The sequence below is a fragment of the Gorillibacterium terrae genome, assembly GCF_051594785.1.
GTDB lineage: Bacteria > Bacillota > Bacilli > Paenibacillales > NBRC-103111 > Gorillibacterium.
Map to the genome: position 1 here is coordinate 862,014 of NZ_JBPPGI010000001.1, position 57,505 is coordinate 919,518.

47 protein-coding genes, 1 pseudogene and 1 riboswitch (2 of these 49 only partly in view) are annotated in these 57,505 nt (G+C 60.4%); of the genes and pseudogenes, 28 read left to right on the forward strand and 20 right to left on the reverse strand.

Annotation, left to right across the window (positions count from 1 at the left end; all coding sequences use genetic code 11):
• The 3 genes and pseudogenes from ACSEXS_RS03585 to ACSEXS_RS03595 all read left to right on the forward strand — a co-directional run.
• Positions 1-2,083, forward strand: partial view of a phospholipid carrier-dependent glycosyltransferase gene (locus ACSEXS_RS03585; protein WP_438431812.1) — the 3' portion only. Its footprint begins 1,715 nt before the window's first position; 2,083 of the gene's 3,798 nt are visible here — the last part of the coding sequence; its start codon lies off the left edge, out of view; its stop codon occupies positions 2,081-2,083.
• A 32-nt stretch (positions 2,084-2,115) separates the two neighbouring features.
• A pseudogene (locus tag ACSEXS_RS03590) lies at positions 2,116-3,045 on the forward strand (glycosyltransferase family 2 protein); the annotation flags it as partial.
• Positions 3,046-3,419: 374 nt separating this feature from the next.
• On the forward strand, positions 3,420-3,965 hold the full coding sequence (locus ACSEXS_RS03595) for a GtrA family protein (protein WP_438431813.1): 546 nt from the start codon (positions 3,420-3,422) through the stop codon (positions 3,963-3,965).
• Positions 3,966-4,115: 150 nt separating this feature from the next.
• Here the strand turns inward: ACSEXS_RS03595 and ACSEXS_RS03600 are convergent, their stop codons facing one another.
• Positions 4,116-4,637: a DinB family protein gene (locus ACSEXS_RS03600; protein ID WP_438431814.1), complete on the reverse strand. Its 522-nt coding sequence runs from the start codon at positions 4,635-4,637 to the stop codon at positions 4,116-4,118.
• Between the two features lie 120 nt (positions 4,638-4,757).
• Positions 4,758-4,910, forward strand: a riboswitch (cyclic di-AMP (ydaO/yuaA leader).
• A gap of 4 nt (positions 4,911-4,914) precedes the next feature.
• Here ACSEXS_RS03600 and ACSEXS_RS03605 point away from each other — a divergent pair.
• Positions 4,915-5,871, forward strand: coding sequence for a 3D domain-containing protein (locus ACSEXS_RS03605; protein ID WP_438431815.1), 957 nt, complete (start codon positions 4,915-4,917; stop codon positions 5,869-5,871).
• Between the two features lie 148 nt (positions 5,872-6,019).
• The gene (locus ACSEXS_RS03610; RefSeq protein WP_438431816.1) at positions 6,020-8,317 is read left to right on the forward strand and encodes an S-layer homology domain-containing protein; all 2,298 of its coding nucleotides are present in this window, start codon (positions 6,020-6,022) and stop codon (positions 8,315-8,317) included.
• Positions 8,318-8,484: 167 nt separating this feature from the next.
• On the opposite strand, the gene ACSEXS_RS03615 is transcribed toward ACSEXS_RS03610, so the two are convergent.
• Both ACSEXS_RS03615 and ACSEXS_RS03620 read right to left on the reverse strand, forming a co-directional pair.
• On the reverse strand, positions 8,485-10,380 hold the full coding sequence (locus ACSEXS_RS03615; protein WP_438431817.1) for an S-layer homology domain-containing protein: 1,896 nt from the start codon (positions 10,378-10,380) through the stop codon (positions 8,485-8,487).
• A gap of 204 nt (positions 10,381-10,584) precedes the next feature.
• On the reverse strand, positions 10,585-13,062 hold the full coding sequence (locus tag ACSEXS_RS03620; RefSeq protein ID WP_438431818.1) for a choice-of-anchor A family protein: 2,478 nt from the start codon (positions 13,060-13,062) through the stop codon (positions 10,585-10,587).
• A 106-nt stretch (positions 13,063-13,168) separates the two neighbouring features.
• On the opposite strand from ACSEXS_RS03620, the gene ACSEXS_RS03625 reads away from it, so the two are divergent.
• Positions 13,169-14,458, forward strand: a complete 1,290-nt coding sequence (locus ACSEXS_RS03625; protein ID WP_438431819.1) for a glycosyltransferase — start codon at positions 13,169-13,171, stop codon at positions 14,456-14,458.
• Positions 14,459-14,502: 44 nt separating this feature from the next.
• Here the strand turns inward: ACSEXS_RS03625 and rpiB are convergent, their stop codons facing one another.
• Genes rpiB through glpX form a run of 3 tightly spaced genes read right to left on the reverse strand, consistent with a single transcriptional unit; the run spans position 14,503 to position 16,790 of the window.
• Positions 14,503-14,946: a ribose 5-phosphate isomerase B gene (rpiB, locus tag ACSEXS_RS03630; RefSeq protein WP_438431820.1), complete on the reverse strand. Its 444-nt coding sequence runs from the start codon at positions 14,944-14,946 to the stop codon at positions 14,503-14,505.
• Positions 14,943-15,746, reverse strand: coding sequence for a DeoR/GlpR family DNA-binding transcription regulator (locus tag ACSEXS_RS03635; protein ID WP_438431821.1), 804 nt, complete (start codon positions 15,744-15,746; stop codon positions 14,943-14,945). The genes rpiB and ACSEXS_RS03635 overlap by 4 nt, the downstream gene beginning before the upstream one ends.
• Positions 15,747-15,806: 60 nt before the next feature.
• Complete coding sequence (gene glpX / locus ACSEXS_RS03640; RefSeq protein WP_438431822.1) at positions 15,807-16,790, reverse strand: class II fructose-bisphosphatase; 984 nt, start codon at positions 16,788-16,790, stop codon at positions 15,807-15,809.
• A gap of 271 nt (positions 16,791-17,061) precedes the next feature.
• Here glpX and ACSEXS_RS03645 point away from each other — a divergent pair, with 271 nt between their 5' ends.
• Complete coding sequence (locus ACSEXS_RS03645) at positions 17,062-17,811, forward strand: class I SAM-dependent methyltransferase (protein WP_438431823.1); 750 nt, start codon at positions 17,062-17,064, stop codon at positions 17,809-17,811.
• A gap of 107 nt (positions 17,812-17,918) precedes the next feature.
• On the opposite strand, the gene ACSEXS_RS03650 is transcribed toward ACSEXS_RS03645, so the two are convergent.
• The 5 genes from ACSEXS_RS03650 to ACSEXS_RS03670 form a co-directional block, all read right to left on the reverse strand.
• Entirely contained in the window at positions 17,919-18,386 is a 468-nt protein-coding gene (locus ACSEXS_RS03650; protein WP_438431824.1) for an Ig-like domain-containing protein, read from the reverse strand.
• 314 nt (positions 18,387-18,700) lie between these two features.
• Complete coding sequence (locus ACSEXS_RS03655) at positions 18,701-20,125, reverse strand: SpoVR family protein (RefSeq protein ID WP_438431825.1); 1,425 nt, start codon at positions 20,123-20,125, stop codon at positions 18,701-18,703.
• Between the two features lie 299 nt (positions 20,126-20,424).
• Positions 20,425-20,817: a retropepsin-like aspartic protease gene (locus ACSEXS_RS03660; protein WP_438431826.1), complete on the reverse strand. Its 393-nt coding sequence runs from the start codon at positions 20,815-20,817 to the stop codon at positions 20,425-20,427.
• On the reverse strand, positions 20,807-21,064 hold the full coding sequence (locus tag ACSEXS_RS03665) for a hypothetical protein (RefSeq protein ID WP_438431827.1): 258 nt from the start codon (positions 21,062-21,064) through the stop codon (positions 20,807-20,809). Before ACSEXS_RS03665 ends, ACSEXS_RS03660 begins: the two co-directional genes overlap by 11 nt.
• Before the next feature lie 155 nt (positions 21,065-21,219).
• Positions 21,220-21,891, reverse strand: coding sequence for a 3'-5' exonuclease (locus ACSEXS_RS03670; RefSeq protein ID WP_438431828.1), 672 nt, complete (start codon positions 21,889-21,891; stop codon positions 21,220-21,222).
• A gap of 276 nt (positions 21,892-22,167) precedes the next feature.
• Here ACSEXS_RS03670 and ACSEXS_RS03675 point away from each other — a divergent pair, with 276 nt between their 5' ends.
• The 3 genes from ACSEXS_RS03675 (at position 22,168) to ACSEXS_RS03685 (ending at position 25,042) form a co-directional block, all read left to right on the forward strand.
• Entirely contained in the window at positions 22,168-23,940 is a 1,773-nt protein-coding gene (locus tag ACSEXS_RS03675) for a methyl-accepting chemotaxis protein (protein WP_438431829.1), read from the forward strand.
• A gap of 184 nt (positions 23,941-24,124) precedes the next feature.
• On the forward strand, positions 24,125-24,676 hold the full coding sequence (locus tag ACSEXS_RS03680) for a hypothetical protein (protein ID WP_438431830.1): 552 nt from the start codon (positions 24,125-24,127) through the stop codon (positions 24,674-24,676).
• 129 nt (positions 24,677-24,805) lie between these two features.
• Positions 24,806-25,042 carry a hypothetical protein gene (locus ACSEXS_RS03685; RefSeq protein WP_438431831.1) on the forward strand — a complete coding sequence of 79 codons (237 nt, stop codon included), beginning with the start codon at positions 24,806-24,808 and terminating at the stop codon, positions 25,040-25,042.
• A gap of 86 nt (positions 25,043-25,128) precedes the next feature.
• Here the strand turns inward: ACSEXS_RS03685 and yhbH are convergent, their stop codons facing one another.
• On the reverse strand, positions 25,129-26,277 hold the full coding sequence (gene yhbH / locus ACSEXS_RS03690) for a sporulation protein YhbH (protein WP_438431832.1): 1,149 nt from the start codon (positions 26,275-26,277) through the stop codon (positions 25,129-25,131).
• Positions 26,278-26,474: 197 nt separating this feature from the next.
• Between yhbH and ACSEXS_RS03695 the strand changes: the two genes are divergently transcribed.
• From ACSEXS_RS03695 to ACSEXS_RS03705, 3 genes are all read left to right on the forward strand, one after another.
• On the forward strand, positions 26,475-28,697 hold the full coding sequence (locus ACSEXS_RS03695) for a sensor domain-containing diguanylate cyclase/phosphohydrolase (RefSeq protein ID WP_438431833.1): 2,223 nt from the start codon (positions 26,475-26,477) through the stop codon (positions 28,695-28,697).
• Positions 28,694-29,203 carry a mismatch-specific DNA-glycosylase gene (locus ACSEXS_RS03700; protein WP_438431834.1) on the forward strand — a complete coding sequence of 170 codons (510 nt, stop codon included), beginning with the start codon at positions 28,694-28,696 and terminating at the stop codon, positions 29,201-29,203. Before ACSEXS_RS03695 ends, ACSEXS_RS03700 begins: the two co-directional genes overlap by 4 nt.
• 67 nt (positions 29,204-29,270) lie before the next feature.
• A complete protein-coding gene (locus ACSEXS_RS03705; protein ID WP_438431835.1) occupies positions 29,271-29,858 on the forward strand; it encodes a P-loop nucleotide/nucleoside kinase family protein in 588 nt (195 codons plus the stop codon).
• A gap of 146 nt (positions 29,859-30,004) precedes the next feature.
• Here ACSEXS_RS03705 and ACSEXS_RS03710 read toward each other — a convergent pair whose 3' ends face one another.
• Complete coding sequence (locus ACSEXS_RS03710; RefSeq protein WP_438431836.1) at positions 30,005-30,520, reverse strand: hypothetical protein; 516 nt, start codon at positions 30,518-30,520, stop codon at positions 30,005-30,007.
• Positions 30,521-30,668: 148 nt separating this feature from the next.
• On the opposite strand from ACSEXS_RS03710, the gene ACSEXS_RS03715 reads away from it, so the two are divergent.
• Together ACSEXS_RS03715 and ACSEXS_RS03720 are read left to right on the forward strand one after the other, a co-directional pair.
• Entirely contained in the window at positions 30,669-31,058 is a 390-nt protein-coding gene (locus ACSEXS_RS03715; protein ID WP_438433075.1) for a DUF423 domain-containing protein, read from the forward strand.
• A gap of 74 nt (positions 31,059-31,132) precedes the next feature.
• Positions 31,133-35,758, forward strand: coding sequence for a DEAD/DEAH box helicase (locus ACSEXS_RS03720; RefSeq protein WP_438431837.1), 4,626 nt, complete (start codon positions 31,133-31,135; stop codon positions 35,756-35,758).
• 111 nt (positions 35,759-35,869) lie between these two features.
• Here ACSEXS_RS03720 and ACSEXS_RS03725 read toward each other — a convergent pair whose 3' ends face one another.
• Positions 35,870-36,436 carry a hypothetical protein gene (locus ACSEXS_RS03725; RefSeq protein WP_438431838.1) on the reverse strand — a complete coding sequence of 189 codons (567 nt, stop codon included), beginning with the start codon at positions 36,434-36,436 and terminating at the stop codon, positions 35,870-35,872.
• A 195-nt stretch (positions 36,437-36,631) separates the two neighbouring features.
• Here ACSEXS_RS03725 and ACSEXS_RS03730 point away from each other — a divergent pair, with 195 nt between their 5' ends.
• Entirely contained in the window at positions 36,632-36,934 is a 303-nt protein-coding gene (locus ACSEXS_RS03730; protein ID WP_438431839.1) for a YunC family protein, read from the forward strand.
• A 71-nt stretch (positions 36,935-37,005) separates the two neighbouring features.
• Positions 37,006-37,797: an SDR family NAD(P)-dependent oxidoreductase gene (locus tag ACSEXS_RS03735; RefSeq protein ID WP_438431840.1), complete on the forward strand. Its 792-nt coding sequence runs from the start codon at positions 37,006-37,008 to the stop codon at positions 37,795-37,797.
• 102 nt (positions 37,798-37,899) lie between these two features.
• On the opposite strand, the gene ACSEXS_RS03740 is transcribed toward ACSEXS_RS03735, so the two are convergent.
• The 4 genes from ACSEXS_RS03740 to ACSEXS_RS03755 are packed head-to-tail and all read right to left on the reverse strand — an operon-like array spanning position 37,900 to position 43,700.
• Positions 37,900-40,032 (reverse strand): hypothetical protein, encoded by a 2,133-nt coding sequence (locus tag ACSEXS_RS03740; protein ID WP_438431841.1) that lies wholly within the window; start codon positions 40,030-40,032, stop codon positions 37,900-37,902.
• A 21-nt stretch (positions 40,033-40,053) separates the two neighbouring features.
• Positions 40,054-41,232: an ABC transporter permease gene (locus tag ACSEXS_RS03745; protein ID WP_438431842.1), complete on the reverse strand. Its 1,179-nt coding sequence runs from the start codon at positions 41,230-41,232 to the stop codon at positions 40,054-40,056.
• Complete coding sequence (locus ACSEXS_RS03750; protein WP_438431843.1) at positions 41,229-41,945, reverse strand: ABC transporter ATP-binding protein; 717 nt, start codon at positions 41,943-41,945, stop codon at positions 41,229-41,231. Before ACSEXS_RS03750 ends, ACSEXS_RS03745 begins: the two co-directional genes overlap by 4 nt.
• A 33-nt stretch (positions 41,946-41,978) precedes the next feature.
• Entirely contained in the window at positions 41,979-43,700 is a 1,722-nt protein-coding gene (locus ACSEXS_RS03755; RefSeq protein ID WP_438431844.1) for an efflux RND transporter periplasmic adaptor subunit, read from the reverse strand.
• Between the two features lie 265 nt (positions 43,701-43,965).
• Here ACSEXS_RS03755 and ACSEXS_RS03760 point away from each other — a divergent pair, with 265 nt between their 5' ends.
• Entirely contained in the window at positions 43,966-44,757 is a 792-nt protein-coding gene (locus tag ACSEXS_RS03760) for an SDR family oxidoreductase (RefSeq protein WP_438431845.1), read from the forward strand.
• Between the two features lie 171 nt (positions 44,758-44,928).
• Complete coding sequence (locus tag ACSEXS_RS03765; RefSeq protein WP_438431846.1) at positions 44,929-46,164, forward strand: MFS transporter; 1,236 nt, start codon at positions 44,929-44,931, stop codon at positions 46,162-46,164.
• Between the two features lie 106 nt (positions 46,165-46,270).
• Here the strand turns inward: ACSEXS_RS03765 and ACSEXS_RS03770 are convergent, their stop codons facing one another.
• A complete protein-coding gene (locus ACSEXS_RS03770) occupies positions 46,271-47,350 on the reverse strand; it encodes a hypothetical protein (protein ID WP_438431847.1) in 1,080 nt (359 codons plus the stop codon).
• Between the two features lie 242 nt (positions 47,351-47,592).
• Positions 47,593-47,760 carry an asparagine synthase gene (locus tag ACSEXS_RS03775; protein ID WP_438431848.1) on the reverse strand — a complete coding sequence of 56 codons (168 nt, stop codon included), beginning with the start codon at positions 47,758-47,760 and terminating at the stop codon, positions 47,593-47,595.
• A gap of 160 nt (positions 47,761-47,920) precedes the next feature.
• On the opposite strand from ACSEXS_RS03775, the gene ACSEXS_RS03780 reads away from it, so the two are divergent.
• From ACSEXS_RS03780 to ACSEXS_RS03820, 9 genes are all read left to right on the forward strand, one after another.
• Positions 47,921-48,496, forward strand: a complete 576-nt coding sequence (locus ACSEXS_RS03780; RefSeq protein ID WP_438431849.1) for a DUF1802 family protein — start codon at positions 47,921-47,923, stop codon at positions 48,494-48,496.
• Between the two features lie 214 nt (positions 48,497-48,710).
• A complete protein-coding gene (gene sufC / locus ACSEXS_RS03785) occupies positions 48,711-49,499 on the forward strand; it encodes a Fe-S cluster assembly ATPase SufC (protein WP_438433076.1) in 789 nt (262 codons plus the stop codon).
• 22 nt (positions 49,500-49,521) lie between these two features.
• Complete coding sequence (gene sufD / locus ACSEXS_RS03790) at positions 49,522-50,817, forward strand: Fe-S cluster assembly protein SufD (RefSeq protein ID WP_438431850.1); 1,296 nt, start codon at positions 49,522-49,524, stop codon at positions 50,815-50,817.
• A complete protein-coding gene (locus tag ACSEXS_RS03795) occupies positions 50,814-52,040 on the forward strand; it encodes a cysteine desulfurase (protein WP_438431851.1) in 1,227 nt (408 codons plus the stop codon). Before sufD ends, ACSEXS_RS03795 begins: the two co-directional genes overlap by 4 nt.
• Entirely contained in the window at positions 52,027-52,458 is a 432-nt protein-coding gene (sufU, locus tag ACSEXS_RS03800; protein WP_438431852.1) for a Fe-S cluster assembly sulfur transfer protein SufU, read from the forward strand. Before ACSEXS_RS03795 ends, sufU begins: the two co-directional genes overlap by 14 nt.
• 36 nt (positions 52,459-52,494) lie before the next feature.
• Positions 52,495-53,892, forward strand: coding sequence for a Fe-S cluster assembly protein SufB (sufB, locus tag ACSEXS_RS03805; RefSeq protein WP_438431853.1), 1,398 nt, complete (start codon positions 52,495-52,497; stop codon positions 53,890-53,892).
• 439 nt (positions 53,893-54,331) lie between these two features.
• On the forward strand, positions 54,332-55,060 hold the full coding sequence (locus ACSEXS_RS03810) for a stalk domain-containing protein (protein WP_438431854.1): 729 nt from the start codon (positions 54,332-54,334) through the stop codon (positions 55,058-55,060).
• Positions 55,061-55,801: 741 nt separating this feature from the next.
• Positions 55,802-56,455 carry an amidase domain-containing protein gene (locus ACSEXS_RS03815; RefSeq protein ID WP_438431855.1) on the forward strand — a complete coding sequence of 218 codons (654 nt, stop codon included), beginning with the start codon at positions 55,802-55,804 and terminating at the stop codon, positions 56,453-56,455.
• Positions 56,456-56,517: 62 nt separating this feature from the next.
• On the forward strand, positions 56,518-57,505 hold the 5' portion of the coding sequence (locus ACSEXS_RS03820) for an oligosaccharide flippase family protein (RefSeq protein ID WP_438431856.1). The gene runs 515 nt beyond the window's last position; the window shows 988 of its 1,503 coding nt (coding positions 1-988); the start codon lies at positions 56,518-56,520; its stop codon lies off the right edge, out of view.

Genomic DNA, 57,505 nt, shown 5'->3' on the forward strand with positions numbered 1-57,505 from the left:
GGACCGGAGGCTCCTGCACCTGTTTGCGGGGCTCAGCATCGTCCAATATTTCAACGTGCATTATGTCCTCAAGAACGCCGCGATCAACCAGCCGCATATCGCCAAGCACGACGGAATCCTGCTTGCCGTCTCGTTCACCTCGGTGCTGCTGCTCATCTGGATGATCCGCATCGGATACGATCTCTACGTGACCGGGCGCAAGGAGCCGGTTGAGCCTTATCCGCAGTACAGCGCTCTGCCGCCGGGGCTTACCGACACAGCGCTCTTGCATACGCCGGACAGCGGCGCCCGCATGGAGCGGTTCAGCCGCCGCGACTGGCTCTGGATGAGCGTGCTTACGCTGGCTTACGCGGTCGTGGCCTTTATCAATCTGGGCTCGATGCACTCTCCGGTGACCACCTGGGAGCCCGCCTACGGGGGATCGGCGGTCGTCGATCTGGGAGAGGTTCGCCAGATCGATCGGGTGAATACCTTCGGCGAGATCGGGACGGGCAAGTTCAAGCTGGAATTCGCCCGTGAGCCGGGTCAATTCGGCGATGCCGTCATCGTCGAGAACACGTACACCAAGGTGTTCTGGTGGAACGTCCAGGACCTGGATGTCAAGGCCCGTTACGTGAAGGTATCGGTGGACGAAGCGGGCTTCTCGCTGAACGAAATGGCCTTCTACCAGAAGGACAACCATACGCCCCTGAAGGTCGCTTCCGTCGAGGAGGATGCCGGGCATCCGGCCAAGCGCGGGAACGCCGCTTTCCTGTTCGACGAGCAGAAGGATGCGGTGTACCAGCCGACCTTCATGAACGAAACGTATTTTGACGAAATCTATCACGCCCGTACCGCTTACGAGCATCTGGAAATGATGAAGCCTTATGAGAATACCCATCCGCCGCTCGGCAAGCTGATCATCGCCGCCGGCATCTGGCTGTTCGGCATGAATCCGTTCGGCTGGCGGGTGATGGGAACACTGATCGGCGTGCTGATGATTCCGCTGACCTACGTATTCGCCAAACGGCTCTTCGGCCGGTCGGAATATGCCCTGCTCGCGGCGCTGCTCATGGCGGCGGATTTCATGCACTTCGCCCAGACGCGCATTGCCACGATCGACTCGTATGGTGTGTTTTTCATCATGTTGATGTATTATTTCATGTACCGGTACTACTCGATGAGCTTCTACAAAGCGCCGCTGAAGAAGACGCTGGTCCCGCTGTTCCTGTCCGGCCTGTTCTTCGGCATCGGCGCAGCGAGCAAATGGATTGTCATCTACGGCGGAGCGGGACTGGCGCTCCTGTTCTTCCTGTCGCTGTTTGAGCGCTACCGGGAGTGGAGGACGGCCGGGAAGCTGCTTAAGCTGCCGGAGACGGCCCAGAAGCCGGAGGTGCGCGATCACCTGCTGCACATCCGCAAGGTGTTCGGAAAGTTTACGGCCAAGACGGTCGCCTGGTGTACCCTGTTCTTCGTCGTTATTCCCTCCGTCATCTATTCGCTCTCGTTCCTGCCGATCATGAGCGTGAAGGGCGAAGGGAAATCGTTCCACCAGCTGGTGCAGTACCAGATTAACATGTACGATTACCACAGCAAGCTGAAAGCCACCCACGGCTTCGGCTCTCCCTGGTACGAGTGGCCGCTGATGGTTCGCCCGATCTGGTATTACAGCGGCAAGCCGGCCGTAGGCGCCGATCAGGTGTCGAGCATCTGGTCGTTCGGCAACCCGGCGGTGTGGTGGATCGGCCTCGTCGCCTTCATCGTCACGCTGTTCTTCCTGAAGAACCGCGACAAGAACCGCGGGATGTTCGTGGTGGCGGTGGCGTTCTTCTCGCAATTCCTGCCTTGGGTGCTCGTTACCCGGCTGACGTTCATCTATCACTATTTTGCCATGGTGCCCTTCCTCATCTTCTCCATCGTCTATATCGCCAAATGGCTGCTGGACAAGCGGCCGGAATGGAAGTGGGGGGTCTGGGGATATGCAGGGGTAGCCGTGCTGCTGTTCGTCCTGTTTTATCCGGTCCTCTCGGGGATGACCGTGTCCAAGTGGTACGTGGACCATTTCCTGCGCTGGTTCGGCACCTGGTATTTCTACATCGGGTAAGGCAAGGCTGCTAGTAAAGAAAGGGGATTTCCATGTCCGAACGTGTCCGTATCTCCATCGTCATTCCCATGTACAACGAAGAAGAAGTCATCGCCGAGACCTACCGCAGGCTCCGCGAGGTCATGCTGCAGCAGCCGGAGGCGTTCGAGCTGGTGTTCGTCAACGACGGAAGCCGCGACCGGACGGCGGAGATCGTCCGGGAGATCGCAAGCCGCGACCGCACGGTGCGGCTGATCGATTTCAGCCGCAACTTCGGCCATCAGGTCGCGATCAGCGCCGGCATGGACTACGCCATGGGGGATGCGATCGTCGTCATCGACGCCGACCTGCAGGACCCGCCCGCCGTGATTCTGCAGATGATCGCCAAGTGGAAGGAAGGCTATGATGTCGTATATGGCCGTCGGCTGAAGCGCAAGGGCGAGACGGCTTTCAAGAAGCTCACGGCGAAGATGTTCTACCGGCTGCTGAGGAGCATGACGACGGTGGACATCCCCGTCGATACCGGCGATTTCCGGCTGATCGACCGGCGGGTATGCGACGTGCTGCGCAGCCTGAAGGAGAAGAACCGCTATGTCCGCGGCCTCGTGAGCTGGGCCGGATTCAAGCAGACGGCCGTCGAGTACGTGCGCGAGGAGCGGTTTGCCGGCGAGACGAAATACCCGCTGAAGAAAATGATCAAATTCGCGGCCGACGGCATCACGTCGTTCTCGTACAAGCCGCTGAAGCTGGCAACCTACCTCGGCATGGCCGTGTCGGTCGTGAGCTTCGTCTATCTGATTATCGTCATCGTCCAGAAGCTGTTCACCGACAGCACGCAGACCGGCTGGGCTTCGACCGTGGCGATTCTGCTGTTCTTCAACGGCATCATGCTGATGCTGATGGGCATCATCGGCGAATACATCGGCCGCATCTACGATGAAACCAAGGATCGCCCGCTCTATATCGTGCGGGAGGCAAGCGGCTATCCGGCGGATTATGCCGCCGCCGGCCGCGTCGACATCCGTGTCGGCGGCGGGGTACAGCCGCGGCCGGGCCATGATGAAGCGTCGCAAGACAAGGCGGAAGCGACCTATCGCTTCGGGGAAGAAGGCGGGCCCGCAGGGGCTTCGCCCGTCGTCCCGCCGGCTCCCGCCCCGCTGGACCCGGAAGAAGAGCGGCGGCTTAGGATGGAATCGCTGACGGCGAAGCTGCCGCAGGAACGGCTGTTGAACTACGGCGCAGGCTCGGGGCTGGAAGCGGCGGCTCGCGAGGAGGAATGGCCTGCGCCGGGAGAACGGGCATCGGGCCGTTCCTTCGGCGGCAGCACCGGGAATGCCGGCGAAGAGGGTGACGGCAAGTGAATTCGGTTCGCCGGCTTGTTCGGAAATACGAGGACTTCCTGAAATTCAGCGTGGTCGGCGCAGCCAATACCCTGGTCGATTTTGCCGTCTATACCGTGCTCTATCTGCTCGGCGTACCGTTCCGGGTGGCGCAGGTCTTCTCCTACGCGGCTGGGACGCTGAACAGCTACATCCTGAACAAGAGCTGGACGTTCAAAGCGGCGGCTCAGGGATCGGCGGTCGGCATCTCCGATAGCGGCGATGCCTCCGACAGGCCGGTTGGCGCGGAGCGGAAGCGATCTTCAAGCGGAAGGGCGCGCCGCGACTGGGCGCAGGCGGCTCGGTTTCTGACGGTTAACCTGATTACCCTCGGCGTGTCGATCGTGCTGCTCGGCCTGATTAAGGAGCGGCTCGGGGTGAACGCGCTGATCGCCAAGGCGCTGGTCACGGTCGTCACCACTCTGCTCAATTTCGTCGGCAGCAAGCTGTGGGTCTTCCGCAGCGGATCGCCGTCCGGCTTGAAGGAAGGCCTTGTCGGCCGCTCCGGACATTCGCCGGATTGACACGGGTTATCCCATAGGAAGTGTCCGGGGGAACGCCATTGTTCAACCGCAAAAAGACCGGCCGCGGCCGGTCTTTTGTGTCTCTTGCAATGCAGCTAAGGAGAGTGAGCCGGACCCTAAGCATTCGCCGCAACGGTCAGGCGTGCGATTCTATTCGATAGCGGCGCCCAGCGCTTCGCCGCTCTCCGAACGGCCGGCTGCAGCCAGCTCGGCCGCTTTGCGCAAACAGGAAATTTGCCCGACATGGATTCCCTCATGATGCAGGCTGAACGCGAAGAGCTCGCCGATCGTGTGCAGGGGATGCCCCAGCCGCCGAAACGGCTTAACGGCCGGTTCCCCCCAGCGCGGGACATAGATGCGGCGAATCGCTTCCCCTTGCTCCTCCAGCAGCCGGTACAGCTCGGACAAGGGGGGCGGAGGCTGCTTCCAATCGGCCGGCCGGGTTCCGTTGGCGAACAGCCGGAAGAGCGCGGGATCGAGCAAAGGCGGATCTCCCGCAAAGTGGGTGACAACCGTTTCCTGGACGGTAAGGATATGCCCGAATTGCCAGCGTATCGTGTTGGAGAAACCCAATGGCTGAAGGTCCGCCAGTTCTTCCGTCAATCCATCCATCGCTCTCAGGGTTATGCTGCGAACAAGCCTTAGCTGACCAAGCCATTGTTCTTGATTCATCGCGATCCCTCCGGGATGGTTTCTTTCAGTATAGATCAATCCGGGTGTTCGAACTAGCAGGGTTTTTCCATTTCCCAGAATTCTCCGCTAGGCCGGGCGGTTCGGGATGTGGTAGACTCTAGCAAAAGAAGGCCAAAGCTCTCTTCGTTGAGAGAGCGCGGGGGATTTCTTGCCGCATGCCGTTAGGCAGCTAGGGGTGAATCGCAAATGCGAGAGGAGGGCTCCCCCTTCTCAACCCGACAACTAACCTCGCAGGCCGAGCTTGTGGGAGGACGTTTTGAAAAAGTGGAAGACAGGTTTACTGTTCTTGTTGGTAGGTGTAGCTGCCGCCTTGGCGGTTGGGTTGGTTCAAGCGGCGAGGACGCCGCTCGCAGGCGGTTCCGCCGAGGTCGGTGAAGCGGCGGGAACCGGCATCTTGACGGCGCCGGCGTTTGCGGCAATGGAAGCGCCGCCTCTCTTGAAGCTCGGCGCAGCTCTGCCGCTCGGTGCGCCGGCCGCGGCCGAGCCGATGGCCGCGACGCGGGCAATGCCGCAAGCCGCCGCTCCGGCGCAAACCCCGGAAGCGGCGGCGCAGGCGGCCAAAGCGCAGGCGCAGGCGGCCAAAGCGCAGGCGCAGGCAGCAAAAGCGCAGGCGGCCCGCCGGGAAGCGGCCGCGAAGGAGGCGGCTGCGGCTGCGGCGAAGAGCAAGGCCGCTGCGGCAGCCAAGGCCGCCCAAGCGGCCAAAGCCAAGCAAGCCGCCGCCCAGGCCAAGCAAGCGGCCGCCCAGGCGGCAAAGAAGAAGGCGCAGGCGGCCGCCGCTTCGGCACAAGCCGCCAAGCCCTCCAAGGCGCAGTCGGCTTCGTCCGGCAGCAAAAAGGAAGCCGCGCTGTCGGCTTCCTCCCGCCGGGTCGTCTCCGCTTGGGGCGAAGTGCTGACCTTCAAGCGCTCGCTTAAGGTGACGGCGACCGGGTATTCCTCGGCTCCCGAAGAGAACGGGTGGGGGGCCGTGGACTATTACGGCAACGCCCTGAAGCTGGGAACCATCGCAGTTGACCCGGATGTGATTCCGATGGGGAGCAAGGTTTATGTAACGGGCTATAAAGGCAGCGGCCTGCCGGGGAGCGGAATGATCGCTTACGCCCGCGATCAGGGCAGCGCCATCCAAGGCAGCCGGATTGATATCTTCATCCCCGGAGGCAAGCAGGATGCGCTTGACTTCGGCATCCAGTCCGTCCAGGTGTACATACTGGAATGAGGAAGCTCGGTTAGAAGACGGCACGTGTCCCTTGCGGATTCGTTGCCGTCTTTTTGCAGACAGCTGCAACCTTTTTTTTCCTTTCCGCGTTCTATAAGTAGCCCAATTGGGGAAGCACGGAAAACGGGATAAGGGAGTCGATGAGGATATGCGGAGCAAGGGAATGGCGGCCGGACTGCTGTCGGCCGCGCTATTCACGACGGGGGCCCTTCCGGCAGCGGCAGCGGGAAACGTCTCCGAGAACATGGCGGCCAAGAACGCCGCTATGGCATTGGCCGGGGCCGGCGATACGGCCGTCAAGGCCAAGATCGGCAAGGAGGAAGCGCTGGCCAAGCTGAAGGCGGCAATTTCCATACCGGCCGGCTATAAGCTGACGGCCGCCAGCTTCAACGGCGACAGCTGGATTTCCGAGAATGGCAGTTGGCAGTTCCAGTTTGAAAGCGGTTCCGGCAGTCAGGTCTATTCTTACTTGTTCGGTACGATCGACGGAGCGACGGGCCGGCTCATCGGGTACAGCCTCTCCGATCACGATCCCGACAAGCAGGTGGTGTATCCGCCCAAGCTGGATTATGCGGCGGCGAAGGAGGTGGCCTTCGGCCTGCTGAAGAAGATGAACCCCGGGGAAGCGGCCTCGACGATCTACGACGGATCGAATGACGAATCCTATGTGCCGCCGCTGCAGGGGGAAGTGTCCTATTCCTTCCGGTTCGACCGGTCGGTGGACGGCGTGCGGTATCCGACCGACAATATCACCTTTACCATTGACGGATCGGGGGCGCTTACCGGTTATCAATTCGCCTGGCATCCCAGCGCCGCCTTTGAAGCGTCGAAGCCGGCGATCGCGGCGGCAGATGCGCTCGCGGCTTACAAGAAGGCAGCCAAGCCCTTCCTGCAGTACGTTTTGACGGAAGGGAAGAAGGCCAAGCTCGCCCTGACCTATGCACTCGATGCGCGTCCGCTCGATGCGGCGACCGGCAAGCTTGTTTCATGGGACCGGACCGATTTTGCCGGGTTTCAACCGCTGGCTGCCAAACCGCTCGCCGCCAAGCCGGCCCGGGGCCAAAAGCTGACGGACGAAAAAGCGGCCGAGATCGCCCGCAAGACCCTGTCCATTCCCGCCGCTGCCGTGCTGGAGGGCATCACCTACAACGAGCAGGCAGCCTATGACGCCGCCGGTGCCGCGCAAGCCGTATGGCGGGTTACCTTCCGTATCGGAAAAGCCGCCGATTCGAACGCAATTCGCTATAGCGCTGCCGTCAATGCCGATACCGGCGAGGTGCTTACGTACAATTACGATTCCAGCAAGGCTTGGCAGCCGCTGACGGAAGCGGAGCTGCCCAAGGTTCTCGATGACGCCAAGCTGAAAAAGTCCGTTCGGGACTTCGTGCTGAAGACGCTGCCTCACTACGCCGATCAGCTCGGTTTTATCGAAACGGACGTTCCCGATAAGCTGGCGGCCGCCGCGAATGACTCCAGCGTGAACACGGGCCGGATCGCAGACTTTTCCCTTCGCCGAGTCGTCGACGGCGCCGTTACCCTGGACAGTCTGTCGGTGAACGTCGACCGGATCAACGGAACGGTCATTCATTATTCGGCCAATCTCGCTTCTGTCGATTATCCCTCCAAGACACCGGCGGTTATCGCCTCCACGAAGGCAATGGATATTCTGCTGGCTCCTTACCGCTTGGAGCTGCAGTACCAGGATTCGCCCGCAGCCGATTATTCGACTCCGTGGAAAGACCGCAAGCCCGCCAAGCTGGTGTATATGCCGACCTCGCAGGTCTACGATTCGATTTACCTCGATGCCGTCACCGGCGAGTGGAAAAAGCAGGAGACCGGAGAAGTCACGCAGCCCGGCCGGACCGTGGCGACGGACATTGCGGGCCATCCGGCGCAGAAGGAGCTGCAACTGCTAATCGACTATAAGGCGCTGGACGTCAAAGACGGCAAGGTTCATCCGGAGCAGGCCGTCACCCGGGGCGAACTGATCAAGATGCTGATGACCGCCCTTCAGAACGGCAGCTTTCACACCTTTTACGCAGCCGGGCGCGCCAACAGCTACAAGGATGTCCTGGCTACCTCCTCCTACTTCTCGTACGTGGAAGCGGCGGTAGACGCCGGCATTCTCGACCGGTCTACGGATACGCTTAACCCGGACGCCAAGATGACGCGGGAAGAGATGGCAGGACTCTTGGTGCGGGCGCTCGGCTTCGATAAGCTGGCGGGGGTAAGCGGCCTGTTCAAGCTGGACTACCGGGATGCGGATCAGGTGAAGCTGAAGGGCCAGGTCGCCATTGCGCTGGCGCTGGGCTTGTTCAACAAAGCCGCCGACGGCAGCTTCCGGCCTACCGCCGAGGTGACGCGAGCCGACGCGGCCGTTGCCTTCTACAAATTCCTGCAGATTCGCCCGACCATGCAGTCCTCGCCGATTCGACCGCTGAACTGAGCCGGCGGGCCTCCTGCCCATGCCAATAGCCATCCTCTCCGCCATGTCCGGGAGAAGATGGCTCTTTTGCCGTTCCCGCAGAACCGGCCGCATGTGCATTGCACCCGGCTGATCGGGTAAGGCTTGGTGGCCCTCAGCCTATTCCGCCGGTACGGCTTTGGTTCAGCTTAACCGGGATAGGCGAGCTCATAGCCGGGTTGGGCCTCCAGCCAACCCTGCAAGCGCTCCAGCATGACGGCGGCCTCGGCGCGCGTCGTGAAGCTGCTTGCGCTAAAGAAATCGGCGGTGCGTCCTTTGACGATCCCCAGGTCGAGGGCCCTCGCCACCGCCTGCCGGGACCAAGCGAGCGTGCCGCCATCGGCGAAGGGCTGCAGCAAAGCGTCCTGACGGCCGGAGGAGAGCGGCGGAAGCACAGCCGTCCGGTCCATCAGACGGCTGATCATCGCCGCCATCTCCTCCCGGGTGATCGCCGCCTCTGGCCGGAAGGTTCCGCCGGGATAGCCGGAGAGCACGCCGAGCCCGGAGAGGAGCGCTGCGCTGCCGGCATACCAACTGCCGATGGGTACATCGCGGAAGCGGCCGGCGGCTCCGGAGGCAAGCGGGCTGCCGCCGAGATATAACCGGGACAAGAGCGCCGCGAATTCGGCGCGTGTCACGGAACGCTCCGGCTCGAAGCGGCCGGCGCCGGTCCCGGCGATCACCCGCCGCTGCGCCAGGGCCAGCACGCTGTCGCGGGCCCAATGGCCGGTCAGATCGGCATAGGCGGGAGCCGAGGCGAGCGGCTTGGCCGGAACCAGCTTGGCGAACGCCGGCCAGAGGTCCGGCGTCTCCTCGCCCATGTACCAAGCGGCCGAACCCCGCAGGGCGTACTGGGGGATCAACGCGGTCCGGCGCTTCATGGAGGCCGTGTCCTCCAGCCAGATCTGGTGAACGACGCCCGAGGCGGTGTAGCGAACCTTGTTCTGCTCGGCGCCGGCATCCCATGTCCGGCCGAGGCCCAGCCGGCTCACCAGCGCGGCGGCGTCCTTGGCGGACAGGTACTCGCTGACCACGGAGCCTGCCGCGGAAGTCGACCAATCGCGGGTATAGAACGGAACGCCAAGGATGACCTTTTGCGCCGGAACCTCCTTCAGCAGAAGGCGGACGCCCTCTCTAATCCAAGGGAGAGAACTGGTCGACCCGGCGGTCGGAGCGCCTTCGTAATGCTCATCGTATCCCATCAGGATGAGGAAATCGGCAACCTTGCCGAGCGCTTCCCGGTCAAGCGAGCCGGACCAGTAAGGATCGGGATTGGTGCGGGTGACGTCGACCGTCACTTTCATTCCGTAAGGATGCAGTGCAGACGCGAGCTCGCCGATGAAGGCGACGAACAGCGCCTTGTTGTCGGGTTGGATGTTCTCAAAATCGACGTTGATCCCGTCCGCTTTCGTCTGCAGGAGGGCCGAGCGGATTGTCGAGACCGCTTGCTTGCGTTGCTCCGCCGACCGGAGGAACGCATTGGTCAGATCGGAATCGAACCGGTTGCCGAACAGCGGCCAGACCTCCTGGCCTTGGCGATGGGAGGCGGCCACATACGCGGCGTCGGGAGCCGAGGTAAGCGGAGCCTTATCCGAATCGAGGAAGAACCAGCGCGGCGATACCGCATTGAGGTCCGCCGACACCCGGTTTTGGGCGAGGAAGGTTACCCGGTCGCCAAAGGCGTTCCAGCCGAGCACATACCGTTTAAGCGGTCGTACGGTTACGGCGGCCAGGTCGACGTAGCCGGTCTTGCCCCCCAGCAGCTGCAGCTTGCCTTGGCCGGACTCGAACGAGAGCACCGGGTATTCCTCTCCGGCGGACAGCGAGGCTATCCGCTCGGAATGCGCCGCGTCTAGGTAGACCGGCACTTGAGCCGAGCGGGCGGCGGCGGCTATGTAGGGTGAAAGCTCCGGGATCGGCGTCGCCATGGAAGCGGCACGATCTGCGGATGCGGCAGACAGCAGGGGAGCCGCGAGCAGCGGGAGCAGCAGGGGCTGGAGCAGGAGCATCCGCTTGAGGCTTTGGAAGAAGGGAAGCAGGGCCATGGTATCCACCTTTCCGCCGGGAACTCGACGGTTTTCCCTTCATTGTAAAGAAGCGGACTCTTCAACCCTAGTGAAGATCGCTGGTAGAAGAGGGAAATGCTAGAATCCAATACTAGAATCCACCGTGTGAAGTGCCCGCCTTCAAGCTTACCAGCCGCCTCCGGATTCCCGGGGCGGCTGGTAAGCGGCAACGAGGCTGGCGCACTATTCTTCGTGCTGCTCGATAAACCGGACGGTGATGGGGTCGGAGATGACGGCGGAGCGGCGGCAGGAGGTTTCGCTTTGGTACGCAAAGAGAGCGGCGGCCCGGTTAATAATGAGACTGCCGAATGGGGGATAAGCTGTACTAACCTCAAACGTTACGGTGCGCGACTCTCCCGGCCCGATCTCGCCGAGCTCGACTCCGACCACCGGGTCGGGCGCGGGGACGCCGTTGATCCGCAGGCTTCCCGTCACGTACTGCAGCGATTCGTCCAGCGGGTCGAAGAGAACGGTATTCTCCATGCGGAAGCGGGAGGAGCGGTTGGTGAGCACCAGGGTGTATTGGAAATGCTCGCCCAGCGATACGGCGCGGACACTGGCGCTCTTGGTCAGGAAGACAAGCGGCAGCGGCTGCAGGGCGGCGATTCGAATGATCACCGGATTGGATTCGAAGTTCTTGGTTGTTCGGCTGCCATCGGCCAACTCGAACATCGCTTTGGCCTCCGCCCGGTTGCTGAAGCGGCCCGGCTTGGTGGCGAGAACCAGGAAGCGGATGGCCAAGCCGGTGCCGGATGGGATCGATCCGATCTGAATGCCGTCCACCGGATTCTCGTTCAAACGGACAAACGGATCCACTTGAATCGTTCCCGGAATGAATTTCAATCCCTTGGGTATGACATCGGTCAGCTTGACGGACAGGGCCGGAGCGTTGCCGTCGTTGAAGATGAGGATCGTATAAGCAAGCCGGCTCCCGGTGGATTGGGCGCAGCGGTCGACGAATTTTTTCAAAACGAGGTTCGGGAAGGGGCGCAGCGTTCCTGCGGTGACGGTGACGGGATTCGGAGTCGTGATCGGGATAGGAATGCCGCCCTGCGCCGCTAAGATGGTTCCGGGCAGGGGAGGAATGGTGATGCCGGGAAAGGTCACCGGGGAAGCAAATACCAGGGTGCCGTCCGGCAGCACGACGGCCCCCGACTGATTGGGATGAGAGGGCGTCGGGGAGAACTCCGGCGACAGGACGGAGAAGACGGGAAGTTCCATCCCGGGAGCGGCGGGAAATCCGAACGGAGGCGTGAGCTGAGGGATGTGCGGATGGCAATCCGGCAGGAAGGTGCCGGGAGGCGCGACGACAAGGTTGCCCTGATTGATGATGACGCCTCCCGGAGGCATGCCGAGGATGAGCGCTTTGAAGCCGAGCGCGATTCCCTGTCCCGGGTTAACCGGCGAGAGCAGAATGCCTTGAGCAATGTTTATGCAGGGGACGGAATTGCCGTTGATCGTCACGCTGTTCGGGATGAAGGCGACGTTGCTCGGCAGAAGGTCCAGCACGACTACATCGGCGGGCGCAACGCCCCCATTGAAGATGGTGATTGTGAACGTAACCTTGGAGCCAACCGGGGCGGTGGTGACGTCGGCAGTCTTGGTGCCGGTAATCGAGAACGAGGGACCGGTGGTGGTCGTGGTCGTCGGGAGCAGGGTCGTCGTCGTAGTGGTGGGAAGCAGGGTAGTGGTCGTTGTCGTCGGAAGCACCGTCGTGGTCGTGGTCGTCGGAATTACCGTCGTCGTCGTTGTCGTGGGCAGCACGGTGGTCGTGGTGGTGGTTGTCGTGGTCGTCGTCGGAAGCGCCGTGGTGGTGGAGGTGGTCGGCACTTCGGGCAAGGCGGGCAGGCAGCCGATGAACGGAACATTGTGTTCCTCAATCGATCCGGTTGTATTGGTCAAGGATTGGGCGACCATCGTTCCGTTGATGTTTCCGAATCCCCTGGCCTCCCAGTTGGCATAAGGTGCGAGAACGGAGCCCTCAATGGACAGGTTCTGGTTAAAAGCCGTCGACGCTTGGTAGAAATTCCAGAGAATGAAGGGTCCGGCCACCCGATCCATGACGACCCCGTTGCGGAAAATCGAATAGCTGCCAAAGCCGACCTCATCCCCGCCTACATTGATCAGGATCGTGGAACCCTCAGGGGCTACGATGTTGATGCCGTTTGCCGAATCCAGCCGAAGGCCCGATCCGTCCACGTTGTTTCCGTGGAAAGTGAAAATATTCAGAGTGGGGCTGGTTCCCGTTAACACGATCTGGCCGAAGTTATTGCTGACGGTACCGTTGGGAGGCAAAGCCGCCCATTGGGCCGAGGCCGTCATGAGAAACATTTCGGCGGCGGCAAAATCGACGGGCGTTCCGATCAAGGGTTGGTTGGGGACGCCGTTGTTGTTGGTCATGGTGTACCGAATGACCATGCTCGTCGGGCTAATCACGGTATTGCCGGCGAAGTTGGTGCCCATGCTGATATCGACATTGCCGCCGATGACGAGATCGGCTCTCGTCGTGGAGACGGGCAGACGGCTTCCGACCCCGTAGCTCACGTAAGTGGCCGTTCCTCCGACGGCTACCCTTCCTTCCGAATCGACAAACGATTGAGTATGATTGCCAAATACAAACACATTGAAGTCGTTAGCCGTACCCAGGTTTGCACAAGCCATTTCTTGTTTACCTCCCGATTGCAGATGTTGCAGTATATAGGCGTTTGTTAAAAACCGTGCATAGGCCCATGAACGGTTCCGTATTCTGTAACAGGGAGGGATCCGCATGCGGGCGGCCATTTTAACCATGTTCAACGGGCTGGCGAAGACCTACTCCCTCGTCCAGGTGGTCGAGGAGCAGCTGCATATGCTCACATCGGCCGGAATTCCGGTCAGGCTTCTTGTCTCGCAGGATTGCCCGGATTCCGAACGGTACGGGATTTTTCTCGACGAGCGGGTTGAATGGGTCAAGATCAACAACCGCTTGGACGACCGACAGATTCACTGGAAGGACTATTCTCAGGCGAGCGGGAGGGTGCACGCCTCCTTCTTCCGGGAGGCCGAGGCGATTGCGGCGGATCTGGCGGAGCAGCTCGCTCCCTGCGACGTCTGCCTCCTCCACGATATCCATTATCAGGGCTGGCATTTGGTCCATAACGTCGCGCTGCGGCTCGCCCAAGCGAGTTTGCCCGAGCTGCGTTTCTTCGCTTTTACCCATTCGGCTCCCGCAGAGCCCGCCCCGCTGGCACACTGGCCGTTCTCGGCCCGGTATACGCCCATGCCCCGGACCACGTACGTCTATCCCACCGAGTCCGGCCTGGCTGCGCTTGCCGCCCAATACCGGGTGCCGCTGTCGCAATGCCGCGCCGTGAACAACACCCTCGACGTGTTCGCCGGGCTCGGCGAGGCGGCGAAGCAATTGGGCGAAGCAGTCGATTTCAGCGAGCCGGAGTTCCTGCTCGTCTATCCGGGGCGGTTGACGCCGGGAAAGCGGCTTGAAAAGGTCGCCGGCTTCGCAGGAGCCCTGCGCAAGGCATCCGGCGGCGACGTCCGGGTGATCTTCTGCGACTTTCCGTCCCTCGATGTTTCGCCTGCGGCGTATAAGAATCGGATTCGGGCGGAAGGAAGGGAGCGGGGCGGCCGGGACGAGGATTATGTATTCACCTCGGATTGCGGCTGGCCCCATGGCTTCCCGCATCAAGGGGTAATGGACCTGTTCACGCTGTCCAACCTCTATGTCTGTCCATCCTACTCCGAGTCGTTTGGCCTCACCGTGCTGGAGGCGGCCAGCAGGGGCAATCACCTTATTCTCAATCAGGCCGTACCGGCCCTGCAGGAGCTTGGACGAGAACTCGGGGCCGCCTTCATGCGCTGGGACGCCCGCAATTTCGGCTTCGACACCCGCGAGACGTACCAGCCCTCCGAGCAAGCGTATCTCGATGGGCATGCGGCCGAAGCGGTTCGGGCGGTGCGCGGCAACCCGGCGCTGAGCGCCAAGACCGTCTGCCGCCGGCGCTACGGCCGCCGCTGGATCTGGGAGCATCAGTTGAAGCCGCTGCTCATGGAAGAAGGCTGAGGACAGGAGCCCTCAGCCTTCTTCTTTCGTTCCTGCCCGCAGGATTATCGGGCTCGGTCGCGTTCTTCGATCTTCCCGACCTTGCGCGCCGACTCGCCGCCGGCGAATTCGGCTTCGAGCCAGATGTCGATCACCCGCTTGGCCTCGGCCCAGCCGATGATCCACGCCCCCATTGTCAGGATTTGCGCATCGTTGCTCTTGCGGGCCCGCTCTGCCGATACGGGGTCATGGCAGAGCGCCGCCCGCACACCGGCCACCTTGTTGGCGGAGATGGCCATGCCGTTGCCGGTTCCGCAGACGAGAATCCCGCGGGCATACTCGCCTGCGGAAATAAGATCGGCGGCGGCGAAGGCGATGTCGGGATAATCGGCGGGAGTCTCGGAAGGACAGCCGAGGTCACGGACTTCGATTCTTCGTTCGTCAAGATAGGCTTTGATTTGCTCCTTCAAGGCAAAGCCGTTGTGGTCCGAGCCGATCAGCAGCTTCATTCGGCTCTGCCGGCTTTCTCGCGATCCGCCGAGACGGTGCTGACCTTTATGCCGCGGCCTGCAAGCTCGTCCAGGACGTCGGAAGGAGCCCCGTCGTCGGTGATGAACGTGCGGATACGGCCGGTATCGGCGTAGCTGGCGATCGAATTCACATTGATCTTCGAGCTGTCGAGCAGAGCGACGACCTTGGAGGAAACCTCTACCATCCGGCGCTTCAGCTCGACCTCATAGAGGTTGAAATCCATCAGGCCGCTGTCGATCTGAAAACCGGCGGGAGAAGTGAACAGGCAATCGACCTTGATCTTGCCCAGGATATCGTCTCCCAGGGTGCCTTCCACCGCGCCGGAACCCATCCGCAGCACGCCGCCGATCAGGATGACGTGCATGTTCGGGTTTTCCTTCAGCTCCAGCGCCGTGTAGATGCCGCTTGTGACGACGGTCAGCCGGTAGGGCAGCCGCCTCAGGTGCTTGGCCAGCTCCAGGGCGGTCGTGCTGGCGTCGACCAGGATGCACTGGCCGTCCTGGACGAGCTCGGCGGCCTTGCGGCCGATGGCCGCCTTCTCCGCCTGGTTGCGCCGTTCCCGCTCGGCATAGGCATATTCCGGGCGGGCTTGCTCGACGAGCACGGCCCCGCCGTGAATCCGCCGGACGAGCCCCTCTTCCTCCAACAGGTTGAGGTCGGTGCGCAGGGTCGCTTCCGACACCCCGAGCCGCACGGACAGCTCCTTGACGGAGGCCCGCTGGTTTTCGGTAAGATAATGAATCAGTTGGGTGCGCCGTTCTTCGGCAAACAAAGCCATCAACTCCGGTTGCAGATAATGAATTCGGTCGGGTCCCGGAAACGAGCCCGCAGCTCTATTCTAACAGAGTTCGGCCGCCGCAGGCACCAGGCCGGGCTTCTCGCTCTTCATAAAATACACCTGCCGCCCGAGCCCAAGACCGAGCATCGTGTGGACGGAATAGAGACCGGGGGCGGTCCGGCGCACGCCGGAGAGCAGCAGGCTCTCGGTGATGCCGGTCGCCGCGAAGACGCAGTCGTCCGACCGCAGGAAATCGCGCATGCCGAGCGGAGCGTTCGGCAGCACGCCCATGAGCCGGCAGCGGCGGTCCTGCTCCTCGTTCTCCGGCTTCAGCCGGCCCTGCAGCTCGCCGCCCAGGCAGTGCAGGGCGACGGCAGAGACGACGCCCTCCGGCGCGCCGCCGATGCTGTAGAAGAGATCGGCGGCGGTGTGCGGCAGCGCCGTGGCGATGGAGCAGGAGACGTCGCCTTCCTGGAAGAGGGCGACCTTGGCTCCCGCCCGGCGGACCGTCTCGATGGCTTCCCGGTGCCGCGGTCGGCTCTGGATGGAGACGGTCATCTCCCGGAGATCCTTGCCGAGCGCTTTTGCCGCCGCCTTCAGGTTGTCCAGCAGGGGGGCGGTGATGTCGAGCTTCCCGGCCGCTGCCGGTCCCACGGCGAGCTTCTCCATATACGTATCGGGCGCGTGCAGCAGGCAGCCCTCGGGGGCAATGGCGATCACCGACAGGGAATTGTCCAGCCCGTCGGCGACGAGGGCGGTTCCCTCAAGCGGATCGACGGCGATGTCGACGCGGGGACCCTGACCGGTCCCCAGCGTTTCTCCGATGTAGAGCATCGGAGCTTCGTCCAGCTCGCCTTCGCCGATCACGACGGTGCCCCGCATCGGCATCCGGTTCAGCAGCTCCCGCATCGCCGCCGTGGCCGCTCCGTCCGCCTCGTTCTTGTTGCCGCAGCCGATCCATTCGGCGGAGGCGATGGCCGCTTCCTCGCAGACCGCGGCGAGCGACAAGCCCAGATGATGCACCGGCTCTTCGAACCCGTTCATTCCCGATTTCCCCTTTTCGTTCGTCTGTTGTTTCTTGCGAAATCTATCATAAATCAATTATCGTTTATTTGCGATTATTATCGTATTATTTTCGATTTGATTTCGACTATTGTTGAAAAATCGTAACAAAGGAATGCGAGGATGGGGGACGGAATCGTTTTCCGAGGGCCGGTTGAGGATCAGGGTGGCGTGAACTATAATGAGACCATTCTTTCCCATGCGAAGCAGCGAGAGAAACCGGTTGGGTAAACCCCTAGGAGGAATATAGAGAATGGCCTCTTTTGACTATAGAACGTTTTACGAGCAAGTGGGATCGCGCAACGGTTGGGATTTCAGCAAAGTGAAATGCGTTTGCGAAGGAACCCAAACGGAGTTGTATGAGGAAGTCGCGAAAATCTGCAAGAAATCGGATCTCCTGCTGGACATCGGTACGGGAGGCGGGGAAGCGGTCCTGGCCATCGCCGAAGCCGTGCTGCTGCTCGTCGGAATCGACCGGTCCCGTGCAATGATCGAAACCGCGAACAAGAATGCAGCCGGGTCGGGCCACCTTCCTGTGCGCTTTCTTCAGATGGATGCGGACCGCCTGGAATTTCCCGAAGGGTTCTTCCAAATCGTTACGTGCCGGCACTCGGAGTTCAACGCCGCGGAAATTGCCCGGGTTCTGGCGAAGGGTGGGACGTTCCTCACTCAGCAAGTCGGCGAAGCCGACAAAGCCAACCTCAAGGAAGCGTTCGGGCGCGGACAGGCTTATGGGACGGAAGCCGGGAGCTTGAAGGAGCGGTATTTGACGGAGCTGCGGGAAGCGGGCTTCCGGAATCGTCGAGCGCTGGATTGGAGCGTGACGGAGTATTACCAAACGCCGGAGGACCTGCTGTTCTTGCTGAAGCACACGCCGATCATTCCGGACTTCGGGGAAACGGAGGAGGACTTCTGCATCCTTCGGAAATTCGTTCAGGAGAACCAGACGGAGAAGGGAATCCGGACCACGTCCGAGCGCTTCCTGATCCTCTCCACCTTGTAAAAGAGAAGCCGATCGAGCGGAACTTGGGTTCCGTTTGATCGGCTTTCTTGATCAGGCCGCAGCCTGGGAAGCTGGCGTTGTCACCGTCACGGTATGGCCATTGTTTGTTATTTTACGAGGAATCCAAATTGATAATCGCTTCCCATGGTCTCATGCCGAGCATTTTCCACGTTCCCCGAAATCCTCACCTCGATGCCGTTGCTTGAGCCATAACCCGTATCCTCGGGGAGTTCGAGAGAGAGCTTTCGCTGGCTTTTTTCGTAATGGAACTTGAAGAGGGATTGAATCATTTGGTCTCCATGCTTTCCGTCCAAGACCAGAATGTTCGTTTCGTTCAGAGAATCCGGATTCATATCTTGGCCAAAGGTAATTTCGATATCGGCTTGTTCATCGACGTCCGCTTCGTCCTTTCCGGGCTTGGTGGCCACGATCCAATCCGAAGGCTCAGCCTTCGTCATAACAGGGGTATTCGATGAGCCATTCGTATTCCCGGAAAGGTTCTTGGTAGTCCCACATCCGATAACGAAGAACCCAAAACAGACCAGGGTGAGAATGGGGATGGTATACTTACGCACGATTCTTTGCCCCCTATCCGATCGACGTTCGTGATATCCCAACTGTAATCCATAGCGTGAGAGTTTGTCCATTTTTTGTGAATCCCCCTATTTCTCTTGAGCGCACAGCAAAAAGAGGGCCTTCTCAAGCGGCCACTGATAAATTCGTCGGTTCGCCTGCGGATCGTCCTTCATTTCCGGCAACACCCGGATCTCTTCGGCTCAAACCGCTTTTTGCGGTTGAATCCGAGGCCGATGACGAGCTGCCGTTATTTCAGAACCATTCCGCATACTCCGTAACGTATTTCAGTGGCCGCCTTCGATAAGGTCCTCTTCTACAAGAACTGCCGGCCGTGCTTTTTGCCGTCGTAGCTGAACAGCACCGGTTTGTCTTCGACGATCGTCTCCAGGTAGACCGGCTTTCCCCACAGCTGCTGCACATACGGCAGGGTTTTCTCCACGTATTTGAGATCCAGCTCCATGCCCTCGAATCCGTGCTTCAGGTAGAGCTCGCCGCGCTTGCCGTAATCCCCGTTCTCGACGGTCAGTACGGGGAAGCCGCCGTTGACCCGGCTGTACACAAGTTGGTCGCGGACGTTGCGCCAGGTTTTGTCGGTGACCTTCCAGTCGCTGCCCTTCTTCTCGAAGATGTAGAGGTCGAGGTCCTCCACCAGCTCTTTGGTCAAGTAATTGCGCAGGAAGGAGGTATCCGAATCGAATTCGCGGACCTCGAACAGCTTCTCCCGGCCCTTCCCCGGCTGGCGGCCGTACCGTTCGCGTTCCTCGTCGGTGGGGGAATCCCAGCGCTTCTCGATGTCCTCGTAGATTTTGTACCCCAGGTAATAGGGATTGAGCGAATGGGTGGACGGAACGACGACGGAGGAATTGAGCTTGGAGAATTCGATGGTCTCGTCGGAGGTAAGGTCGAGCTCGCGAAGAATGCGGATGTGCCAGTAGGACGCCCAGCCCTCGTTCATGATCTTCGTCTCCATCTGCGGCCAGAAATAGAGCATCTCGTCGCGCAGCATCGTCAGAATATCGCGCTGCCAGGGCTCCAGGTCGGCGGCGTACTGCTGGATAAACCACAGTAGGTCCTTCTCGGGGCGGGGCGGAAACCGCTTCTGCGGCTCCTTCTCTTCTCCGGGCGCGTCTGCCCCGATCGCTTCCAGCTCCCACAGGTCCTCGTAGCCGGTTTGCGGCGGTTCCTCGCGCGCTTCGGTTTCATCGGCGATGTCGTACCGGTTCGGCGAATACGGGCGGACGAGGTCGGGGTCGATGTGTTCCTGAATCGCCAGCACGGCGTCGAGGAAATGCTCCACTCGTCCGGCGCCGTATTCGATCTCGTACCGGCGGATGCGCTCGGCTGTCGCGGACATGCTCTCGACCATATCCCGGTTGGTCTTGCTGAAGCGGGCGTTGTTCTTGAAAAAATCGCAGTGGGCCAGCACATGGGCGACGATCAGCTTGTTCTGGATGAGCGAGTTGCCGTCGAGCAGGAAAGCGTAGCAGGGATTCGAGTTAATGACCAGCTCGTAGATTTTGCTGAGACCGAAGTCGTACTGCAGCTTCATCTTATTGAAGGCCTTGCCGAAGGTCCAGTGACTGAACCTCGTGGGCATACCGTACGCCCCGAACGTGTAGATGATGTCCGCCGGGCAGATCTCGTAGCGCATCGGATAGAAATCGAGACCGAAGCCTTGGGCAATCTCTGTGATCTCGGCAATGGCCTTCTGCAAAGCCGCTTCTTCTTCGCGATTCAAGCCGTTCCCTCCCCCTAGCCGGATGGTGATTCCGTATCCTCATATATATGGGAAAAGGCCGGGGATGATTCTGGGCATGGGGGAGGGGGGAGGGGAGGCTCACTCATGGAGAAGTAGAGAATACAATCTCTAACACCTTTGGAATTACAGGACTATTTTTATGATTACCTACAATCACCATTATTTAGGCAGTTTTTCAGCTCTGATACAGGTGCAGTTATTGGAAAGTTAGAAAACGCTTAAGAAGTTGCTTGAGAAAGAACGGTTAACTGAAGAAATGATAGATTGTGATGACTCAATTAGTGAGGTATCTGCTTTGCATACATTATTAATTCTGACAAATCCAGAACCACATTAGCCGCCATAAGCAAATCCAGACCCAACAGCCCATTTATGCCAAGTTCCTCATGCAGAGCACCAACATCAAGTTTGAAATTCTCAATTTGGAAGTCGCCCAACGCTACAGCGTTAAATGTCTTTCTAAAACAGCTTTCCTCGCCGCCGATACCATAAGCGCTGACGATCTCGTCTCCGTTTTCAAAATAAACATCGATGTCAGAAACTGCATCGGCAGACAGAAGCGTGTGAGAAGCGCCGGTATCAATGACCAGTTTGTCTATGATAAGGACTTGTCCTTTGTAATTTATCGTAATTGAGGTTTGCAGCAGCCCATCTACGAGATCAATTGTCATATTGGACGACTCCTCGCAAGCCTCGCAGTGGACGGAGTTCTACCTTTAGCTCTTCATTTGCGGTATGGGATATAATGACGCCTTCTTTTGAGTGAAGCAATTCTTGAGTTGCTTCTTTTGGATCTTGAATGGCTTTAATTAAGGCAACCTCATCCACATATCTCGTATTGTCTCTGGTATGAGAGGAGAGGATCTGCAGCTTAACGTATTGATCAGGATAGATCTTACGTACTTCTTCCCATTGCATGTTCGGCACCTCCTAAGAGTACTTGTCCTGCCTCCATTTTACCAGAAAACAGGCAACAATAAAGCTCTCCCGACGATCCTGCATCGTCCGTGGAGAGCTTTATTGCGTAAGCACCTTGGAGAAACGAAGCCCAGCCTTTGATAGAGTAAGTACTCTCAGCCGCGCTCTTCCTCCCGCGCCGCCGCCGTCTCGTTCTGCACGGCCGCTGCCTTGCCGCGCCCCCGCGGTTCGGGCTTCGGCGGCTTGAGCTTGCCGAACGGCGTATAGCCGCCGGGCTGGTGCGCGCCCGGCCGGTAGCCGCAGCGGGCGGCCAGCTCTTCGAGGCTTGCCGCGCCTTCCTGCTCCAGCATGGCGAGCGCCAGCCTCGCGCAGGCATAGGCATCCTCGTCCGCGCGGTGGTGGGCGAAGCGGATGCCGTGCTGGCGCGCAAGGTCGGACAGCACGTAGCTGCTTCGGCCCGGCCACAGGCTGCGGGCGAACAGGTAAGTGCAATAGTAAGCAAACGGCGGGTATTCGCGCCCGTCGGCGTCGAGGCAATACCGCAGCACGCTCATATCGAAGCTGGCGTTGTGGGCGATGACGCTTTGACCGCTGAGGTAAGGCGCCAGCTCCGGCCACAATTCGCAGAAGGAAGGTTCATTCTTCGTCATATCCGGCGTAATGCCGTGAATGGAAATATTCATCCGGTCGTACCGGTTGCCGGGAGGACGGATGAGGCGGTGCAGCTTGGCGGCGACGGTTCCGTTCTCCACCCGGACAAGTCCGATTGAGCAGGCGCTGCCCCGGCTGGCCGTGGCGGTCTCGAAATCGATGGCGGTAAAATTCATGAAGCGAACCTGCCTTTCGCATAGTGGAGTTCTTGACTTTCTTCGGGAGCGATTGCTCCGATTCCTGCCCCTTCCGATCGATATAGGCGAATAGTCATGAATGACTTCGGGAATCAGAGACTTTTGGACCGGTTATTTCCTGAAAATAACACTAAATAACCGGAAACGAATTGCCGATAAGGAAGCATGAGGTTATTTGTCACTCTTTGCAGACAGTCAAGCATTCATGTCGAAAAAAGGAGAATAACCTTCTTAGAGATAAGAGGAGGACGCCCTATGCGCTCGATTCGCAGCAAAATCATCGCCTTAACCTGTGCCGTCGCTTTGTTGACCACCCTGTTCCTGACGGTCTTGTCGCTCTATCAGGTCCAAGCCGGAGACAAGCGCTCGCTGAACGAGCTGTCCCATACGATGAACGCCGATTACGACGAGATGATTCACAGCCAGGTGCAGATGGCCATCAGCATGCTGCAAGCCTCGTACGATGCATCCGTCAAGCTTGGCTTGTCCGATGCGGAAGCCCGGAAGAGGGCGGCCGATCTGCTGCGTAAGCTAACGTATGGACAGGACGGGTACTTCTGGGCGGATACTAAGGAAGGCGTAAATGTGGTATACCTCGGCAGGCCGGATGAAGGCAAGAGCCGCAACGATGCCGCCGACAGCCGCGGCAACAAATACGTTCAATTGGTTCGGACGGCCGCCCTGAACGGCGGGGGCTATACCCAATACTGGTTCCCCCGGCCCGGAGAGACCGAACCGAAGGAAAAACGCGCCTACAGCCAACTCTTCGAGCCCTTCGGCTGGATCGTCGGCACCGGCAATTACATCGACGATATCGCTGCCCTTCTGAGCGCCAAGCAAAAGGAAATGGACCGCGAGCTGGTGCGGAGCCAATCCATGCTGAGCGGCCTGGGGATTCTCCTCCTGCTCCTAGCCGCCGGAATTGCCTACCTCATGGGAAGCCGCATTGCGGGTCCGATCCGCCGCATGACGGATGCGATTCGCGAAATCGGGCAGCTGCATTTTCACAACCCCGAGGGGTTGACCGTGCTGCAAAAGCAGCGGGATGAAACGGGACGGATGGCCGCGAGTCTTCAGGAGATGAGCGTGAGCATCGGCACGACGGTACAACGGATCAACGCCGTCACCCTGGAGCTGAGCGCACATGCCGAAGAACTGAGCGCCTCCGCGACCGAGAACAAGCAGGCCGCGGGCCAGGTGGCCACCACCATCGGCGAAATGGCGGAGAGCAACGAGCACCAAGCCGAGGATGCGGCCCGCAACAACGAGGTGCTGCATGAATTCACCGATCATGTCAACCGGATTTACCGTCAGACGGCGGATGGGGCGGAGCTGGCCGCCGGGGCTCTGCGTACGGTCGAAGAAGGGCGCGGCCTCTTGGAGAAGCAGGGCATTCAGGTGAAGGAAAACCTGGCGATCGCCAAGGAGGCCGACGCCTCGATGAACGAGCTCGCCGGAATGATGCACCGGATGGACGAGATTATCGCGCTGATCCGTTCGGTTGCGGATCAGACTCACCTCTTGTCGCTGAACGCGGCGATCGAGGCGGCCCGGGCCGGAAGCGAAGGGCGGGGATTCGCGGTCGTTTCGCTGGAGATCCGCAAGCTGGCCGAGAGCGCCTCGCGGGCAACGGAAGAGATCGGCGGGCATATCCGCTCCACGCTGGACAAAACCGAGCAGACCGCCGTACGCATCCGGCAGGCGCACCAGCTGGCGGTTCAGCAGAAGGAGGAGCTTGCCGCCACCGACGGCAAGTTCGAGAGCATCTATCATTCGGCGGACGACATTGTCCGGTCTTCGGCCGATATCTCCGCTTCGCTGCAAAACCTCCGGGAGATCGCCCAAGGCATCCTGGAGCGCTCCCAGAACCAGGCAGCGGCATCCGAGGAGTCCGCTGCGGCGATGCAGGAAATCTCCGCTTCCGCCGAGGAGCAGGCGGCTTCGCAGGAAAACCTGGTCCATGCCGCCGGTCAGCTCGCCGAGATGGCGGAGCAGCTTGCCGAGGAGATGGGCAAGTTTACCGTCTAGGACCGCGCGAGACAGCGTCAGCCAAGACAGACATGAGACCTTGCGTCCCCCGGGCGCAAGGTCTTTTATGGTGGAGCGAGGTTTTGGCAACTTTTGGAGACCGATTGGCGTTTACTCGATATCGGCTAACAGAAGGTGGGGATGGTGGGTGAGGGGAAAGGTAAGTTTAATCTGGAGTGTTTTGATGGCCCTGAGTTTGGTGATGGTCGCTTGCGAAGAACAACGGTCATCCCTTGCCGAGTCGGTTTCTCCGGCTGCGCAGACGGCGACCTCTTCCGCGTTCGCTCCCAATCCGGAAGAGCGGCAGGTTGCGGAGCTGACCAAGGAGAATGCCGATTTAAAGACGCAGCTTGCTGAACTGGAGCAGGCTCGGAGCGATCTTCTGCTCCTGCAGGATAAGTCGGCTCAACTGTTTGATAGCAGCGGCCTGCTCTTCGATACGGTGAAGGCATTCAAGTCCTCGCTGCCGATTACGAAGCCAAGGGATGACCGGGAAAAGCAGATTCTGGAGGCCGTGGACTATGCGAATCCGATGCTGGCGCTAAAAGGCGACGAGCTCATTCTATCGGCGGGAACGGCTCCGATCGAAGCGAACCAGTCGGAAGCGGTGGTGGAATTGACCGTCTACCGGAAGACGCCGACTCTGGGCGACGTTGGTCCGATCCAAGTCATGTTCCTGCATATGCAGAAGGTGAACGGAAAGTGGGCGATGGTTTCCTTTTCGCGTTCCAATTGATCAATAGTCGGCCGGATTGATGCTGGTTTGCAACCGGTCGAAGAACCCCATTTTGGACGCTTCATCAAAGCCTGATTTGGGTAATCATAGAAAAAAGGCAGCCAAGCCTGCCCAAGGAGGCTGTTTCACATGACGAAGGACAACGAAGCGGTACGCGAGGGGTTGCGGGCGGAATACGAGCAGATGAACTCGACGCCGTTTGCCGCCATGGGCTTGACCTACCGCCAGGCGGGAGAGCATGCCGATTACCGAGCGGTGGGCAAACCGGAAGCGCCGGCTGCAGACGAAGCGCACGGGGAGCAGAGGGAAGAACGCGGGAACGCCGATTTTCCAGCCGGTGATGGCTACTCGTCATCCGAGGAATAACCGGCCGAAGTTTCCCAGCTCAAACAGAAGGACCCCTCCCTGCCGGACGGGGTCCTTCTGATTTTTTGGCGCGCCGCTCTGGTAGTCTACGTCAAGGCAGGCTTGCTGAAGAAGGTCTTCAGCGCTCCGTACACCTCGCCTTTTTCCTTGATGATCGCATATTGGAATTTGGGATGGCGGATCTGCTTGTAGGCGGACATCAGCGTGCTGCTGCGGTTATATTGGTTGACCTCGCCATAGCCGAACATGTTGCAGCGTTCCAGCAGTTGGCCAATCAGCTTGACGCATTTTTCGTTGTCCGAGGTCAGGTTGTCGCCGTCGGAGAAATGAAACGGATAGAGGTTGTATTCGGCGCTCGGGTAGCGGGAATCGATGATGTCGAGCGCCTTGGCATAAGCCGAGGAGCAGATGGTGCCGCCGCTTTCTCCCTTGGTGAAGAAGTCCTCCTCCGACACCTCTTTCGCTTCCGTGTGGTGGGCGATGAAGACGATCTCGACGTTCTCGTATTTGGTGCGCAGGAAGCGGGTCATCCAATAGAAGAAGCTGCGGGCGATGTATTTCTCGAATGTTCCCATCGAGCCGGAGGTGTCCATCATCGCCACGATGACGGCGCTGGATTGCGGCTTCACGACTTCCTCCCAGGTCTTGAAGCGCAGGTCGTCGGGCGAGATGCCGTGGATGCCGGGATGGCCCGAGCCGGCATTGCGCTTCAGGTTTTCCAGGATGGTTCGCTTCTTGTCGATATTGGACATAAGCCCCTTTTTGCGGACGTCGTGGAAGACGATCTCGGCCGCCTCCATATGCTTCTTTTCCTTCTCTTCCAGATGGGGCAGCTCCAGCTCCTCGAAGAGCATCGCTTCCACCTCGTCCAGGGTCACTTCGGAATCGTAATAGTCCTCGCCGGGCTGATCGCCCGCTCCCTGCCCCTTGCCGGGGCCTTGGGCGGGCTGCGGGTCGCTGCCGAGCACGTCGCCGACCTGCGTATCGCCGTCTCCTTGCCCGACGTGCTTGGATTTTTTGTAATTGTACCGGAAGCGGTATTCATCGAGACTCTTGATCGGAATCCGGATGACCTGCTTGCCGCGCTGCATCACGATGCTTTCGTCGGCGATGAGATCGGGGAGGTTCTGCTTGACGGCTTCCCGGACCTTCTCCTGGTGGCGGGTTTGGTCCTGAAATCCCTTGCGGTGCAGCGACCAGTCTTCCCGGGACACGATAAACTGCGGCTCTGCCATGAGCGCACCCCCTTCGTGAATGCTATCGTCACAGTATATTCAGGGAGGCGGGGAAGGATGAAGGGCCGCAGAGGAAGCCGTATGCGCCAAAAAAATCGGCATGGCAGACATGCCATATCCAAGGAGGTCATGTTATAATTTGCCTAAACCAATAGGTACAGAAGCCCAGACTTCTGCCGACAGGAAGGATAAGCTCGATGAACCCAGTAGCGGCCGAATGGCTCACCCACTCGCCTATGGGCTTTGTTTGGTTGGAAGTGGTTCCCGGTGAAAGCGATAAACCACTCGACCTCCTCTTCCGGGAGGCGAACCCGGCGTTCTGCGAGTTGGCCGGCCTCGCAGGCAAGCGCCTGTTGGGGCGATCCCTGCGCGAGACGGCGCAGCTTCTGCCGGACGGGCTGCTGGATGCAGACCTGTGCTTGGAGATGGCGGTCCAGGGCGGGACGCGCGATCTGGAACGGCTCTTGTCTCCCGGGAACCGATGGGTACGCATCCGGCTGTTTTCTCCGCGTCCCGACCAAGTGGGGGCCTATTTTCTCGATATCAGCGGAGAGAAGCGCTCGGCCCGCCAATGCGAAGAGGCGGCGGAAGCTCTCAAGGCGCACAGGAGCCACCTCCGGCGCGTGTTTGACGAGCTGCCGATATCCCTGATGGTTGCCCGGTTGGACGGCACCTTGCTCTACCTTAATCCGAAGGCCGCAGAGCTCTTCGGCGAGTCGGACCGAAGCGCCCCCACAGGCAACGCGGCCGATTATTGGGTGGACCCCGAGGACCGCAAGCGCTGGCTGGAGCAAATCTTCCGGGACGGGACCGTCCGCGATTACGAAGCAACGGTGCAATCGCGCACCGGGATGCTGCTGAGGGTCATGTGCTTCGCTCACTTGACCTCTTACCGGGGGGAGTCCTGCATCCTGTCCATCCATTACGATGTCGCTTTACGCAAGCAGATGGAGGTCGCGCTGCGTAAGAGCCAGGAGACCTGTCAGCTCATTACCGAGTATGCCTCGGATATGATCTGGGTCTATAATTTCAATCGTAACCGCTTTATTTATGTCAGCCCGGCGGTGGAAGAGACTCTCGGCTATACCCAGGACGAAGCGCTCGTTCTCAGCCTGGATGAGTTGCTGCCGGAGCCGTTCCTTCGGCAGTGGGAAAGCCTCGCCGAATACCGGGTCCATAAATTCATCGAGCGGAATTTTGACATGCCCTATTCCTTTTTGACCGAGATGCCGAATCTCGCCAAGGACGGCCGCGTCGTCTGGGTCGAAGCTTCCACCAAGTACCGTTATAACGACCGTCATGAAATCGAAATCATCGGCGTCAGCCGGGTCATTGACGAGCGAAAGCAAGCCGAGGAGCGGGCCTTGTACCTGAGCTGCCATGACGAGTTGACCGGCCTGTATAACCGGCGGTTTTACGAGGAGGAAACGGTGCGGCTGGACACGCTTCGCAACCTCCCGCTTGCCCTGGTGCTGGCGGATGTCAACGGGCTGAAGCTGACGAACGACGTCTTCGGCCGTCAGGCGGGGGACGAGCTCTTGATCCGCATCGCCCGGGTCCTGCGGGACACCTGCCGTGAAGACGAGATCATCGCCCGCCTGGGCGGAGACGAATTCGTCCTGCTGCTGCCGCAAACGGGGCGCTCGGCGGCGGAGGGTTTAATTCGGCGCATCCAGAGGGCCCTCCGGGAGGATGCGGCGGGAAGCCTGCCGCTCTCGGTCTCGTTCGGCTGTGCGGTCAAGGAACAGCCCGGCCGCGAGATCGGCGAGGTGTTCCTGGAGGCCGAGAACCGGATGTACCGGCGGAAGCTGCTCGAGGCAGACAGCATCCGCAGCCGGACCATCCGGCAGATGACCGATGCCTTGTATGGCAAGAGCTACATGGAGGAGGAGCACAGCCTCAAGGTCAGCGAGCTGTGCCGCGACATGGCCCAAGCCCTTGAGCTCGGCGAGGAGAAGGAAAGCGAGCTGACGGTGCTCGGCCTTCTGCACGACATCGGCAAGGTCGTGCTGGATGAGTCCATGCTGCTGAAGGCAACCGGGCTGACCTTGGAGGAACGCAAGGACATGAACCGCCACGTGGAGACGGGCTATCAGATTCTGAAATCCAGCAAGGATTTCATGCATCTGGCCGATTATGTGCTCTGCCATCACGAGCGGGTGGATGGTCAGGGATATCCCCGTGGCCTGATGGGCGACGATATCCCGCTGCCTTCCCGGATTCTGGCGATCGCGGACGCCTTCGACGCCATGACCAGCTACCGGACCTTCCGGCGGCCGCGCACGGCAGAGGAAGCGGCCGTCGAGCTTCGCGCCCAGGCCGGCAAGCAGTTCGATGCCGGGCTGGTGGAAGTGTTCATCGAGCGGGTAATTCTAAAGCGGAGGGAGCCCACTTTAACGGAGGGAGGACGGGAGACATGACAGGCGTTCCCGATCATCTGGAACACGGACTGTCGGTCGTGTTCATCGGGTTTAACCCGAGCCCCATCTCGGCGGAGGTGGGGCATCATTACGGCAACCCGCGCAACCGGTTCTGGCGGATTCTGCATGAAGCGGGGCTTACCCCCCGGCTTTATCGTCCGGCCGAGGACGGCGAGCTGCTTAAGCTGGGCTACGGGTTTACCAACATCGTCGCGCGGCCGACGCGCGGCGTCGAAGACATTGCGCCGGACGAGTACCGGGAGGGGCGCGAGCTTCTGCGCGGCAAGCTTACGGTTTACCGGCCGAGGGTCGCCTGCTTCGTGGGAAAGGGCGTGTACGGCGAATACAGCCGCAACCGTTCGGCCGATTGGGGCTTCCAACCGGAGCCGGTCGTCGACGGCATGGAGGAGTTCGTGGCTCCTTCCTCCAGCGGACTCGTGCGGATGCCGCTGCCCGAGATCGTCGCCATCTACCGGCGGCTCGCGGACTACTTGGCCGGGGTTTAACTTGGACCGGCAAATCCGCTATACTGATAAAAGGTTGTACGGACGTCTATCGAGAGGGGAATAAGGTATGCAGAAGCTGGTGTTTTTCGTTGGCGTTGCCGGCACGGGAAAGACGACGGTCGCCGCTCGGCTGGCCGCCGGTGCGCCGGTCGTGTTTCTCGACCGCGATACGGTGGGCGGGCGCTTCGTCGAAGCGCTGCTCGTCGCCGAGGGCTTGGACCCGGATGACCGCGATTCGGACTTCTACAAGAAGAACCTGCGCGATCTGGAGTACAAGACGACGGAAGATGTGTGCGTGGACAACCTGAAGCTCGGCCAGAACGTGTTCATGATCTCTCCCTTCACCCAAGAGCTGCGGAACCGGGAGTGGATCGAGGAGCTGATCGCGAAGGCGGGGAAAACCCGCGACGAGGTAGACGTGAAAGTCGTGATCGTCATCCTCTCCGATTCCGCCGAGCAGAAGGAGCGGATTCTGGCGAGGAAAGCGACCCGCGACGAGTGGAAGCTGGAGCATTGGGACGAGTATTGGAGCAACATTCGGTTCATACCGGAGATCAACTGGCGGCTTGACGACCAGTCGCGTTACGTCTACGACAACAGCGGCGGGCTAACCGAGGAAAAGCTGGCGCCGCTCCGGGCGTTCCTCGGTCTGTAGCCGTAAGAGAATTACGCAACGGACGCCATACTCCCGCCGCAGGGCGGCTATTCCAAAGGAAATGAAAACGGGCCCCGACGCCGTATGGCGAACAGGAGCCCGTTTTTGGGTTAGGCGGTTGGGCCCGATGCGATCCCCGCCGGGGGTTACACGTTGCCCGATGCGTAGCGGACCAAACCGAGGATCACGATCAGGACGGCGATGGCGACGAAGATTCCATTCAGAATCGTTCCGGTGATCGCGAAGCCCTTCTTGCGGTTCTTCTGCACCAGGCCGACGATGCCGAGAATGAAGCCGACGAACATGATGACCCCGGCCGCCAGGATGCCCAGCCCGCCCATGCCGATCGTGACCATGAGGTCCGAGTTGGAATCAAACAGCGCCTCCGCGGTTTTCGCATCCGTGAAGGTATCCCGGTTGTTCAGGATCACGGAAAAAATGAGAGCGTAGGAGCCGATGGAGAGCAGGACGCCGATCAGCCCCATAATGAAGGAAGCGATGCCGAGACCGGAATGAGGCCGAGGCCCTTGAGGAGCTTCTGATCCTTCCTGGAGAGGCGACATGCCGCCGTAAACCGGTTCTGCCGGTTGGATCGGCGAGGCCGGCTTTTCCTCTTTTTTGGCTTGCCATTCGGGAATCATGTCGTCGTTTTGGTTATCCATGCGTTCACCCCTGAGAGAAATGGTCGAATTCGGACTTGCTTGATTCTATCTTACTGTTTTTCCAGCGGGGAGGAAACGGTTTTCTTCCGACCTTTTGGGAATGGCTGCCGGCGTATGCTATCATGGAGAAAAAAAGAGAGGGGCGCGCATCATGCGACGGTTTATCGTTTGGGGGAGCCTGCTGGCGTTTCTCGGGGTAGCCTTGGGCGCTTTCGGGGCTCACGGCTTGAAGGATCAAATCTCCGAGGACATGCTTGCCGTTTACAACACCGGGGTTCATTATCATCTGGTTCATGCACTCGGCTTGGTTCTCTTGGGACTGGCGGCCGACCGGCTTGCCGACCGAAAACGGGTGAACGCGGCGGGCTGGTGTCTGCTGATCGGAGTCATTCTGTTCTCGGGCAGCCTCTATCTGCTCGCCGTGACGGGAATCAAGTGGCTGGGCGCCATCACTCCGCTCGGCGGGGTCGCTTTTCTCGTGGGCTGGGCCATGCTGGGTCTGGCGGCCTGGAAGGAGCCTCGACCGCAGCGCAAATAGCCTCGGACGAAGTCGGGAATGCAAGCGGATTCTCAAGCAGATGGGAGAGCGGGCTCGTGACGGAGAGGGAAACTATGAGCTTTCATCCGGTGACGGAGGAATGGTTCCGCCGGCGGATCGGAGAAGCGACGGATGTTCAGCGGCGGGCTTGGCCTGCGCTGGTTAGAGGAGACAACACGCTGATCGCGGCTCCGACCGGGTCGGGGAAGACCCTGGCGGCGGTGCTGCCGTGCCTGGACCGGCTGGCTGTGAATAAGTTGGCGGACGGAGAGCGGCATGTCCGCGGCGTCCGGGTGCTCTATGTGACGCCGCTCAAGGCGCTCAACAACGACATCCACCACCATCTCGAGGGATTCCTGAAGGAGATGGCGGAGACGGCGGAAGCGATGGGCGAGCCCTGGCCCGAGTTGACGGTCGGAGTGCGCACCGGGGATACCTCGCAGAGCACCCGCGCCTCGATGCTGAGACGGCCGCCCGATCTCCTGGTAACGACGCCGGAGTCGCTCTATATTCTGCTGACCTCCGAGAAGGCGAGGACCATCCTGCGCACCGTGAATCAGGTGATCGTCGACGAGATCCACGACCTGGCTGCCGACAAGCGCGGCATGCACCTCACCGTATCGCTGGAGCGGCTGGAGGAATGGTGCGGCCGGAGGCTTCAGCGCATCGGCGTCTCCGCGACGCAGAAGCCGATCGAGCGAATGGCGCGGTTTCTCGGCGGCTGGGAGCCGGCGGCTACGGCGGTTGAAGCAGGGAGGCTTGGCGCTGAAGCGGGAGGAACCGGCCCAGAAGCGGAAGGGGCGGGCCCGGAAAAGGCGAGGGAAGCGGCAGAGCCGGGCGCGGGGGCAGTGAGGGGAGCGGAAGAACCGGGCTCGGAAGCAGTGAGGGAAGCGGAAGAACCGGGCGCGGGGGCTGTCAAGGCTGTCGAGACTGAAGAATCGGCGCAGGAAACTGTGCAAATGGACGCTCCGGATGCCGCTGACATTCTTGGCGCGGCATACCGGCCGCGGCCGGTGACGATCGTCGAGAGTCCGATGGAGCGCTCGCTGTCGCTGCTCGTAACTCTTGCCGAGCGCGCGGGCAAGGGGCGCGGCGAGGAACGCATCTGGCAGCCGCTGCTCGACAAGCTCTTCCTGCTCATGGAGGGATCGGCGACCTGCCTCATCTTCGCCAACAACCGGCGGCTGTGCGAGCGGCTGACGCTCCGGTTGAACGAGCATGCAGGCGCGGAGATCGCCCGCTCCCACCACGGCAGCGTCTCCCGCGAGAAGCGGCTCGAGGTGGAGCGGCAGCTCAAGGCGGGCGAGCTCCGCTGCCTGGTCGCCACCTCGACGCTGGAGCTCGGCATCGACGTCGGCGCGGTCGATCTGGTCCTGCAGATCGACTCGCCCAAGTCGGCCGCCGCCGCGATCCAGCGGTTCGGCCGGGCCGGGCACGCCGTCGGCGGCGTCAGCCGCGGAGCGCTCGTCGCCCGCGGCCGCGGCGAGCTGCCGGAGGCCGCCGTGCTGGCGCGGGCCACGGCGGCCCGGGACATCGAGCCGATCCGCGTTCCGCGGGGCAGCCTCGATGTCCTCTCCCAGCAGCTCGTCGCCATGGCGGCCACCGACGACTGGCCGCTGGACCGGCTGGCCGCCGTGCTGGCCCGCAGCGACAGCTTCCGCGGGCTGCCGCTTGCGAAGCTGACCGCCGCCCTGGAGGTGTTGGGCGGGCTGTTTCCGTTCGCCCGCCCGCTGCTCGAATGGGACCGGGAGAGCGGCGTCATGCGCAAGCGCCCCGGTTCGTCCATGGCCGCCGTGCTGGGGGCGGGCACCATCCCGCCGACGAGCGGCTTTCCCGTGCACCACGCCGAGAGCCGGGTGCACGTGGGGGAGCTCGACGAGGAATACATCCACGAATCCCGCGTCGGCGACGTGTTCCAGCTGGGAGCGTCCTCCTGGACGATCCGCGAAATCCGGCCGGACCGGATCTACGTGACGGAGGCGGCCAACCGCTTCAGCGAAATTCCGTTCTGGCGGGCTCAGCCGGTCAGCCGCAGCTTTGAGCTCGGCCGCGAGGTCGGACGCTTCCTGGAGGCAATGGCGCTTCGCGACCTGAGCCGCCCGGAGCCGGTTCAGGAATGGCTGAAGGATGAATACAAGCTCGACGAGCCGGCCTCGCTCGCCTTGATCGGGCTGGTCAAGGCCCAGCGCGAGAGCTGTGCGGTGCCGACCGACCGGCGGCTCGTCATGGAGCACTATACCGACGACGTCGGCCGTCACCACTTGATCATCCACAGCCTGTTCGGCCGCCGGTTCAACCTGACCTGGCAGCTCGCCCTGAAGGCGGAGCTGGAGAAGGTCGTGGCAGAGAAATTCTATGCCGGCGTCCGCGACGGCGGTATCGAATTCGTCTTCCCGGAATGGAGCCCCGCTTACCTGGAGGCGATTGCCCGGGTCGACGCCAAGCGGCTGGAGCAGCTGCTGCTCGGAGCCCTGCCCGGCTCTCCGCTGTTCGGCAGCCATTTCCGGCGGATCGCCGAGGTGTCGCTGCTGCTGACGCGGGGGTATACGCGCGTCCCGGCCTGGAAGCAGCGCATGCGCGGCGAGGAGCTGCTGCGCGATGCCCTGCCATACACCGAGCGCTTTCCGTATGTGCGGGAAGCGCTGGAGGAAGCGATGACCGAGTCGCTGTCGGTGCCGGAGGTCAAGCGGATGCTGGACGAGGTATCCGCCGGGCGGATCGAAGTGGTCTACCGGGACACGAACTTCCCTTCTCCCTTCGGCACGGAGTTCGTCCGCGAATACGTCATGGAGAATTTCTACGAATCCGATACCGTCAGCCGCGACCTTCAGCGCCAAGTGCTCGGCGTGAGCCGGGAGCTGGCCGCGGAGCTGTTCGGCGAGGACAGCGCCCGCCGGGCGATCTCCCCGGCGGTGCTGGACCGGGAGGAGCAACGGCTTACCGGACGGCCGCAGGAAGCGTTGACGCCGGACCAAGCCTACCGCCTCCTGAAGGAGCGCGGCGATCACAGTCCTGCGGAATGGAGCCGAGCCGCCGGAGCCGAGGCGGGAGAACTGCTCGCGGCCTTACTCGCGGCAGGCCGCGTCGCGTCCGTGCGGTTCGCGGGCGAAGAGCGCTGGATCTGCTCCGACGAAGCCGGGCTGTACGCGGCATTTCCCGAGAGCCCGGAATCCGTGACCTTCATCTTGCGCCGGTACACCGAGCACCGCCTGTCCTTCACGGCGGAAGACATGGCCGTCCGCTACGCTCTGCCGCTGGCCCGCTGCCGCGAGTGGATCGAAGAGGGGAAAGAGCAGAAACGGGTAGAAGCCGCTCCGTTCGCGGAACCGGGCGAAACGGGACTCTGGACCAGCGCCAAGGTGGCCGAGCGGGTGGTGCGCTTCTCCCTCTTGGAATACCGCAAGCAGGCCGAGCCGGTGGAGCCGGCGCGCTACGCCGCATACCTGGCCGGTCGGCAGGGGCTCGCCGGCGGCCTGTCCGTCGGCGAACGGGCGTCTCTCCCGGAGGAAACGGGGCCGGATGCGCTGCGCCGGATCATCGCCGGGGTACAGGGCTTGTTCCTGCCCGTCTCCCATTACGAATCGTATCTGTTTCCCTCGCGGCTGCCCGGTTACCGCAAGGAGGATCTCGATCTGCTCTGCGCGGCCGGGGATGTCGTCTGGATCGGCAGGCGGGAAGAAGGCGAGAAGGAAGGGAAAATCGCCTTCTTCCTGGCCGAATCGACCGACTTGCTCGCCCCTTGCCTTCCGTCTGCGGGAGATTCCTCGCAGCCGGAGCTGCTGGCGTATCTTAAGACAAAGGGGGCTTGCTTCCTCGCCCAAATCGCCCGCGATTTCGGAGAAGTGCCGTCCGCCATGCTGGCGCGGCTGCTTGAACTGGTCTGGGAGGGCCGTGCGGCCAACGACCAGTTTGCCCCGCTGCGTCTCGCGCTCTCCGGCGGGACGGCGGCCAAGAGCAAGGGCGGCCGGACGGGCTTCCAATCCGGCCTGGGCCGCTGGTACGCCACCGGCTCCTTCCCGTCCGCCACTCCGGCCGGAGCGGGAGGGGAACGGGAGCGGCGGGAAGCCGAGGACCGTTCGGCGGCCGCCTGGGTTCGGCATTTGCTCGATCAATTCGGCATCTTGACCCGCAATCTCGTCTCCGAGTATTCTCCGTACCCCTGGGAGCGGTTGTACGGCGTTCTCAGGCAACTCGAGGATTGGGGGCTGCTCACCCGCGGCTTCTTCGTATCGGGTATTCCCGTCATGCAGTATGCCGCCAAGGAGACCGTCGACGCCCTTCGCTCCTATCAGCCACTGGCCGGAGGCGGCGGCTTCGCTCTCCTGTCGGCGGCGGACCCGGCCAATCCGTACGGCGTCCTGCTGCCCTGGCCGGAACGGGAGGGGGCTTCCTTCTCCCGGAAGCCGTCCAACTACCTGCTGCTGCGCGGAACGGTCTGGGAGCTCTGGCTGGAGAACAACGCAAAGCGGCTTGCCGACATGGGGCTCTCGACCGATCCCCGTCTGCGGCGGTCCAGTCTGGTCTTCGCCCTGAAGGCCATCCTAAAGGGAGCCCGCTTGAAGAAAGTCACCGTCGACCGCTGGAACGGCGAACCGGTGCGGCTGAGCTCCGAGGCCGAGCTGTTCGGGTCCCTCGGGGCGGAGCGGGATCGCGAGGTTTTGGTCTTTTGGCCTAGTGCTCTGGCCTCTATCGCACCCTGAATCCGTTCCCGCAGCGGATACGTCGCCGCAAGGAAACAACAAAAAGCCTCCGCCCGCTCAAGAATCGCGGGTGGAGGCGCATGGCCGAGAACACAGCGTCAAAGGCATCCATCAAACGCTAAAATCTTCGACTTCCGTCATGCGGAACTGATACACCTTTTTCTCATCGACATGGTAGACCGTCAGGGTGTCGGTATCCGGATCAAAATTCAGGACCCGGCAAGGCAGGCTCAGCCGAATGCCTTTTCCCTTCAAGACGGTCAGCCGCACCAGCGCGTTGCTAGCCTTGTACTTCTCAACCAACTGAATGAGTCCGGGTCCAGCGTTGCTGCGAGCCGCTCCGCTTTCCGATTTGCCGGAAGGGGCGGTCTTCGGGGATTCGGCAGTTCTTGCCGGTTGGCCGCTCGATGGGGCGCCTGCATCTTCCTTTTCTTTATCCGGCTTGCCGGTCGTCCGGGAAGAAGCTTTCGGCGGAACGGGAATTTCCCGGGACGGCTGCTTTAGAGCAGACGCCACCTGTTCCCCCAGTGAGAGGCCCTTGCGAATGTCGTAATCGAGAATCTTGTCTTGATTGAGAAGATGGAGCAGGTTTTCGAGGGCGATGCCGTTGTTGTAGCCTTCCATGAGAATGTCGACAGTGAACAGGAACTTCTTTTTTTCATTTCTTGCTTTGTCCATGCTGTTTTTTCGCCCAACCCTCCGCCTAGTGTAACCCTACTATAGCATGGATGAATTGCCGAAACAAAGGAATTCCTGATCCTTTCGTCCTATTTCGGAAAGGAGCGGCGATTTCCGTGCTCTCAGCGGTTACCTATACGAAGGCGCTCGACCGTTCATATGGTGAGGTATGCTCATCGAAAGGAGGCGCATCGTATGATTACGATGGTACCGGTCCCGGTAGGGAACCGGATGGCACTCGGAATCGAGGTCAAGCTGCCGAAGACTACCCTGATCGCCGTTGCCACGGATCGGGGCTATATCATGTGCGGAGCGCTTGATGTCGGCCTGTTGAACGAGCGGCTGGCGGACCGGGGGATTCTGGCGGGAAGAGCGGTCGGCGTTCGGACGCTCGAGGAGCTGCTTGCCGCCCCTTTGGAATCCGTTACGCGGGAAGCCGAGCGGCAGGGGATTGTTCCCGGAATGATCGGACGCGATGCTGTAGCGAAGATGCTGTAGCGCTTCAGCGCTTGTCCGACAAATCAAACCCGCGCGGCCGCCGCGGCGGCCGCGCCTACATAGGAGGAACCATGAAATCGGATTCGATTCACGGTCAGACCGTACTCGTCACCGGAGCCTCCTCCGGCATCGGGCGGGAATTCGCCCGGCTCTTTGCCCGGGACGGCTGCCGGCTGGTGCTGACCGCCCGCAGCCGGGAGGCGCTTGAAGCGCTGGCGGACGAGCTGCGGGCCGCTTCGGGCGCCGAGGTTCATGTCGTCGCGGCCGATTTGTCCGACCCGGAGGCTCCCGAACGGATTCTGGCGGAGCTCGGCCGGCTCGGCCTTGCTCTTGACATCCTCGTCAACAATGCCGGAGCCGGAAAGGTCGGCCCGTTCTCGGGCATTCCCTGGGCCGACGACGAAGCCGTCATGCAGCTCAACATGCACGCGCCGACTCGGCTCATCAAGGAAGCCATCCCGGGCATGCGAAGCCGGGGAGGCGGCCGGATTCTCAATGTCGCGTCCACGGGCAGCTATCAGCCGGGCCCGCTCACGGCCGTCTATTATGCCACCAAGGCGTACGTGCTGTCCTTGACGCTGGCTCTGCGGAGCGAGCTGGCCGCGGACGGCATCGAGGTGTGCGCATTCTGTCCGGGAGCCACGCGGACGGAGTTCTCCGCGAGGGCCGGCAAGCGGGACCAGCCCGGCGCCATGCCCGCCGACAGAGCGGCGCGGATCGGGTACGAGGGCTTCCTCCGCGGCAAAGCGGTGACCGTGCCCGGCTTCGGCAACAAGCTGGCCGTGGGGCTGAGCCGCGTGCTGCCCGCCACCGTCCTGGCAGGGATGGTCTACCGGATTCAGGATCGGGTAATCCGCAAGTAACTCCGATAGCCGTTCGATGCCGTCGTTTCCTCGGCCGGACATACAACAACCGCCTTTCCCCGGGGAAAGGCGGTTGCTGTTCTTTTCCAGGCATTGTCCGGCTTAAGAGGCCGGAATCTCCATCAGGAGCCGGCGGACGGTTCCGTTCGGCGTCGGGATGGTTTCGTAGATTCGAACGGCGTTAAGGCCGATCTGATCGCCGTCGACGCCGCTGTATTTCAGCGTGACCTGACCGTCCTTCAATTTATTTGTTCCCGCGAAGCCGTAGCTGACGGAGCCGAGCGTTTTGCCGCTGGTTCGGTTGACCAGGTCGAACTGAACACCCGTAAAGCCGGACTCTACGTTCACGTTGTCCGTCCGCATGGAGGAGACGTCGATCTTGACCTGTCCGGTATAGCTGCTTGCGCCGGTGTCGTAATTCCAGGTCAGGTAATAAGGATCGAGCACCTTCAATTGGTACGGATAGAGATTCATGGCGTAGGGATAAGACGTATCCGCCGAATCGTTCTCCACTTGCACCCGGAACGAGCCGAGCGAGACTTTATCGCCTGCCGCCGATACGCTGTCATAGACGTTCAGCGCGAAAGCCGAAGCCGTTTCGCTGTCGGGCAGCACATAAGAATAAGCGGTGATGAAGCTCGTTCCCGGCAGAATCGTCTGGACGGACGTGCTTTGCCGCGTTCCCGGATAGGCGCCGCCTTTCTCGCCGATCAGCTCGTTGCCGATGGCGGGCAGCGCGAGCTCCGCCGTTCCGTTGTTCGTCAGCTTGAACTTGCCGACGGCCGTCCGATAGCCGGTGTCGGGATTCCGGTATTCCTTCAGCTCCAGGAGCGATACGGACAGGTCCGACGAAAGCGTCCCTTGCTGGAGCTTCAGGGCGGCTCCGGGCTTGTACGGAGCGGCGGCGGCATACGCGTCGGCAGGCGGAGCGGCGGCTGCCAGCCCGGTGATGGAGACGGGCAGAGTAAGCCCGGCGGAATTGTCGGCACCCGTTCCCGTTGCCGCCGCCTTGACGGCCTTGCTCTCCCGGAGGATCAACCGGACATCGGCGGCCTCTACATCTGACGGAAGCACGGCGCTAAAGGTATAGCTCGCCGAGGCTCCGGCGGCGAGGTAGGTTGGATGCGAACCCGTATCGATCTTCGCTTCCGTGGCGCCGAGACCTTGGTATTGGTAGACGGCGCTGACTTCGGTCACGGCTGCCGAAGCGCTGCCCGTATTGCGCAGGGTAACGGTGCTGACATAGAGGATGCCGTCCGTTCGGGAGGTCAGCGTCGTTCGGGTCACCGAATAGGCCAGCGGCGAGGTCGGAGCCGCGGCCAGATAGCTTTGCGAGCCGCCGATGGCGGCTACGGCTTCGGTGTCCCCCACGGATACCGTACCGAGAATCATGGGAACGTTCTGCGCGGCGGCATAGAGCTGGAGGACCCAGCCCTTGGCGGATGCCGTGGCTGCCGGGACTGCGGCGCGGAGGGTGACTTTCCGCGTCTCGTTCGGCTGCAGCGCCTTGTCCAGCCCTGCCAGGATTTCTGCCGCGTAAGCTTCATCGGCGCCGGGCGCAGCCTTGAGCCGGTAAGCGAGCGCAGTGGGCAGGGTCACCTGGGAAGCGCTCTTGTTGGTGAGCCACAGGTCGGCGTACAGATAGACGAGGCCGTCCTGCACCACGCGGTAGGTTCGGGCCGATTTCCACTGCACGCTGAGTGAAGACGCATAAGCGGAATCGGCTTGCGACAGGGCGACGACAGCCGAAGCTGTCTGGGCCGCGGCCGCCTGGGCGGCGGAGACTTGGCCGAGGTCGGTCATATAACGGTTGCCGCCGGAATTCCACTTGAACACGACAATCTTGTAGTCCGTGAGTTTGCTTCCGGCGGGAACGGTCGCGGCGTAGCGGCTCGCCGCCGACTTGCCGGCGTCCAGCCGGGCGTTCAGCTTCGTCAGCAGCTTGGCGGAGATGGAGCCGCTGCCGGTCCGAACCACACGGACTCCGTAATCGCTCAGGCGGACAGCGGACTTGCCGGAGTTAACCGCCTTGAGCTGAAATTGCAGGGTGGTCGCATTCGTCTCGGCGGACAGGACGGCGCTGTCGATGGTAAAAGTCAGCGGGCCGTTTCTGACAGAGGTTCCCGCCGCTTCCGCCTTCGTCAGGGAAATCGGGCTCAGGACGAGGGCGAGGGAGAGGACGAGCATGAGGCAGGTTGACAGCCTGCGGGTGAGCCGGTTGGACACTTCAGACACTTCAGTAGCCTCCTTCAGGGTTCATTCGGTGCGAAGGGCGTCGATCGGCCGGAGCCGGGACGCTTTATTGGCGGGATAGAGCCCGAAAATCACGCCGACCAGGACGGAAAAGACGAAGGCGTAAAGGCCCATGTCGAGCGACAGGCTGGTCGTCTGCTCGGGATTGAACACCGGCCACAAGAGCGACAGCGCGACGCCGACGAGGAGGCCGATCAACCCGCCCAGTCCGCTGATGACGCCTGCCTCCACCAGGAACTGGAAGAGGATGTTGCGGCGCTTGGCGCCAATGGATTTGCGTATCCCGATCTCCCGGGTCCGCTCCGAGACGGTGACCAGCATGATGTTCATGATGCCGATCCCGCCGACGATGAGCGAGATGAAGGCGATGCTGACCAGTTGCCTCGTCAGCGTACTGGAGGCGGCGACGCGGGCGGTGATCAGCTGGTCCGAATTCATCACGCGGTAGCCGCTCGAGCTTTTGAATTTATAGGTCAAGTACTGCTCGATGGTCTCCTGCGCCTTGGACACGTCATCCTTCGTGGCAGCTTCGATATACGTCGTGCGGATGCTGCCCAGCTTGAAATCGCGGCGGGCGGTCTCCAGCGGCACGAAGACGGCGCTGTCCGCCGAGGTACCGCTGATATTCGAGCCCTGGGCCTTGAGCTGGCCGACGACGGTGTAATTGAAGCCGTCGATGTTGATGACCTCGTCCACGGGATCGGACGTGCCGAAGAACTCTTTGGCGACCTCGGAGCCGAGGACGACCACGTGATTGCGGAAATCCTGATCGGCCGGCGAGAGAAAACGTCCTTTCTCGACTTGGGTCTTGATGATGTTGAGGTACCGGTCGTTCGTGCCGATCAGCGAATAGGATTCCGAGGTATGGTCGTATTTCAGGTTCGCGTCCGACTTGGTCACCGTCGGCGCGATCGTGCCGAATTCGGGGAACTGCTCGATGTCCATCAGCTCCTTGTAATCGAGCTGTTGGGCCCGGCCGTTGCCCATGACGTTCACTACCAGCAGGTTGGTGCCGAGGCTCTCGTATTGCTTCTCGATGGCCTCCGAGGTGCCGCGGCCGAGCGAGACCAGCGTCAGCACCGAGCTGACGCCGATGATGACCCCGAGCATGGTCAGGAAGGTCCGCATCGGGTTGCCGACGATCGTGCGGAAGGCCATGACGATCAGCTCCCAGGCCTTCATGAGACCACCTCCCCGCTGCGATACGGAATCGCGGTCTGCCGAATGTCGTCGACGATCTCGCCGTCGCGCAGCGAGACCGTGCGCCGTGCCGTTGCGGCAATTCCCGAGTCATGCGTGATCATGACGATGGTATTGCCTTGGGCATTGAGCTCCCAGATAAGCTCGAGCACCTCGTGCCCGGTGCGGGAATCGAGCGCGCCGGTCGGCTCGTCGGCGAGGATCAGCGACGGCGATACGGCGAGCGCCCGGGCGATGGCCACCCGCTGCTGCTGGCCGCCGGACAGTTGGCTGGGCCGGTGATGGATGTGCTTCTCCATGCCGAGCTTGGCGAGCAGGGAAGCCGCCTGCTCGCGCCGGTATTTCTTGTCGTGCCCGGCATAAATCAGCGGCAGTTCCACATTCTCCAGAGCCGTCAGCCGCGGCAGCAGGTTGAATTGCTGAAAGATAAAGCCGATCTTGCGGTTGCGGACCTCCGCCATCTGGTTATCCGTCAGCGAGCCGGTGTCCACGCCGTCGAGAATATATGCGCCTGAGGTGGGGGCGTCCAACAGGCCGATCGTATTCATCAGCGTCGATTTGCCGGAGCCGCTCGGCCCGACGATGGCGACGAAATCGCCGGGCTCCACGCTTAGGGAGATGCCCTTCAGGATTTGCAGCTCTTCTTCGCCTTGATAATAGGTCTTGTTAATCTCGTTTAACTCAATGATTGCCAATGCCTCCGCGCTCCTTTCCGCCGGAATCGCCCATCAGTTGCCGCCTCGGGAGCCGGTTCCTCCGCCCATGCCTCCGCCTGAACCGCCGCCGGTAAAGCCTCCGCCGCCCGGCATCCCGCCGCCGCCGAACCCTCCGCCGGAGCTGCCGCCGAAATTCGCGGCCCCGTTCTGGAACATCTGCCGCATCTGGCCGATCTCCTGCTCCGTGAGAGTAGAGGTCTTTTCCGCGTCGGGAATGACGACGGTATCGCCAACGGACAGGCCGTCGGTGATTTCGACGCTGGTTTCGCTGCGGATGCCGACGGTGACTTCATGCTGCTCCTCGGTGGTGCCGTCCGCCTTTTTGAGCGTGACGTAGTGCTTGCCCCGGTAGGACTTCAACGCGTTGCTCGGCAGAACGAGAATATCCTGCTTCTCCTGAATGAGGATCTCCGCCGTCGCCGTCATGCCGCTCTTCAGCTGTCCGTCTCCGGGATTCGCGATATCGAGCACGACGTCGTAGGTGGTAACTCCGTTTGAAGTCGTGCCCACGCTGGAGACTTGGCTGACGGTCCCTTCCAGCTTCAGGCTCGGCAATGCATCCACGCTGATGGTCGCCTTCTGGTTCAGCTTGATATCGGGCAGGTCCAGCTCGTCCACCTGGATGACCAGCTGCATGACCGATTGGCTGGAGACGGCCCCGAGCTGGGTCCCGGAGGCGATCTGGGCGCCGACCGGGTAGTTGGCAAGCACATTGGCTTTGCTGTCGGCGAAGTCGGTGGAAAAGACGCCGTCGAAGGGAGCCTTCACGGTCAAGGCGTCCACCTTGCTGCGGTTGTTGTCGACCTGAAGCTGCTGCCGGTCGAGCGCCGACTCCTTGGACTGAATGTCGTCGGCAATGGAATCGTTGGCAAGCACCGCCAGGGTCTGGCCGGCCTTCACCGTGCTGCCGGATTTGACCTCCAGTTCGCCGATGGTGCCGGACGCTTGGCTCATGACCGGAACCACCGACAGGTATTCCAGCGGTCCCTTGTCCGTCGAGGTCCGGGTCGTTCCGTTTTTCTCCACGGAGGCCGTCACGTTGAGACCGGCGGAAAGCGAGCCGTCGTTCGGTACGCGGACGGTCGCCTTGATGATCCGGTTGCCCGCCGCATCCGCGTACAGGGTGGAATCGATGGCGGCGATCGTTCCGGTTTTGGTCAGGGCGAAGTTCTCGACCGCCACATCGACCGCATCTCCCTTGCGCAGATCGGCCGCTTCCTCGGCCGCAAACGGAAGGGTTGCGGTGAAGACGGAATTGTCCGCAATCGTTCCGATCTTCGAGGACTGCTGGACGTTCGAGCCCAGCTCAACGTTATTCGCCAGCGTCAGGATTCCGCCTGCCGGGGCGGAAATCCGCATATGCCCGGTCTGCGCCTCCAGCTTGGCGAGCTCCTTCTGCATCTGGGCGAGGCTCTCCTCGCTTTCCTTAAGCGACAGCGACAGGGAAGGGTCGGACAGGACGAACAGGACGTCGCCTTTTTTGACTTCCTTGCCTTTGACCAGGTTCATGGTCTGAATCATCCCATCCGCCGGAGCGCTGATGGTTTGTACGTTCTTCGCCGCAAGCTGCGACGTTCCCGAAACGGTAAAGCGAATGGCCCCTTTCGTGGCTTGGACCGTGCTTTCCGCCGCCTCCGCCACTCCTTTCGCCGGAGCCTTCAGGTAAAAAATACTGCCGGCCACGATCAGGACCAGCACCAGGGTGAAAGCCAACCATTTGTATCCGCGCCGCATGAATCCAATCTCCTCTCTTCTGCCCTAGCATGACGTCTTCACTGTAAAGGGAGGAACTGAAAACCAAATGAGGCCAGGCTTAAGGGAAGCTTAATGGAACATAAAATTTGCTTCGGCCCGTAAAAACCGCCGATTTTGTTTGCTTGGCTCCGGCTCTGGTTACAATGTTGGTGACGGCCCTTGTGCGGTACAGGCTTCTATATAGACGGAACAAAAGAAAGCCGGAAGGGGATCAACAGGGTCGCGGAAAGGATGTGCCTAAGCGATGAGCGCTCGAAGAATGGAAGGCAAGGTAGCGGTGGTAACCGGCGGCGGTTCCGGCATCGGCCGGGCTGCAGCGGTTCTGCTCGCGCGGCATGGAGCGAAGGTGTGCATCATGGACCTCGGCGAGAAGCGGGCGGCGGAGGCGGAGCGGGAAATTCGCGCTGCCGGAGGAGAAGCCTTCGTCGTGGATGTGGATGTGTCCGATCCCAAGCGGGTGGAGGACGGCATCAAGCAGGCGGTGGCGAAGTACGGAGGCTTGGATTTTGTCTTTGCCAACGCGGGCATCAACGGAAAGCTGGCGCCGATTGAGGATTTAACCCCGGACGAATGGGACAATACGATCACCACCAACCTGAAGGGGACTTTTCTTAGCGTGAAGTATGCGATTCCCCATTTGAAGAAGCGGGGAGGCAGCATTGCCATCACCAGTTCGATCAACGGCAACCGCGCCTTCAGCATGTTCGGAGCCTCCGCCTACAGCACCAGCAAGGCCGGACAGGTGGCCTTCATGCAGATGGCTGCACTGGAGCTCGCCCGCTACAAGATTCGCGTCAATGCAATCTGTCCCGGCGCGATTCAGACCAATATCGACCAGAATACGAAGAAGGACCCGGCACTCAAAGAGATCGAGATTCCGGTCCAGTATCCGGAGGGCGCCCAGCCGCTTGAGGAAGGGCCCGGCTCTCCCGAGCAGGTGGCAGACCTCGTGTTGTTTCTCGCCTCCGAAGAATCGTCTCATATCACCGGTACCGCGGTTTATATCGATGGCGCCGAATCTCTGCTGCACGGCTGATATTCCGGAGCTTGCAGCATATGGAAAAGGCCGATCCGAAGGCTAGCGGATTCGGCCTTTTCTCCATGTATTCCGGCCACTTTACCTGCTCGTAGGCGGAGGGAGCGTATGGTATCATGAAGGCAACCCACATGAAGGAGTAGAGCGTCCATTTTTCCGATTCCCGCCCGTATGAGATCTCCACTAGCCAAGAAAGACTCGGAGAATCGCCGCTACCTGAACATCCTGACCGCGGAGGGCATTCCGGCTACCGTGTTCGGGACCTTGATCGGCGGTCAGTTCCTGACCGGCTACCTGATGTACCTCGGAGCGTCCTCCAGCCAGATCGGCCTGGTTCTCGCCATTCCGACCCTCGCCAATGTCCTGCAAATTCCGTTTGCCTCGGTGAGCCACAAGCTCCACCGCAAATGGGGCTTTGTCACGCTCGCTTCGCTGCACCGGCTGTGCTGGACGGCGACCGGCTTCATTCCGTTCTTCTTTCCGCGGGAGCTGTGGCTTCCGATCTACCTGGCTCTCTATACCTTGGCCTTCATCGCGAACGCGACCTCCGGCATGATGTGGACCTCGCTGGTGGGCGATATGGTGCTGCCTCAGGTCCGGGCGAGATACATGGGATTTCGCAACATGCTGCTCAACGCGATCGGCAGCGTAACGCTGTTTGCCGGCGGTCAGATCCTGGACCGCTATCCGGGAGGACAAGGTTATCACGTCTTGTTCGTCATCATCCTGGTCATGATGAGCCTCAATATTCTCATGTTTACGACCTATCCGAATCTGCCCTTGGAGAAATCGACCAAAACCGGGCTCGCCTCGATGCTTCGTCTGCCGCTGCAAGATCGTTCGTTTATGCGGGCGAGCATCTTCCTAAGCGCTTGGCTGCTTCTTCAGGGGATGGTTGTACCGCTCTATGCGTTCATCATGCTGAACAACCTCGGCTTGTCCCAGGGGCGGGTGTCCGCCATGACCATTATCCAAACGCTGGCAATGGTCGCAAGCTTCTATATCTGGGGGCAGCTTAACGCCCGCTATTCCAACAAGCAACTGCTGTTCTGGACGCTGCCGATCATCGCAGCCAGCTGCCTGAGCTGGGGACTGCTCTCCGTGCTGCCCGTCTTGCCCGTCCTCATGCTCGTTCACGTCCTGATCGGCTTCGGCGTCGGGGGCTTCAACCAACTCGTATTCAATTTCATCATCGGCGACACTCCGAAGAGCGAGCGGCCGATGTTCATCGCCGTCTATTCCGCCATTACCGGCATCGCCGGCTTCATCGGCCCGATTGTCGGCGGCTGGGTCTTCGAGGAACTGAAGGGCAGTCCGGCCTGGCTGCAGACGTACGGCGTTGCCCTCATTCTCGGCGCGGTGCTGATGACGCTGGTGTGGACCTTGGCCCGCAAGGCGCTTCGCTGAACCCGTCGCTCCAGGCTGCATAATAGAAAACCGCCTTCCCGGCGCGCACCCCAGATGGGGAACGCGAGGGAAGACGGTTTTTTTCATGATAGCTAGCCGTATCGCTTCAGGGGGTGCCCGGGTCTTCGGTCGATCCCAAACCGCTGAAGGAGGTGCCGAACTGCTCCTGCAGCTCGGTCATGCTGATCGTTTCCTCCGCTTTCGGAATGACGACCTGGCCCTTGGCCTTGTTGATGTTGGTGGCGTCGAACGTGAGGTCGATCGAGGCATTCGACTTGCCGCTCGTTTCGTCGGTAGCCGTAAAATCGAACTTGTCGCGGAGGTAAGACAGGTACCCCGCTCCGTCGATGCCGAATTGCGAGTAGGCTTCGTTCACGGTAAGCTGCTTTTTCAACTCCTCGGTGGTAAAGCTGTCGAGCGACTTCTGGTAGTTGGCGAGCGTATCGGTCGGAATATTGGTCATTTCCTTGTATTCCGGCTTGCTCAGAATCGTCAGAATATCGGGAATGAGGCCTTTGACGAGCTTCTCCACGAGCGTCGGGAAGTTTTCATTCGTGATGCTGTACTCGACGACCTGCTTGACGTGGGATGGAACCTCGGCGCTGGATTTTTTCACGCTGACTTTGATCAGGTTATCGTCTTCTTTAAACTGCTTGGCGAGGGCCGCTTCCAGCTCCTTGTTGAGCTGCTTTTCTTTGGCCGGATCGGGCTTGGGAGTCGGCTGGGCGGATTCGTCGGAGAGCTGCTCCAGCTCTGCTTTCGTGAGATGCAGGTATTTGCCCGTCACCGTCTCCGGCAGAGGGAACATCGGGATGCTCGGGATTTTGACGTAGAGTCCTTCCTTGTCCACGACGATCGGAACGTTGACGGAGAAGGATGCGTCGCCTTTGAGGCTCAGAACGAGGTTTAAGGTGGCCTGCTCCTTCTTGGCATAGGAAGCTCCGCTGAATGCCAGCTCCAGGTTGCTCAGCAGTTGGGCCTGCGCCGTCGCCGCGTCGGTGCCGCTCGGTAGGGCATCGGTTTTGAAAGCGATGGAACCGGCGTAATCGAACGACTCGGCTTCCGCGAGCTTGGCCGAACCCTGCTTTAAGGTCTCGTAGGCCGATTTGTTCTGGCCGCAGGCGGTCAGGGACAGCATCAGGACGAAGGCGGTCCCGATCAGCGTCCATTTTTTCCGTTTGCTCATGACTCCACTCCTTTTGATGGTTTGCCCCTCAGGTTTTCTTTACCCTGATCCTTCCAAACTACCACAGTTTTGGCATGAGGAAAAGGACGTTTTTTGTATGGCATTCGGGAAAAGGAGCAGCGGGGGCAGGAGCGGAGAGAGAGTAGGAAAGGAAGGTTCGAAAGAAAAAGCCGGAAAATAAACAGGAGGGCGGCGAAGGCCGCCCCGAAGGCTTGTCTAGCACCACTGCCGACCGGCGTTGGTTACGACATGCTCCTGCGGTGCTCTACCAGGTCGATTGCCCCCAGAACGACATGGGCCGCTCCGAAGCCAAGGACCGCCGTACCAACCATCGGATATTTGGGACGCAGAAGCGCGCCCGTTGCGGTGACCGCCGTGCCCAATATGGCCGGGATTAATCCCTCGCGCATCGGGAACCACTCTCCATTCGTTGGTTTGGTCGAGCACGCTTAGGTTCTCCCGCAAACGTTGGTTTATTCAAGCCGCTTTCCGTAAACCCGGCTTGCGGGTTTGCTTCGGCGGCCTAAGCACTCTTATAATGATAGGAACGTATCGAGGGGAGGAATAGCGATGGAGCACCAGATGATTGCCCTGAAGGAATGGGCGGTTACCATTCGGGCCCTGTCCGAAGGCCGGCAGATTCTCTTGCTGCGCAAGGGAGGCATCGCCGAGGAAACCCGGGACTTTCAGTTGGAAACCCCTTCGTTTTACCTGTATCCGACTTATGAGCACCAGCGCGGAGAACTGCTGAAGGACGAATTCCGGCCGCTGCTGTCCGAGGTGCTGGCCGATTGGAAGCCGGAAGAGGAGACCGTCGAGATCGCTTACCGGGCGGTGGCCGAAGCCGATCTGGAAGTGACGAGCGAGGAGGAGCTGAACAAGCTCCGGGACCTTCACATCTGGACGGAAGCCTTCGCCGAGGAGAAGCTTCGCTGGAAGAAGAGCAAGCCGCTGCATGTGCTGCTCCTGCGCGTCTACCGCCTGGAACAGCCGCTGCGCCTGCCGGTGCTGCCGCAGTACGGCGGCTGCAAATCGTGGGTGCGACTCGAGGCGGAAGCCGGCGGCGGGAAGGACATTCCCGTTCTGGACGAAGCGGGGTTTAAGAAAGCGGCCGAGGAGGTCCGGCTGACCTTGGAAACCCGTTGAGCCGGACGGCCCTTTCTTCGAAATGGGCCGGGTGATAGGAAAGTTGAATTGATTTTTAAGGTGTCCTGTAATAAAATTAACAATGAGAATCATTGATAATCAATGAAACACTTAGCTGACAAGTACGGCTGACGGGTTCCCTTCGCGGAACCCGTTCCCTTGATTAATAGTTCCCTACATTTCGCGACAGGAGTGAATGCCGGTGGCAGGTACGATGCATTTTCAAATTGAGGGTTTGAGGGCCAAGATCGAGAATAAAGAAATTCTGAAGGGCCTGGACCTGACGATCAAGAACGGTGAGGTTCACGCCATTATGGGACCGAACGGGACGGGCAAGAGCACCTTGGCTTCGGTGCTCATGGGCCATCCCAAATACGAGGTCACCGAAGGAACCGTAACCCTGGACGGCGAGGACCTGCTGGAGATGTCCGTGGACGAGCGCGCCCGGGCCGGGCTGTTCCTCGGCATGCAGTATCCGAGCGAGATTCCCGGCGTCACGAACGCCGACTTCCTGCGCAGCGCCATCAACGCCCGCCGCGGAGAAGGCAACGAGATTTCGCTGATGAAGTTCATCCGCCAGCTCGAAGGCAAGATGAAGGAGCTGGAAATGAACCCTGAATTCGCTCACCGCTATCTGAACGAGGGCTTCTCCGGCGGGGAAAAGAAGCGCAATGAAATCCTGCAGATGCTTCTCCTGGAGCCGCGGCTCACGATTCTGGATGAAATCGACTCGGGCCTGGACATCGACGCCCTGCGCATCGTGGCCGACGGCGTGAATTCCATGCGCGGCGAAGACCGCAGCTTCCTGATTATTACCCACTATCAGCGGCTGCTGAACTACATCAAGCCCGACTTCGTGCACGTCATGATGCAGGGCCGCATCGTCCGTTCCGGCGGTCCGGAGCTGGCCGAGCGCTTGGAGAACGAAGGCTACGAGTGGCTTCGGGAAGAGCTGGGCATCGAAATCGAAGCGGAAGAAGAAACGGCTGGCCAAAACGCGTAAACGTCGAACAGGAGGAATTGCCATGACATCCCAAACCTTGCTTCCTGTCGACCGGCAAGCGGTGTCCGACCGTTCCCGCGGCGCGGGAGAGCCGGAATGGCTCACCGCTTCGCGGCTTGAGGCCCTTGCGCTTGCAGGCGAACTGGAGCTGCCCCGATTGGAGAAAACCCGGATCGACCGGTGGAACTGGTCTTCCATCGGCCTTCCGGCCGATATCAAGCAAACCTTAGCGGCGGCGGAGCTGTCCGCCCTGCTCCCTTCCGAAGAACACCGCGCCAATGCCATCGTGCAAAAGGGCTCGGCGACGGTGCACCGGGAGCTTGCCGCCGAATGGAAGAACCTCGGCGTGATCTTCACCGATCTGGCCACGGCGGTGCGCGAGCATGAGGCCCTGGTTCGCCCTTATCTGATGAAGGCGGTCGCCGCGGACGAACACCGGCTGACCGCCCTGCACGCGGCCTTGTGGAACGGAGGGGTCTTCCTCTACGTGCCCAAGAACGTCGCCGTGGACATTCCGCTGTACGCGCTGTTCGCCGCCGAATCTGCGGCGAATCCGCTCGTCCCGCATGTGCTGATCGTGGCGGAGGAAGGCAGCTCCGTCTCGTATGTGGAACAATACCAAGGCGCATCGGCGGACGGCGAGCAGGTCGTGCCGACCGTCGCCGAGGTCTATGCGGCCGCCGGAGCGCAGGTGCGCTTCGCGAGCATTCATAACCTGGGCTCCTCGGTGATCGACGCCGCCTACCGGCGGGCCGATCTGGCGAAGGATGCCCGTGTGGAGTGGGTCATCGGCGAGATGAACGCCGGCGGCACCATCTCCGACACGACGAGCCGGCTGAACGGCAGCGGCTCATCCGCCGACGCCAAGGTGATCTGCGTCGGCAATGGCGAGCAGCGCATGAATCTGACCACCCGCAACGTCCATATCGGCAAGGCCACGGAGTCCGATATGTCGACGCGGGCGGTCATGCGCGAGTCCTCGACGGCGATCATCAACGGCATCACCAAGATCGAGAAGGGGGCTACCGGAGCAAACGGCCAGCAGGCGGAGAAGGTCCTTATGCTGAGCCCGACGGCCCGAGGCGACGCCAACCCGATTCTCTTGATCGACGAAGATGACGTCAAAGCCGGCCACGCCGCGAGCGTCGGGCAAGTTAACCCCGAGCAGATCTTCTATCTGATGTCGCGCGGTCTGACGAAGCAAGAAGCGGAGCGGCTCGTGATCTACGGCTTCCTCGCTCCGGTCGTCGCCGAAATCCCCATCCCTGAGCTGGAAAAGCAGTTCCGGCTGCTGGTGGAAAGGAAGTTGGGGCAATGAACGCAAGCGAGCTTCGCAAGTTGTTCCCGATCCTGGATCAGGAAGTGAACGGCCACCCGCTGGTTTACCTGGACAGCGCGGCGACCTCCCAGAAGCCGATTCCGGTGCTGGAAGCGGTCAGGGCTTACTATGAACACGACAACGCCAACGTTCACCGGGGGGTCCATACCCTGGGGTCCAGGGCGACGGACGCTTACGAAGGCGCTCGCGAGAAGGTAGCCGCGTTTCTGAACGCCCGCCATACCGAGGAGATCATTTTTACCCGGGGCACGACGACCGCGATCAATCTGGTGGCCTCGAGCTACGCACGCTCGGTTTGCCGCGAGGGAGACGAGATTGTCCTCACTCCCTTGGAGCACCACAGCAATCTCATTCCTTGGCAGCAGGCCGCCAAGGCAACCGGCGCCACATTGAAATACATCCCGCTGCAGCCCGACGGGACGCTGCGGCTGCAGGACGTGGAAGCGACCATTACGCCGAACACGAAGATGGTCGCCGTGACGTACGTCTCCAACGTCATGGCCGCGATCAACCCGGTCAAGGAAATCGCCGCCATCGCCCACAAGAACGGCGCCAAGATTCTGATCGACGGGGCGCAGAGCACGCCGCACATGAAGGTCGACGTTCAGGAGTTGAACTGCGACTTCTACGCGTTCTCCGGCCATAAGATGTGCGCTCCGACCGGCATCGGCTGTCTCTACGGCAAGAAGGAGCTGCTGGAGCGGATGGAGCCGGTCGAGTTCGGCGGCGAGATGATCGACCACGTCGGCTTGTACGAGTCGACCTGGAAGGAACTGCCCTGGCGCTTTGAAGGGGGCACGCCGATCATTGCGGGCGCCATCGGCCTGGGAGCGGCCATTGATTTTCTCACCGAGATCGGCCTGGACAACATCCAGCGCCACGAGCACGAGCTGGCCGCTTACGCCTATGAGCGGCTGTCCGGTATCGAAGGGATCGCGCTTTACGGCCCACGGACGGACCGGAGCGGGCTCGTCACCTTCAACCTGGGCGATATTCATCCCCATGACGTAGCGACTGTCCTGGATGCGGAAGGGGTCGCGGTACGCGCGGGCCATCACTGCTGCCAGCCGCTGATGCGGTGGCTTGAGGTGACGGCAACGGTTCGCGCCAGCTTCTACCTCTATAACACCCGTGAGGACGTAGACCGCCTCGCAGCCGCATTAGTCAAGACAAAGGAGTACTTCGGCTATGGAATTGGATGACCTGTACCGCAGAGTAATCATGGATCATTATAAAAACCCCCGCAACCGCGGCTCCTTCGAGGGGGACGCCGTTACGGTCAATCTGAATAACCCGTCCTGCGGCGACCGAATCACCCTCCAGCTCAAGGTGGAGGACGGAGTGGTGCAGGATGCCCGCTTCCAAGGAGAGGGCTGCTCGATCAGCCTGTCCTCGGCCTCGATGATGACCGACGCCGTCAAAGGCAAACGCATGGAGGATGCCTTAAGAATGGCGGAAAACTTCTCCTGCATGATGCGGGGACAGGATGTCGATTTCGACTACGACGATCTGGAGGCCCTCTCGGGCGTCAACAAGTTCCCGGCCCGGATCAAATGCGCGACCCTCGCCTGGAACGCGATGCGCAAGGGCCTGGAGCAGAAGCCGGACGTCAAGGAATAACGGAGCAAGATAAACAAATCAGAGGAGGGAATCACGATGGCCAAGCAAATGCCCGAGATGGAAGAGTATCAATACGGCTTCCGCGACGAGCACAAAGCCGTGTTTCAGACCGGTAAGGGGCTCACGCCGGAAATCGTGACGGAAATCTCCCGGATGAAAGGCGAGCCGGAGTGGATGCTGGAATTCCGCCTGAAATCGCTGGAGCACTTCAACCGGATGCCGCTGCCCAAATGGGGAGGAAACCTGGACGATCTGGATTTCAACGACATCCAATATTATGTGAAGCCGGCCGAGAAGCAGGGGAAAACCTGGGAAGAAGTACCTTCCGAGATCAAGGAAACCTTCGATAAGCTGGGGATTCCCGAGGCCGAGCAGAAGTTCCTCGCGGGCGTCTCGGCGCAGTATGAATCGGAAGTGGTCTACCACAGCATGCAGGAAGACCTGAAGAAGCAAGGGGTCATCTTCACCGACACCGATACGGCGCTTCGGGAATACCCCGAGCTGTTCAAGCGCTTCTTCGGAACGGTCGTTCCGCCCACGGACAACAAATTCGCCGCCCTGAACAGCGCGGTCTGGTCCGGCGGCAGCTTCATTTATGTGCCGAAGGGCGTGAAATGCGAAGTTCCGCTGCAGGCTTACTTCCGCATCAACTCCGAGAACATGGGGCAATTCGAACGGACGTTGATCGTCACCGACGAAGACAGCTTCGTCCACTACGTGGAAGGCTGCACGGCTCCGATCTACAGCACCAACTCGCTGCACAGCGCCGTCGTCGAGATCATCTGCATGAAGAACTCCCGTGCGCGGTATACGACGATTCAGAACTGGGCGCCGAACATCTACAACCTCGTCACCAAGCGCGCCGTCGCCGAAGAGAACGCGACGATGGAATGGGTCGACGGCAACATCGGCTCGAAGCTGACCATGAAGTACCCGGCCGTCGTCCTCAAGGGACGCGGAGCGAAGGGCAGTGTGCTGTCCATCGCGGTCGCCGGCAAGGGCCAGCACCAGGACGCAGGAGCGAAGATGATCCATCTGGCGCCGGAGACCACGTCGACGATCATCTCCAAGTCGATCAGCAAGCACGGCGGCAAGGTCACCTACCGCGGCCTGGCTTCCTTCGGCCGCAACGCGCAGGGCTCGAAAGCGAACGTTAAGTGCGACACGCTGATCATGGATAAGCAGTCGACCTCCGACACGATCCCGTTCAACGAGATCATGAACGACAACGTGACGCTGGAGCATGAGGCGACGGTATCGAAGGTGTCCGAGGACCAGCTCTTCTACCTGATGAGCCGCGGCCTGACGGAAGCCGAAGCGACCCAGATGATCGTCATGGGCTTCATCGAGCCGTTCACCAAGGAGCTGCCGATGGAGTACGCCGTCGAGATGAATCGGTTGATCAAGTTCGAGATGGAAGGGTCCATCGGATAATCGGAAACCGGTTTGATACCGTTTAATCGGGAACGCTTGCTTGAATTTCTTTCTAATAGTGGTACGGAGCGACTCCACCGAATACGTATATGGATTCTTTAAATCCATAGATAAATTCGGTGGAGTTTATTTTTATCTGTTGAAGAATGTCGGGAATGAACGAAGGAAAGAGTAAGGAACCCTCACTGTCTTGCGTCTTAAGACTTGTCGGCAGCCGAGTTTTAATATCCAATGCTATACTAAGATACATAGGCCTGGATAAAAGTGAAGATGGTTTACTCCGAGCAGTGCAAATGATCGATCTTAACGACGTTCTTCTTAATTCTTCGACATCCGGATCGAAGCGGAGAGAAAAGCCACGAAAAAGACAAAAAAATGAGCCTCCTCTAATGGTGCAACATATGGTACAATGTGGAAAAATCCATTTGGGGAGGCAATCATGAAGAAATTTATCGCGGGCGTTATCGTCGGTGCTGTTGTCGCGACGGCAGGATCGGCGGTGGCTGCGCCGGTCAAGCAGTATGTGCTCACACTGGCCAATTATCCGATCTTTGTCAACGGAAAAGAATATAAGGATGCGTCCAAGCCCATCCTGCAGTATAACGGCAGCACTTATGTGCCCCTGGCCAAACTGGCCGATCTGACCGGCGTCCAATACACCTGGAACGTGGCAGCGAAGCGCGTGGAAATTGGCGGGACACTGAATCCAAAATTGGAAGCCGCATTGGCAGAGCAAGAAGCAATCGAAAAGTTCACCGAGAATACGCCGGCCGTTGTGGAGGAAAACGTGGGACTCGTCGGCGGCACGCTGTACGCTTATGACAAATTCGGGAATTTCGTTGGAGCCTTTACGGATAATGATAATACCAGCTATGTGATTGCACAGCTTCAGAGGAAGCCCCTCCCCCCTTCAATCAAAGATGGTTGGACCGGACTCGAAATCCTTGAAAAGGCTTATGGGGAAGTTTCTCAAGATGGTAATGACCTTGTTGTGAAGACGCATCCCTTCGTCACGAAGCAGGTCGAATACTACCGCTTTCACATGCCCGAGGGATACCAGGACATCACAAATGGTGACATTGAAGCGAATGGCGTCCGAATCAAAATCTTCGATAAAGCCTTGTATCTGAATATCAAGGACCTGCAAAAGGTCGGACTCCTCAAGTAGCGCCCCAAGCGGGCGCTTTTTTCTTGCTCGGAAGGTGTCTACGGTGGCTGTGGTGCTTAAGTGCCCAAGTCGCTGCGGGTACGTTTTTTAGTTGTGCCTGTTTTGAGAAGAGGACAACGGGAGCAGGGCGGAGTGCGCGCGTTGAGAAAACCGCCATTCCGTACACCTGGGTGAACGGAATAAAAGGCGGGATGCCTGGGTATCGTACCGTTTGGTATAGCATGGAGGAAGCATGCCTCTGACACGGGATGGGGAGAAAGGTGGAGCTTATCAGTGAGGGCGGTCCATAGAGGGGTAAGGCGGCTGGTTATCTTCATTCTTCTTACCGTTGCTGTATGTCCTAACCGAGCGGATGCGGCGCTGGCCAACCCGCAAAAGCAGGTGGAAGCGGAACTCCGCACCTTGTTCGAACTACGGGCGAAAGCGCTTGTCCAGGGAAATGGCGATTCTTTTAAAGCGTATTACCTGAGCGATGCCTTCAGCCGAGAAGCGTATCGGCATGAGCTTAACCGGACAAAGTACATGAAAGCATGGGCAGACCTGCGGGCGATAAAGGTGGCAGCGGCCGAGAGCAGCATCCGCATTCGACGGTTAAACATCTCCGGAGATACGGCCAGGGTTTCCTTGGTCCAGTCCTTGAAAGTCGGATACGTTTATTTAAACCGGATTTTGCCTGAACAATATTTTGGAGTCGGAACCCGGCATGTCATGACACTGCAAAAAAGCGACACAGGATGGAAAGTGAAAAGGGAATGGTACCTGGACCCCCTGGATGAGGACCCGAACAAGATTGCCGAGGGCGTGGACGGAACCGCTCCGGCCGTTAAGGCGATCCATGAGGAGCCCGCAGGAAAACGCTACAATCGCGATAGAGCGGTCAAGTATGCCAACAAATACGCCGGTGCAGCCTGGGGGGCCGGAAATCGTCATCGATACAATAAAAAATATTTGGATTATACGGATAAAGGCGGAGACTGCACCAACTTCGCCTCTCAGGTGATCGGAGACTCCGAGGAAGGGGGAGGGTTGCCGATGATCAACGGCTGGAGATCGGTCAATCGTTCGGGCGGGACCCGGTTATGGGTGCAAACGGATGCATTCCGGCATTTTCTTCAAGCCTCGGGGTACGGCCGCCTGGTCGCGCAAGGGGACTTTCACGAGATTGTGACCCCTACCCGCAACCATCCGGAGGGGGCTATTTCCAAGCTGAGGCCCGGCGATCTCATCGGATATGTCCTGGATAACAACGACACCGACCATTTCTCGGTTGTGGTCGGCTTTGACGATTATGGCTATCCGCTTGTCAATTCGCATACGGCCGACCGTTACCGGGTTCCCTTCGATCTGGGCTGGGACCGGCAGACGAAGTACCAGTTGATCCACATTCGGGATTAACCGGATTCGGACAAGTCGAACTCGTCTGCATAACCGCAGACGCCCGTCTCATACAGTAAAGCATGAGACCCTTAAATGGATGGATTTCCGACCGCTTTAAGCTTTCGGTGCTGGCCAAAAAATCAGCGGCCCGAGCGTCGGCTCTGTTGGCCGTGAAGCTGTTGGGCTTGGTCTCCCGGGCGGGACTGAGCCGAATCGTGGGGGCCGGCGGCATTGGACTCTATCAGATGGCGTACTCGTTTTACGGGTTTTTACTCACGCTGACCGGGGGTTTTTCCACGACGCTTGCCTTGGTCACGGCGCAGAAGCCCGCTCAAGGCTGGCGGTATTTTAAGCTGCTTTCCGTCTGGGGTCTCCTGTTCTATGGTACGGTGAGCTTGGCGGTTGGCGGGCATGCGGATAAGCTCGCTGGACTTCTTGGAAATCCGGATCTGAAATACGCGCTGAAAAGCTTGGCCATCGCGCTGCTGGTCGTTCCGTTCCTCGGCTTCGTCCGGGCTTATTTACAGGGGTTAAATCGAATAGGCACCATCGCGATTTCCGAGGTGGTCGAGCAAGTCCTCCGGGTGTCAGCCCTCTTTCTGATCCTCACGCCGCTCGTTTCGCAAGGGATCGAAGTGGCGGTGGGGAAAGGGCTGCTGGGCACCCTGCTCGGGGCGTTGGGGGCGTTTGCGCTGCTGACGATCTGCTTGGCCGCCGCCCGAACCGATGCGCCGCCGCCTGTGTTGGAGGAGACCCACGGCATAACGGTTGCTTGGTTTGTTAAGTCCTCCTTGGCCATATCGGCCACGCGGGTCGTCTTAACGGCATCGGAGCTGATCGATGCGGTATTGATTCCGAACCGTTTGCAGGCGGGAGGACTCTCCCCGTCTCAGTCCACGGCCCTATATGGGGTCGTCTATGGAATGGCGGCCATCGTCGCCTATGCCCCCACCCTGATAAGCGCTGCGTTAAGTCACACCGTCTCGGTTCATATTGCGGAGGAGTGGCAAGCAGGGCGGCGTTCGAACGTGCAGGTGCTCACAACCAAGGTCCTCCGGGTTTGCTTTT

Excerpts from the sequence above, each read along its gene's own strand:
- ACSEXS_RS03600 (WP_438431814.1), bottom strand. The coding sequence starts at position 4,637 with ATGAATCAAGAACAATGGCTTGGTCAGCTAAGGCTTGTTCGCAGCATA.
- ACSEXS_RS03610 (WP_438431816.1), top strand. The coding sequence starts at position 6,020 with ATGCGGAGCAAGGGAATGGCGGCCGGACTGCTGTCGGCCGCGCTATTC.
- ACSEXS_RS03615 (WP_438431817.1), bottom strand. The coding sequence starts at position 10,380 with ATGGCCCTGCTTCCCTTCTTCCAAAGCCTCAAGCGGATGCTCCTGCTC.
- ACSEXS_RS03620 (WP_438431818.1), bottom strand. The coding sequence starts at position 13,062 with ATGGCTTGTGCAAACCTGGGTACGGCTAACGACTTCAATGTGTTTGTA.
- ACSEXS_RS03625 (WP_438431819.1), top strand. The coding sequence starts at position 13,169 with ATGCGGGCGGCCATTTTAACCATGTTCAACGGGCTGGCGAAGACCTAC.
- rpiB (WP_438431820.1), bottom strand. The coding sequence starts at position 14,946 with ATGAAGCTGCTGATCGGCTCGGACCACAACGGCTTTGCCTTGAAGGAG.
- ACSEXS_RS03635 (WP_438431821.1), bottom strand. The coding sequence starts at position 15,746 with ATGGCTTTGTTTGCCGAAGAACGGCGCACCCAACTGATTCATTATCTT.
- glpX (WP_438431822.1), bottom strand. The coding sequence starts at position 16,790 with ATGAACGGGTTCGAAGAGCCGGTGCATCATCTGGGCTTGTCGCTCGCC.
- ACSEXS_RS03645 (WP_438431823.1), top strand. The coding sequence starts at position 17,062 with ATGGCCTCTTTTGACTATAGAACGTTTTACGAGCAAGTGGGATCGCGC.
- ACSEXS_RS03660 (WP_438431826.1), bottom strand. The coding sequence starts at position 20,817 with ATGACAATTGATCTCGTAGATGGGCTGCTGCAAACCTCAATTACGATA.
- ACSEXS_RS03665 (WP_438431827.1), bottom strand. The coding sequence starts at position 21,064 with ATGCAATGGGAAGAAGTACGTAAGATCTATCCTGATCAATACGTTAAG.
- ACSEXS_RS03670 (WP_438431828.1), bottom strand. The coding sequence starts at position 21,891 with ATGAATTTTACCGCCATCGATTTCGAGACCGCCACGGCCAGCCGGGGC.
- ACSEXS_RS03675 (WP_438431829.1), top strand. The coding sequence starts at position 22,168 with ATGCGCTCGATTCGCAGCAAAATCATCGCCTTAACCTGTGCCGTCGCT.
- ACSEXS_RS03680 (WP_438431830.1), top strand. The coding sequence starts at position 24,125 with ATGGCCCTGAGTTTGGTGATGGTCGCTTGCGAAGAACAACGGTCATCC.
- ACSEXS_RS03685 (WP_438431831.1), top strand. The coding sequence starts at position 24,806 with ATGACGAAGGACAACGAAGCGGTACGCGAGGGGTTGCGGGCGGAATAC.
- yhbH (WP_438431832.1), bottom strand. The coding sequence starts at position 26,277 with ATGGCAGAGCCGCAGTTTATCGTGTCCCGGGAAGACTGGTCGCTGCAC.
- ACSEXS_RS03695 (WP_438431833.1), top strand. The coding sequence starts at position 26,475 with ATGAACCCAGTAGCGGCCGAATGGCTCACCCACTCGCCTATGGGCTTT.
- ACSEXS_RS03700 (WP_438431834.1), top strand. The coding sequence starts at position 28,694 with ATGACAGGCGTTCCCGATCATCTGGAACACGGACTGTCGGTCGTGTTC.
- ACSEXS_RS03705 (WP_438431835.1), top strand. The coding sequence starts at position 29,271 with ATGCAGAAGCTGGTGTTTTTCGTTGGCGTTGCCGGCACGGGAAAGACG.
- ACSEXS_RS03710 (WP_438431836.1), bottom strand. The coding sequence starts at position 30,520 with ATGGATAACCAAAACGACGACATGATTCCCGAATGGCAAGCCAAAAAA.
- ACSEXS_RS03720 (WP_438431837.1), top strand. The coding sequence starts at position 31,133 with ATGAGCTTTCATCCGGTGACGGAGGAATGGTTCCGCCGGCGGATCGGA.
- ACSEXS_RS03725 (WP_438431838.1), bottom strand. The coding sequence starts at position 36,436 with ATGGACAAAGCAAGAAATGAAAAAAAGAAGTTCCTGTTCACTGTCGAC.
- ACSEXS_RS03730 (WP_438431839.1), top strand. The coding sequence starts at position 36,632 with ATGATTACGATGGTACCGGTCCCGGTAGGGAACCGGATGGCACTCGGA.
- ACSEXS_RS03735 (WP_438431840.1), top strand. The coding sequence starts at position 37,006 with ATGAAATCGGATTCGATTCACGGTCAGACCGTACTCGTCACCGGAGCC.
- ACSEXS_RS03745 (WP_438431842.1), bottom strand. The coding sequence starts at position 41,232 with ATGAAGGCCTGGGAGCTGATCGTCATGGCCTTCCGCACGATCGTCGGC.
- ACSEXS_RS03755 (WP_438431844.1), bottom strand. The coding sequence starts at position 43,700 with ATGCGGCGCGGATACAAATGGTTGGCTTTCACCCTGGTGCTGGTCCTG.
- ACSEXS_RS03760 (WP_438431845.1), top strand. The coding sequence starts at position 43,966 with ATGAGCGCTCGAAGAATGGAAGGCAAGGTAGCGGTGGTAACCGGCGGC.
- ACSEXS_RS03765 (WP_438431846.1), top strand. The coding sequence starts at position 44,929 with ATGAGATCTCCACTAGCCAAGAAAGACTCGGAGAATCGCCGCTACCTG.
- ACSEXS_RS03770 (WP_438431847.1), bottom strand. The coding sequence starts at position 47,350 with ATGAGCAAACGGAAAAAATGGACGCTGATCGGGACCGCCTTCGTCCTG.
- ACSEXS_RS03775 (WP_438431848.1), bottom strand. The coding sequence starts at position 47,760 with ATGCGCGAGGGATTAATCCCGGCCATATTGGGCACGGCGGTCACCGCA.
- ACSEXS_RS03780 (WP_438431849.1), top strand. The coding sequence starts at position 47,921 with ATGGAGCACCAGATGATTGCCCTGAAGGAATGGGCGGTTACCATTCGG.
- sufC (WP_438433076.1), top strand. The coding sequence starts at position 48,711 with ATGCATTTTCAAATTGAGGGTTTGAGGGCCAAGATCGAGAATAAAGAA.
- sufD (WP_438431850.1), top strand. The coding sequence starts at position 49,522 with ATGACATCCCAAACCTTGCTTCCTGTCGACCGGCAAGCGGTGTCCGAC.
- ACSEXS_RS03795 (WP_438431851.1), top strand. The coding sequence starts at position 50,814 with ATGAACGCAAGCGAGCTTCGCAAGTTGTTCCCGATCCTGGATCAGGAA.
- sufU (WP_438431852.1), top strand. The coding sequence starts at position 52,027 with ATGGAATTGGATGACCTGTACCGCAGAGTAATCATGGATCATTATAAA.
- sufB (WP_438431853.1), top strand. The coding sequence starts at position 52,495 with ATGGCCAAGCAAATGCCCGAGATGGAAGAGTATCAATACGGCTTCCGC.
- ACSEXS_RS03810 (WP_438431854.1), top strand. The coding sequence starts at position 54,332 with ATGAAGAAATTTATCGCGGGCGTTATCGTCGGTGCTGTTGTCGCGACG.